Source organism: Acinetobacter sp. ANC 4173, assembly GCF_004331255.1.
Lineage (GTDB): Bacteria > Pseudomonadota > Gammaproteobacteria > Pseudomonadales > Moraxellaceae > Acinetobacter.
Window position 1 is genome coordinate 1 of record NZ_SJOF01000015.1, and the last position, 57,671, is coordinate 57,671.

47 protein-coding genes and 3 pseudogenes are annotated in these 57,671 nt (G+C 38.7%); 19 read left to right on the top strand and 31 right to left on the bottom strand.

Going from position 1 to position 57,671, the window contains the following annotated elements; translation table 11 throughout:
• Positions 1 to 87: 87 nt before the first annotated feature.
• Positions 88 to 510 (top strand): annotated as a pseudogene (locus E0H94_RS15190) (IS5 family transposase); the annotation flags it as partial.
• 171 nt (positions 511 to 681) lie between these two features.
• The gene (locus tag E0H94_RS15195) at positions 682 to 930 is read left to right on the top strand and encodes a hypothetical protein (protein WP_264757562.1); all 249 of its coding nucleotides are present in this window, start codon (positions 682 to 684) and stop codon (positions 928 to 930) included.
• Between the two features lie 164 nt (positions 931 to 1,094).
• Here the strand turns inward: E0H94_RS15195 and E0H94_RS15200 are convergent, their stop codons facing one another.
• Together E0H94_RS15200 and E0H94_RS15205 are read right to left on the bottom strand one after the other, a co-directional pair.
• Positions 1,095 to 2,279, bottom strand: a complete 1,185-nt coding sequence (locus E0H94_RS15200; protein WP_131327273.1) for a maltoporin — start codon at positions 2,277 to 2,279, stop codon at positions 1,095 to 1,097.
• Positions 2,280 to 2,523: 244 nt separating this feature from the next.
• Positions 2,524 to 3,567, bottom strand: a complete 1,044-nt coding sequence (locus E0H94_RS15205; RefSeq protein WP_131327274.1) for a LacI family DNA-binding transcriptional regulator — start codon at positions 3,565 to 3,567, stop codon at positions 2,524 to 2,526.
• 343 nt (positions 3,568 to 3,910) lie between these two features.
• Here E0H94_RS15205 and E0H94_RS15210 point away from each other — a divergent pair, with 343 nt between their 5' ends.
• The 9 genes from E0H94_RS15210 (at position 3,911) to E0H94_RS15250 (ending at position 16,678) form a co-directional block, all read left to right on the top strand.
• Positions 3,911 to 5,497 carry an acyl CoA:acetate/3-ketoacid CoA transferase gene (locus E0H94_RS15210; protein ID WP_131327275.1) on the top strand — a complete coding sequence of 529 codons (1,587 nt, stop codon included), beginning with the start codon at positions 3,911 to 3,913 and terminating at the stop codon, positions 5,495 to 5,497.
• Positions 5,494 to 6,279, top strand: coding sequence for an enoyl-CoA hydratase/isomerase family protein (locus E0H94_RS15215; RefSeq protein ID WP_131327276.1), 786 nt, complete (start codon positions 5,494 to 5,496; stop codon positions 6,277 to 6,279). Before E0H94_RS15210 ends, E0H94_RS15215 begins: the two co-directional genes overlap by 4 nt.
• 1 nt (position 6,280) lies before the next feature.
• Positions 6,281 to 7,795, top strand: coding sequence for an aldehyde dehydrogenase family protein (locus E0H94_RS15220; RefSeq protein ID WP_131327277.1), 1,515 nt, complete (start codon positions 6,281 to 6,283; stop codon positions 7,793 to 7,795).
• A 52-nt stretch (positions 7,796 to 7,847) separates the two neighbouring features.
• Positions 7,848 to 8,633 carry a 3-ketoacyl-ACP reductase gene (locus tag E0H94_RS15225; RefSeq protein WP_131327278.1) on the top strand — a complete coding sequence of 262 codons (786 nt, stop codon included), beginning with the start codon at positions 7,848 to 7,850 and terminating at the stop codon, positions 8,631 to 8,633.
• 8 nt (positions 8,634 to 8,641) lie between these two features.
• The gene (locus E0H94_RS15230; protein ID WP_131327279.1) at positions 8,642 to 10,279 is read left to right on the top strand and encodes a GMC family oxidoreductase; all 1,638 of its coding nucleotides are present in this window, start codon (positions 8,642 to 8,644) and stop codon (positions 10,277 to 10,279) included.
• Positions 10,254 to 11,426 (top strand): dihydrodipicolinate synthase family protein, encoded by a 1,173-nt coding sequence (locus E0H94_RS15235; protein ID WP_131327280.1) that lies wholly within the window; start codon positions 10,254 to 10,256, stop codon positions 11,424 to 11,426. The genes E0H94_RS15230 and E0H94_RS15235 overlap by 26 nt, the downstream gene beginning before the upstream one ends.
• A 63-nt stretch (positions 11,427 to 11,489) precedes the next feature.
• Positions 11,490 to 12,728, top strand: coding sequence for a sugar MFS transporter (locus E0H94_RS15240; RefSeq protein WP_131327281.1), 1,239 nt, complete (start codon positions 11,490 to 11,492; stop codon positions 12,726 to 12,728).
• Between the two features lie 23 nt (positions 12,729 to 12,751).
• Entirely contained in the window at positions 12,752 to 15,436 is a 2,685-nt protein-coding gene (gene ppc / locus E0H94_RS15245) for a phosphoenolpyruvate carboxylase (RefSeq protein WP_131327282.1), read from the top strand.
• Between the two features lie 99 nt (positions 15,437 to 15,535).
• A complete protein-coding gene (locus E0H94_RS15250; protein WP_131327283.1) occupies positions 15,536 to 16,678 on the top strand; it encodes a glycerate kinase in 1,143 nt (380 codons plus the stop codon).
• A gap of 58 nt (positions 16,679 to 16,736) precedes the next feature.
• Here the strand turns inward: E0H94_RS15250 and E0H94_RS15255 are convergent, their stop codons facing one another.
• Complete coding sequence (locus E0H94_RS15255) at positions 16,737 to 17,609, bottom strand: AraC family transcriptional regulator (RefSeq protein WP_131327284.1); 873 nt, start codon at positions 17,607 to 17,609, stop codon at positions 16,737 to 16,739.
• 123 nt (positions 17,610 to 17,732) lie between these two features.
• Between E0H94_RS15255 and E0H94_RS15260 the strand changes: the two genes are divergently transcribed.
• From E0H94_RS15260 to E0H94_RS15275, 4 genes and pseudogenes are all read left to right on the top strand, one after another.
• Complete coding sequence (locus E0H94_RS15260) at positions 17,733 to 19,013, top strand: sugar MFS transporter (RefSeq protein ID WP_131327285.1); 1,281 nt, start codon at positions 17,733 to 17,735, stop codon at positions 19,011 to 19,013.
• 2 nt (positions 19,014 to 19,015) lie between these two features.
• Entirely contained in the window at positions 19,016 to 20,011 is a 996-nt protein-coding gene (locus E0H94_RS15265; protein WP_131327286.1) for a Gfo/Idh/MocA family protein, read from the top strand.
• A 2-nt stretch (positions 20,012 to 20,013) separates the two neighbouring features.
• The gene (locus tag E0H94_RS15270) at positions 20,014 to 21,522 is read left to right on the top strand and encodes a GMC oxidoreductase (protein ID WP_131327287.1); all 1,509 of its coding nucleotides are present in this window, start codon (positions 20,014 to 20,016) and stop codon (positions 21,520 to 21,522) included.
• A 102-nt stretch (positions 21,523 to 21,624) separates the two neighbouring features.
• Positions 21,625 to 21,723 (top strand): annotated as a pseudogene (locus E0H94_RS15275) (IS5/IS1182 family transposase); the annotation flags it as partial.
• Between the two features lie 499 nt (positions 21,724 to 22,222).
• On the opposite strand, the gene ureC reads toward E0H94_RS15275, so the two are convergent.
• The 14 genes from ureC to E0H94_RS15345 all read right to left on the bottom strand — a co-directional run bounded on the left by ureC (position 22,223) and on the right by E0H94_RS15345 (position 34,802).
• A complete protein-coding gene (ureC, locus tag E0H94_RS15280; RefSeq protein WP_131327288.1) occupies positions 22,223 to 23,923 on the bottom strand; it encodes an urease subunit alpha in 1,701 nt (566 codons plus the stop codon).
• Between the two features lie 42 nt (positions 23,924 to 23,965).
• Positions 23,966 to 24,274 carry an urease subunit beta gene (locus E0H94_RS15285; protein ID WP_131327289.1) on the bottom strand — a complete coding sequence of 103 codons (309 nt, stop codon included), beginning with the start codon at positions 24,272 to 24,274 and terminating at the stop codon, positions 23,966 to 23,968.
• A 21-nt stretch (positions 24,275 to 24,295) separates the two neighbouring features.
• Positions 24,296 to 24,598, bottom strand: a complete 303-nt coding sequence (gene ureA / locus E0H94_RS15290; RefSeq protein ID WP_131327290.1) for an urease subunit gamma — start codon at positions 24,596 to 24,598, stop codon at positions 24,296 to 24,298.
• A 98-nt stretch (positions 24,599 to 24,696) separates the two neighbouring features.
• Entirely contained in the window at positions 24,697 to 25,575 is an 879-nt protein-coding gene (locus E0H94_RS15295) for an urease accessory protein UreD (protein ID WP_131327291.1), read from the bottom strand.
• Between the two features lie 71 nt (positions 25,576 to 25,646).
• Positions 25,647 to 26,213: a HupE/UreJ family protein gene (locus tag E0H94_RS15300; RefSeq protein WP_131327292.1), complete on the bottom strand. Its 567-nt coding sequence runs from the start codon at positions 26,211 to 26,213 to the stop codon at positions 25,647 to 25,649.
• Between the two features lie 14 nt (positions 26,214 to 26,227).
• On the bottom strand, positions 26,228 to 26,842 hold the full coding sequence (ureG, locus tag E0H94_RS15305) for an urease accessory protein UreG (RefSeq protein WP_131327293.1): 615 nt from the start codon (positions 26,840 to 26,842) through the stop codon (positions 26,228 to 26,230).
• Between the two features lie 18 nt (positions 26,843 to 26,860).
• Positions 26,861 to 27,526 (bottom strand): urease accessory protein UreF, encoded by a 666-nt coding sequence (locus E0H94_RS15310; protein WP_131327294.1) that lies wholly within the window; start codon positions 27,524 to 27,526, stop codon positions 26,861 to 26,863.
• Positions 27,513 to 27,995, bottom strand: coding sequence for an urease accessory protein UreE (ureE, locus tag E0H94_RS15315; protein ID WP_131327295.1), 483 nt, complete (start codon positions 27,993 to 27,995; stop codon positions 27,513 to 27,515). The genes E0H94_RS15310 and ureE overlap by 14 nt, the downstream gene beginning before the upstream one ends.
• A gap of 584 nt (positions 27,996 to 28,579) precedes the next feature.
• On the bottom strand, positions 28,580 to 29,542 hold the full coding sequence (gene puuE, locus E0H94_RS15320) for an allantoinase PuuE (RefSeq protein ID WP_131327296.1): 963 nt from the start codon (positions 29,540 to 29,542) through the stop codon (positions 28,580 to 28,582).
• A 142-nt stretch (positions 29,543 to 29,684) separates the two neighbouring features.
• Positions 29,685 to 30,179: an ureidoglycolate lyase gene (locus E0H94_RS15325; protein WP_131327297.1), complete on the bottom strand. Its 495-nt coding sequence runs from the start codon at positions 30,177 to 30,179 to the stop codon at positions 29,685 to 29,687.
• Between the two features lie 5 nt (positions 30,180 to 30,184).
• On the bottom strand, positions 30,185 to 31,198 hold the full coding sequence (alc, locus tag E0H94_RS15330) for an allantoicase (protein ID WP_131327298.1): 1,014 nt from the start codon (positions 31,196 to 31,198) through the stop codon (positions 30,185 to 30,187).
• A gap of 168 nt (positions 31,199 to 31,366) precedes the next feature.
• A complete protein-coding gene (locus tag E0H94_RS15335) occupies positions 31,367 to 32,065 on the bottom strand; it encodes an aspartate/glutamate racemase family protein (protein WP_131327299.1) in 699 nt (232 codons plus the stop codon).
• 104 nt (positions 32,066 to 32,169) lie between these two features.
• Positions 32,170 to 33,630, bottom strand: a complete 1,461-nt coding sequence (locus E0H94_RS15340) for an NCS1 family nucleobase:cation symporter-1 (protein ID WP_131327300.1) — start codon at positions 33,628 to 33,630, stop codon at positions 32,170 to 32,172.
• Between the two features lie 83 nt (positions 33,631 to 33,713).
• Positions 33,714 to 34,802, bottom strand: a complete 1,089-nt coding sequence (locus tag E0H94_RS15345; protein ID WP_227548656.1) for a porin — start codon at positions 34,800 to 34,802, stop codon at positions 33,714 to 33,716.
• Between the two features lie 291 nt (positions 34,803 to 35,093).
• On the opposite strand from E0H94_RS15345, the gene E0H94_RS15350 reads away from it, so the two are divergent.
• A complete protein-coding gene (locus E0H94_RS15350) occupies positions 35,094 to 35,813 on the top strand; it encodes a GntR family transcriptional regulator (RefSeq protein WP_131327301.1) in 720 nt (239 codons plus the stop codon).
• A gap of 63 nt (positions 35,814 to 35,876) precedes the next feature.
• On the opposite strand, the pseudogene E0H94_RS15355 reads toward E0H94_RS15350, so the two are convergent.
• The 3 genes and pseudogenes from E0H94_RS15355 to E0H94_RS15365 all read right to left on the bottom strand — a co-directional run bounded on the left by E0H94_RS15355 (position 35,877) and on the right by E0H94_RS15365 (position 39,134).
• A pseudogene (locus E0H94_RS15355) lies at positions 35,877 to 36,787 on the bottom strand (IS5 family transposase).
• 215 nt (positions 36,788 to 37,002) lie between these two features.
• Positions 37,003 to 38,103: an ABC transporter substrate-binding protein gene (locus tag E0H94_RS15360; RefSeq protein ID WP_131327357.1), complete on the bottom strand. Its 1,101-nt coding sequence runs from the start codon at positions 38,101 to 38,103 to the stop codon at positions 37,003 to 37,005.
• Positions 38,104 to 38,180: 77 nt separating this feature from the next.
• Complete coding sequence (locus E0H94_RS15365; protein WP_131327302.1) at positions 38,181 to 39,134, bottom strand: TauD/TfdA dioxygenase family protein; 954 nt, start codon at positions 39,132 to 39,134, stop codon at positions 38,181 to 38,183.
• Between the two features lie 222 nt (positions 39,135 to 39,356).
• On the opposite strand from E0H94_RS15365, the gene E0H94_RS15370 reads away from it, so the two are divergent.
• The 3 genes from E0H94_RS15370 (at position 39,357) to E0H94_RS15380 (ending at position 44,666) form a co-directional block, all read left to right on the top strand.
• Positions 39,357 to 40,178 carry a Crp/Fnr family transcriptional regulator gene (locus E0H94_RS15370; RefSeq protein WP_131327303.1) on the top strand — a complete coding sequence of 274 codons (822 nt, stop codon included), beginning with the start codon at positions 39,357 to 39,359 and terminating at the stop codon, positions 40,176 to 40,178.
• A gap of 117 nt (positions 40,179 to 40,295) precedes the next feature.
• On the top strand, positions 40,296 to 41,960 hold the full coding sequence (locus E0H94_RS15375; RefSeq protein WP_131327304.1) for an arylsulfatase: 1,665 nt from the start codon (positions 40,296 to 40,298) through the stop codon (positions 41,958 to 41,960).
• 228 nt (positions 41,961 to 42,188) lie between these two features.
• The gene (locus tag E0H94_RS15380) at positions 42,189 to 44,666 is read left to right on the top strand and encodes a TonB-dependent receptor (RefSeq protein ID WP_131327305.1); all 2,478 of its coding nucleotides are present in this window, start codon (positions 42,189 to 42,191) and stop codon (positions 44,664 to 44,666) included.
• 82 nt (positions 44,667 to 44,748) lie between these two features.
• Here E0H94_RS15380 and mgrA read toward each other — a convergent pair whose 3' ends face one another.
• The 11 genes from mgrA to E0H94_RS15435 form a co-directional block, all read right to left on the bottom strand.
• Entirely contained in the window at positions 44,749 to 45,747 is a 999-nt protein-coding gene (mgrA, locus tag E0H94_RS15385; protein WP_131327306.1) for an L-glyceraldehyde 3-phosphate reductase, read from the bottom strand.
• An 11-nt stretch (positions 45,748 to 45,758) separates the two neighbouring features.
• Positions 45,759 to 47,120, bottom strand: coding sequence for an LLM class flavin-dependent oxidoreductase (locus E0H94_RS15390; RefSeq protein ID WP_131327307.1), 1,362 nt, complete (start codon positions 47,118 to 47,120; stop codon positions 45,759 to 45,761).
• Positions 47,121 to 47,182: 62 nt separating this feature from the next.
• Positions 47,183 to 49,378 carry a TonB-dependent receptor gene (locus E0H94_RS15395; RefSeq protein WP_131327358.1) on the bottom strand — a complete coding sequence of 732 codons (2,196 nt, stop codon included), beginning with the start codon at positions 49,376 to 49,378 and terminating at the stop codon, positions 47,183 to 47,185.
• Positions 49,379 to 49,506: 128 nt separating this feature from the next.
• The gene (locus tag E0H94_RS15400; protein WP_131327308.1) at positions 49,507 to 50,574 is read right to left on the bottom strand and encodes an ABC transporter substrate-binding protein; all 1,068 of its coding nucleotides are present in this window, start codon (positions 50,572 to 50,574) and stop codon (positions 49,507 to 49,509) included.
• 50 nt (positions 50,575 to 50,624) lie between these two features.
• Complete coding sequence (locus tag E0H94_RS15405; protein WP_131327309.1) at positions 50,625 to 51,533, bottom strand: TauD/TfdA dioxygenase family protein; 909 nt, start codon at positions 51,531 to 51,533, stop codon at positions 50,625 to 50,627.
• A gap of 119 nt (positions 51,534 to 51,652) precedes the next feature.
• Positions 51,653 to 52,450 carry a Crp/Fnr family transcriptional regulator gene (locus E0H94_RS15410; protein ID WP_131327310.1) on the bottom strand — a complete coding sequence of 266 codons (798 nt, stop codon included), beginning with the start codon at positions 52,448 to 52,450 and terminating at the stop codon, positions 51,653 to 51,655.
• 156 nt (positions 52,451 to 52,606) lie between these two features.
• Positions 52,607 to 53,014: an ExbD/TolR family protein gene (locus E0H94_RS15415; protein WP_131327311.1), complete on the bottom strand. Its 408-nt coding sequence runs from the start codon at positions 53,012 to 53,014 to the stop codon at positions 52,607 to 52,609.
• Complete coding sequence (locus E0H94_RS15420) at positions 53,014 to 53,748, bottom strand: MotA/TolQ/ExbB proton channel family protein (RefSeq protein WP_131327312.1); 735 nt, start codon at positions 53,746 to 53,748, stop codon at positions 53,014 to 53,016. The genes E0H94_RS15415 and E0H94_RS15420 overlap by 1 nt, the downstream gene beginning before the upstream one ends.
• Positions 53,749 to 53,785: 37 nt before the next feature.
• Positions 53,786 to 54,610 carry an energy transducer TonB gene (locus E0H94_RS15425; RefSeq protein WP_131327313.1) on the bottom strand — a complete coding sequence of 275 codons (825 nt, stop codon included), beginning with the start codon at positions 54,608 to 54,610 and terminating at the stop codon, positions 53,786 to 53,788.
• Between the two features lie 12 nt (positions 54,611 to 54,622).
• Positions 54,623 to 55,438 carry an ABC transporter ATP-binding protein gene (locus tag E0H94_RS15430; protein WP_131327314.1) on the bottom strand — a complete coding sequence of 272 codons (816 nt, stop codon included), beginning with the start codon at positions 55,436 to 55,438 and terminating at the stop codon, positions 54,623 to 54,625.
• A 9-nt stretch (positions 55,439 to 55,447) separates the two neighbouring features.
• Positions 55,448 to 57,073, bottom strand: a complete 1,626-nt coding sequence (locus tag E0H94_RS15435; protein WP_131327315.1) for an ABC transporter permease — start codon at positions 57,071 to 57,073, stop codon at positions 55,448 to 55,450.
• Between the last annotated feature and the right edge of the window lie 598 nt (positions 57,074 to 57,671).

Here is a 57,671-nt window from a genome sequence, read left to right on the forward strand (position 1 = left end):
CCGCCAATACTGGCGGTTTTTTCATTTCAAAAGGGCTTTGTTGCACAAACCTATCTCTAAAGGCTTATTCCACAATATAATTTTGAGATGAATAAGCCTACACCTAAAATCTACCGTACAACCAATTGGTCCACATACCACCGAGCTCTCATTAATCGTGGGAATATTGCCATTTGGTTTGATCCCAAAACACAATGGTACGCTCAACCAAAAAGCAAACATGGTCGAAATCAAACTTATTCCGATACAGCCATCCAATGTTGCTTAATGATTAAATCCATATTTCGTATTTCTCTACGCATGGTCACTGGCTTTGTACAAAGCCTGATTAAACTTTGCGGATTAGATTGGGCGGCACCAGATTACTCGACCATTTGCAGAAGACAAAAGCATATTGATATTCAAATTAACTATGAAAAGAGTTGCAATGGGCTGCATCTACTTATCGACTCCACTGGTTTGAAATTTCTAGGTGACGGTGAATGGGAACGTAAGAAACATCAACCTGAATAGCCGTACTGAATAAATTTACGGAATTAGGCCGACCTCATACCCGAGTTGTAACTTAAATTTGAATAGAATGGGCTGGATTTAATTTTTAAATCTTTATGCAACAAAGCCTGAATAAAGGCATACCTCATTGGGGGGAGTGGTATTAATCAATCTATTGCTGCAACAAAAGTGGCAGGAACTGTTGCACAAGTAGGTTTTTTAAGTGGTCAAACATCTCAATTAAATCTCATGCCTTTAATTTTCAGACAAACTAATTTAAGAGGTATAGCTGTTGCTCCTCGAAAAGCCTTTGAACGTATGAACAACTTTTTAAATGAGCATGCTATTAAACCTGAAATTAAACGTGTTTATGCTATCGAAGCATTTGAACATTTATCAAAAGGAGCATTCGGAAAAATCGTAATTAAAATTAAATAAAGATTAGGTGTTTTATCTAGCCCTAAAATTCTCAATTGAAGCTATAAATACTTTTAACGATTATTTATTTAATTTGGGAATAATAAAAAACTGGCATTCTGATAGGCTAAAAGAATGCCAGCAATAGGCATAATTTTTTTCTTATAGTTATTTCACGACACTATTTACCACCAGTTTTCTAGCTGAATCCCAAAATTAGAACCGTGGCTAACGTTCTGAAAAGCATTATCTGGCACCAGCATATCTCTTAGCTTTTGTTCTTCTGCATTCCAAAACGCATAGGTGTAATACAAGCGAAGTTCAGGGCGATCATAAAAACCTGTTCCTTTCATTGACCAAGTTGGTGCAATAGTTAACTTGGTTAGATTTCGAGTCTGATCATTAGTTTTGATTTGGTCATAACCGACTTCTGTTGAGATTTTAAAATGGTCCTGAACTACATAGGCAACACGTGAACCTACTGAAATCCAATCACGATCATCTTGATTCTTAAATTGATCCTTTTGATAAACGAATTGAGCTTGTCCGTTAATTTTTTTATTATTTGATTCCCAGTCTAGAGCTTCAATAAATCGAAATGAAGAATTATCACGGTCAAGCTCAGAATTACCTGTATAACTCAGCCCCATACCCGCACCTTCACCATATTGTACAGCAACAGTATTTTTACCATTCCACACGCCATCAGTGACATCTTGTACAGTTAATGCCCATCCCATTTTATCTGCATCAACAAGAGAAAGACCTGTATTGATGGTATTTTTAGAATCCAACTTGATTCCTTTTAATGTCACATCATGTCGGTTGATATATTTTTCCTGAAACACATTATCTTTTCTTGAAAATGAATAGCTTAGCGATAAATCTTTATCAAATTTATAATCATCAATACCAAAGCCTGTTCCACTTTCATTCCAATAGAAGAAATCTGACATGTTAATATCATTTCGATTATAGAATCGTCTTCCAGCCCAGACATTTGCTCCATTCAAATATGAGATATTTCTCCAATCGACATAGATTTGATTTAACCGAGTAAAACCACTATTGCCCTTAAATTCTAAAGATTTTCCATATTGATTATAAAATTGTAGCATTCCATTAATATTTAATTGGGATCCATCTTCAAACGTAGTTAAGGTTTGTTTAGCTCCTAATTCAACATATTGTTCACATTCGTTTCCTAAACGGTATTTTGTAGGAGCTCCACTCAACTGGAAACATTGTTGAGTATTTCCATTTTCACTAGAGCCAATTCCCGTACGAGAATAGCCATGAAACTCTAATGCCTGTGTTTGAGACATACCAAAGATACTGGTGATTCCAATCAACCATATTGATTTTTTCATTAAAAGTCCTTTTTAACAAAATTTCTATATTTCACTGCTCATTATCTACAAAATGAAGATTCCTTCATTTTCATAAAAATTGGAACGTTCCATATTTTTTGGAACGTTCCAAAATATAGATATACAAATCTATTCTGTCAATATTTATTTAGATCAGTATGAAATTTCATATTTAAAATTTTTATCTGCGATAGAAATTCATGACGCTTGAGATAAAAATTTAGCCTTATTTTTTATTAGGGCCTTATACTTTTTCTCTAATTTTTATATTACCACAAGATTTTCGTACAATTAGTTTTGGTTTTAATAGAAACTTTAAGGGAGCTGCATCGGGTTTTTTTATTCTAGCAAGTAAGAGTTCACTTGCAATTTCACCCAATTTTTCTGGCTGATAAGCTACCGTTGTTAATGGAGGTATGCAATATTCTGATTCTGAAATCCCATCTCCTCCAACTACAGCAATATCATCACCTGCTTTTAATCCTCGTTGATCTAATTCACTCAAGGCCCCTATTGCAATCAAATCATTATAACAAATCACCGCTGAAGGCTTATTTTTTAACTCTAGCAATTGAGCCATTCCTAACTTTCCACCTTCCCGACTAATAGGTGCATCAATAACCCATTGATCATTATATTCTAATCCATTTTTTTCTAGACACTCCTTAAAGCCTTCTATACGCTCCAAACTTACTGAATAGCCCATATGGCGTCCAATAAATCCAATTTCTGTATGTCCTAACCCAATGAGATGTTGTGTTAAAAGTTGGATGCCTAATCTATTATCTGCTCCAACAAAATCACAAGCCTCTCCTTCTAGAGAACGCATAACGGTTACAAAAGGCACTCCCCACTTTTTCAGCATAGATATTAATTCAGGTGAAGTATCAAAGGTCGGACAAATGATTAAACCTGCAATTTTATGTTCACGCATAGTGACTATAACCTGCTGTTGTAGAGCATGGTCTTCAGCAGTATGTGCTAGTAGAGTTGTAAAGTCAGATTCTAAAAGTTTTCTTTCTGCTCCAATTAATAATTCAACAAAGAAAGTGTTTGTTAAATCATTAACTACTACCCCAATAATATTACTTACTCCCTGACGCAGGTTAGCAGCACTACGGTTATAGATATAGCCCAATTGAGAAGCGACCTTACGCACCTTTTCAGCAGTTTCTGATTTTACAAGTTCACTGTTATTCAATACTAAAGAGACTGTGGATTTAGAAACCCCTGAAACCTTAGCAATATCCATAATAGTGGCTTTACTTTTTGGTGCCTTACTACTCAAGAGCGATACCTCATTTATATGCATCAGGGCATAAGCATACCATTTCTTTTTTACTTAATTTCCTCTTATTAAAAAAATATATTGACAGAATTGGATAGTAATTTTATATTTTTGGAACGTTCCAAATAAAATTAGAACGTTCCTATTTAAGCATAAGAAGGAACTTATGATGCTAAAGAGCAAGAAGCCTGCTTCAAGTCTAGAAGATATTACTTCCCATTATCGGATTTAAAAGTATGTGCCTTCAGGTCATTTCTTCTTATCAATAGCGCTGAATTTTATTCAAATTGAATGAACCCAGTTTGAAACGATCTACAAATTATTGTGCAAAAGTGAAAACATCATGAATAAACTCATTAGTGCAGAACAAGCTGCAAAATTAATTGCTGATGGCGACATTGTAACGGTTAGCTCATCTAGTGGATTAGCTTGTCCAGATTCTATTCTTGCTGCTATTGGTGAGCGCCATAAACAAGCTTCCCACCCAAAAGACTTGACGTTACTTCACCCTATTGCGGCTGGAGATATGTACGGAATCAAAGGGATTGAACATCTAGCTCAAGCAGGATTAATCAAAAAAGTTCTAGCAGGTTCCTTTCCTAGTGGCCCATCTTCCTTACCAATGCCTGAAATCTGGAAGATGATTGTAAACAATGAAATAGCGGCTTATAACGTTCCAAGCGGCATCATGTTTGATTTACATAAAGATGCAGCAGCAAAGCGCCCTGGTGTATTAACAAAAGTTGGACTTAATACATTTGTCGACCCTGAGTTACAAGGTTGCGCTATGAATGCGAAAGCTGTAACTCAACCAATTGTTGAGAAAGTAAATTTTGCTGGTGAGAAGTGGCTATTCTTTCCGAGAATTATCCCAACAGTAGCAATTATTAGAGCGACAACTGCTGACGAGAAAGGAAATCTTTCATTTGAACATGAAGGGGGTTTACTTGGCGCATTAGATCAAGCTCTTGCTGTACGAAATAATGGTGGAATTGTTATCGCACAAGTCAAACGTGTAGTGAGAGCTGGTTCCATTAAACCGCACCATGTTCATGTCCCGTGTAATTTAGTTGACTATATCGTCGTAGCACCAGATCAGATGCAAACGACTCAAATTACTTACGATCCAGCAATTAGTGGCGAAATTCAGCAACCAGACTCTGTATTTGAAGTTACCCCTTGGGGAGCAGAGAAAGTAATTGCCCGTAGAGCTGCGATGCAAGTAGAAAGTGGTATGGCCGTCAATTTAGGCTTCGGTATCTCAGCTAATGTCCCTCGTATTCTTTTAGAAGAAGGTTACAACGGTGAGGTTACATGGGTAATCGAACAAGGTGCTGTTGGAGGAATGCCTCTACTTGGTTTTGCATTTGGTTGTGCAGCTAATGCTGACGCAATTATGCCTGCTTCCGCTCAATTTACCTATTTCCAAGGAGGCGGTTTTAACCTCTCTCTTCTTTCATTTCTACAGATCGATCGTGAAGGAAATGTAAATGTTTCAAAACTTCCAAGTAAACCCTATTTAACAGCAGGTTGTGGTGGATTTGTCGACATTACAACACACGCTAAAAATATTGTTTTTTCAGGCTTCTTTACTGCTGGAGCAAAATTAACAGTTGGTGATGGATTATTAAAGATTAATCAAGAAGGTAAATCACTAAAACTAGTTAATAAAGTTGACCATGTAACATTTAGTGGTCGTATGGCTTTAGAAAGAGGACAAAACATTATTTATGTGACTGAACGATGTGTAATGAAACTTACTTCTGATGGCGTAATGGTTACTGAAATTGCTCCGGGAATTAATTTAGAAAAAGATATTCTTTCTCAAGCAGAATTCCAATTACTTATTTCTCCAGACTTACAAATCATGAAACCAAGTTTATTCACTGATGCAGTAATGGGGTTAGAACTTAAGGAATATGCAGTATGAGTACACCACAAGGTTTAGTAACTATTCGTTTTGAGAACTCTGTAGCTATTGTCCAATTAGATAGACCTGAGAAGTTGAATGCTCTCACTCCGGAGATGATTAATCAGCTTGAGGATATTGCCAAATCTCTTGATCAGCGTACAGATCTTAAGGCAGTCATACTCACTGCAAGTGGAGATCGTGCATTTTGTGTTGGTGCAGATATTAAAGTTTGGGCTGCACTTGAACCCATTGATATGTGGCGTAGTTGGACAAGAAATGGACATAGAGTTTTCGACTTGTGGGCTCGTTTGCGCCTGCCTGTGATCGCAGCAATTAATGGTCACGCTTTTGGTGGTGGTCTAGAACTTTTAGCAACAGCAGATATTCGCGTTACGGATCCTCATGCAACATTCGCTTTACCTGAAGCAGGTATAGCTACTTGCCCTGGCTGGTCTGGGACCCAAAGACTTGTGAATTTAATAGGTTCTACTCAAGTTAAATATTTAGCAATGACTGGCAGAAGAATTAGCGCCGAACAGGCACTAAAAGTTGGTCTAGTACAAGAAATTAGTGATATCGGTGATGTGTTATCAAGTGCTATGCGTATTGCTGAAGAAATCAGTGCCAAAGCACCTATCTCAATTCAACTTATCAAACAACTTATCGATGCTGGAGAAGGACATAATTTAGCAGCTGTTCTAGAAGGAATAGCTGGTGCCCTTGCTGCCACTACTGAAGATGCAAAAGAAGGCTTAACAAGTTTTAGTGAACGCCGCACTGCTCAATACAAAGGAAAATGAAATGAAGTTCTTAAACTTAGACAATAATGTACCTGTCATTGAAAAGCCTTATCAAGGCCAAATGTTGATTGATGGCGAATTGTGCATTTCACAAAAAGGAAAGGTTACAGAACGAAAAAGCCCTGCACATGATGTAGTTGTTGGTATTTATCCTGATGGAAGTCGTGAAGATGCTGAACGTGCTGTAAATGCTGCACGTAAAGCTTTTGATAATGGTATCTGGTCAAATTTATCAGGAAGTGAACGAGCTGATGTATTAATACGTGTTGCAGAAGGTATAGCTGATCGTGTTGAAGAGATGGCACTTATTGAGAGTTTAGAAACAGGAAAACCTTTAACTCAAGCTCGTGGTGAGGTTTCTGGCTGTGTAGATTTATGGAAATATGCAGCTGCACTTGCTCGGACTTTACACGGTGAAAGCTATAATAATTTAGGCACATCAACCCTTGGTGTCGTAATGCGGCAACCTATTGGTGTGGTAGCAATGATCACTCCATGGAATTTTCCAATTTGGATTTTAAGCCAAAAATTACCGTTTGCTTTAGCGGCTGGATGTACGACTGTTATCAAACCTAGTGAATTAACTAATGGCACCACTTTAATACTCGGGGAAATTTTACAACAAGCTGGTGTACCAAAGGGTGTTGTTAATATTGTAACTGGATTAGGTCCAGCTGTAGGTGAACCTTTAGTTACGCATCCTCATATTGATATGGTCTCTTTCACGGGTTCTACACGTGTAGGTCGTCATATTGCAGCAGAAGCTGGGCGATCATTAAAAAAAGTATCTCTTGAGCTAGGCGGGAAAAATCCACAAATTATTTTCCCAGATTGTGATTGGAAAGCCGCTGTAGATGCAGTTGTATTTGGTGTTTATTTTAATGCTGGCGAATGTTGCAATGGTGGTAGCAGAATCCTTGTTCATAAAGATATTGCAGAAAGATTTACATTAGATGTTATTGAACGCTCTAAACAAGTGCCTGTAGGAGACCCATTACATCCTGATGTGAAAGTTGGCGCTATTACTAGTGAAGCTCAACTAAAAGTGATCCAAACAGCTATAGAAAATGCGAAAGCTGATGGTGCATATATTCGTTTAGGTGGAAATCGCTTGCCAACAGAAAAAGGGATGTTTATCGAACCTACAGTAATTACCAATGTTAAGCCAAGTATGTCTGTTGCTCGTGAAGAAATTTTCGGACCAGTCTTATCTGTTTTAACGTTTGATACTTTAGAAGAAGCTATCGAAATTGCAAATGATACTAGCTACGGTCTTTCTGCTGCCGTATGGAGTAAAGATATTGATATTTGCTTACAAGCTGCTAGAGAAATTAATGCCGGTACAGTTTGGGTAAACAATTTTCTTGAAGGCTTCCCTGAACTCCCTTTCGGTGGTTTTAAAGCATCAGGTATTGGTCGCGAATTAGGTATAGCAGCAGTAGAAGATTATACAGAACAAAAAACAGTTCAATTACATATTGGTGAACGAACTAATTGGTGGTTGCCTAAAACTTAAAAACTAGGTTTATTTTAATTGAAAATTGGAACGTTCCAAAAAGGAAAGGATTATGACAAGGATTAAGGATTTTGAAGAACGACCTATTGCATTAGTCACCGGTGGTCGCAGAGGAATTGGAGCATCAATAGTTTTGCAATTAGCAAAAGAAGGCTTTGATATTGCTTTTACTTGCCGCAGTGAAGATTCAGTAGCTAAAGAATTATGCTCAATAGTAGAATCTGTTGGGTCAAGGGCTTTAGCTGTCGCTAGCGAACTCCAAGATTTAAAAGCTCAAGAAGAACTAATTAACAAAGTAATCGCTTGGGGTGGAAAAATTGATTGTCTAGTTAACAATGCAGGTATTGGCTCACCTTCTCGCGGTGATCTACTTGAAATGCAACCTGAAGCGTTTGATTTAGTTCTAGATACCAATTTAAGAGGAACTTTTTTCTTAACTCAACAAGTTGCTAAACATATGTTAGCAACTCCGTCTAGTAGTCCTCGTAGCATTATTACTATTTCAAGTGTTAGTGCTTCAATGGCTTCTACTGAACGTGGTGAATACTGTCTTTCTAAAGCTGCTTTAGCTATGGGTACAAAGCTTTTTGCTTTGCGATTAGCTGAAGCAAATATTGGCGTATTTGAAGTACGTCCTGGAATTATTCGAACAGACATGACTGCTAGTGTCGCTAGCAAATACGAAGAACGTTTTAAAAATGGGCTCGTACCCATGGCACGTTGGGGGGAAACTGAAGATATTGCAGCAGCAGTAAGCAGTTTAGCTTCTGGCAAATTGAACTTTTCTACAGGCTCTGTCATCAATATTGATGGCGGTCTCTCTATCCCTAGCTTCTGAGAAATGCCATGAAATATGATTATATTATTATTGGCGGTGGCTCAGCTGGTTGTGTATTAGCTAATCGCCTTAGTGCAGATCCTGCTATTAATGTTCTACTCCTTGAAGCTGGAGGTGATGATAAGCATCCCCTATACAGTATGCCAGCTGGTTTTGCCAAAATGACCAAAGGACGAGGTTCATGGGGTTGGGATACCGTTCCTCAAAAGCACCTCAATAATAGAGTATTACGTTTTACTCAAGCTAAAGTTATTGGTGGTGGATCATCTGTTAATGCTCAAATCTATACCCGAGGAGCTGCTGCAGATTATGATGAATGGGAAACTGAATGTGGTGCAAAAGGTTGGTCATATTCTGATGTTTTGCCTTATTTCAAACGCGCAGAGAATAATCAACGATTTGCTAACAAATATCACTCTTATGATGGCCCACTAGGTGTTTCTAATCCTATTAGTCCACTTCCAATTTGTGAAGCTTTTTTTCAAGCGGGTCAAGAATTAGGTATTCCTTTTAATCCTGACTTCAACGGTGAGAAACAAGATGGCCTTGGCTATTATCAACTTACCCAATTGCACGCTCAACGCTCTTCAACTTCAACGGCTTATCTACGTCCTGTACAGAATCGAAGCAATCTAACAGTTCTGCTAAATGCATTTACTAAACGCATTATTCTTTCAGGAAAAAAAGCGATTGGAGTTGAAGTTATCCATTCTGATCCTTCTAAGTCTGGAATTTATAATGCGGAACGTGAAATCATTTTAAGTAGTGGAGCTATCGGGTCCCCTAAACTACTTATGCAATCTGGTATTGGGCCAGCAGATCATTTACGTGATGTGGGTATTGAAGTTAAACATGATTTACCAGGTGTTGGTAGTAATCTTCAAGACCATCTAGATTTATTCGTTATCTCAGAATGTACGGGTAATCACACTTATGACCCATATTCCTCACCATTTTTAGCTGCTTGGGCTGGACTTCAATACCTCTTGCTTAAAAAGGGTCCTGTTGCATCTAGTCTTTTCGAAACGGGGGGCTTTTGGTATGCGGATGAGTCTGCACGCTCCCCAGATATCCAATTTCATCTAGGCTTAGGTTCTGGTATTGAAGCCGGGGTTGCCCAAATGAATAATCCCGGTGTAACGCTAAACTCTGCTTTATTGAGACCACGCTCACGGGGAACAGTAAGACTTGCAAATAGCAATCCTTCTAGCGCTCCACTTATTGATCCAAACTATTGGGCAGATCCTTATGACAGAGATATGTCAATCAAAGGATTACGTTTAGCTCGAGAAATTATGAATCAAACGGCTCTTAAACGTTTTGTACTAGAGGAAAAACTTCCTGGAAGTTCAAAAGTCAGTGATCAGCAATTATTTGAATACGCCTGCGCAAATGCAAAAACAGATCATCATCCAGTTGGTACTTGCCGAATTGGAAATGACAAGGATTCTGTTGTCTCAAGTGATCTAAAAGTTCATGGAATTGAAGGATTAAGAGTAGTCGATGCTTCTGTTATGCCGAGAGTACCTAGCTCGAATACTAACGCTCCTACCATCATGATTGCTGAAAAAGCAGCTGATCTCATTTTAGGAAAAACATTACCAACAATGGATAAAACACATGAAGATTCTCTTACCTTTGCATAATGGAAACCTTGAACAATACGAACTGAAATATGCAGAAGCACCTTTTGCATCACCAGTAAAAGGCTCTATGAATCGTATTGCGTATGCAGCTGCGCATGTTGTAGTTAATCCTACTCAGTCAGGAAATCCTTGGGATGAAACCATCTCAATCGATTGGGACAAAACACTTGCTTTCCGCGAATACTTATGGAGCCTAGGTTTTAAAGTGGCAGAAGCAATGGATACAGCTCAACGAGGCATGGGTTTAGGATGGAAAGAATCAGCTGAGCTTATTACCAGAAGTGCGGCCCATGCAAAGACTATTCCTGGGGCGGAGTTAAGTTGTGGTGTAGGTACAGACCAATTATTAGTGACAAAAGAAACAACGTTAAATGATGTTCTTTCTGCATATAGAGAACAATTTGAAGTCGTAAACAATGCTGGGGTAAGTGCCATTCTAATGGCTAGCCGCGCTTTATGTGCCACAGCAAAGTGCGCTGCTGACTATGAAAACGTTTATACAACTTTGCTTAATGAGGCACAAGACAAAGTTATTTTGCATTGGCTTGGTGAAGCCTTCGATCCTAATTTACATGGCTATTGGGGAAGTACCGATGTCCCTACAGCTATGGATACTGTTCTTTCTATTATTAACAAGAATGTAGATAAAGTTGATGGAATTAAGATTTCCCTTTTAGAAGCAAAATGGGAAATAGAACTTCGAAGTCGCTTACCTGAAGGGGTAAAGCTCTATACAGGTGATGATTTCAACTTTGGTGAATTAATTGCAGGTGATGGCGATCGCTTTTCGCATGCACTTCTTGGAATCTTTGACCCAATCGCTCCTGTCGCTGCCCATGCACTTGCTGCACTAGCAGACGGTGATATCCAACGATATGAAGAGATTATGCAACCTACGGTACAGCTTTCTAGAGAAATTTTTTGTGCTCCTACCCGCTACTACAAAGCTGGGGTTGTTTTCTTAGCTTGGCTAAATGGTCATCAAGACCATTTCAGCATGTTAGGAGGTATGCAATCAGCGCGGAGCTTAAATCACTACTGCGAAGTGTTCCGCCTAGCTGATCAAGCAGGAGCTCTGATTAAGCCAGATTTAGCAGTTGAAAGAATGAAACAGTTTATCGCCGTTAATGGTGGCATCACTGGTTAATATGAATATCTGAGTAGGAGTATTGACTCCTACTTTTTACTAAATAATATGATAGAGGTACACATGGACGTACATATCAATGCTGCAGTAAATTACCAAGCGAATCCTTCTAAATCCGCTACCAAAATTGCGTTTATCTTAGTTACTAGTTTGTTCTTTATGTGGGGACTCTCACACGGTTTATTGGATGTTTTAAACAAACATTTTCAAGATTCTTTACATGTTACTAAAGCTCAATCTGGTTTTGTTCAAGCTGCATATTATGGTGCATATTTTTTAGTAGCCCTCCCTATTGGTATATTCATGGAGCGCTTCGGATATAAATCCGGCATTCAAATAGGTTTAGGTTTATTTGCTTTAGGAGCATTACTTTTTATTCCAGCTACTATTGCTGGTGCTTTTAGTATGTTTCTAATCGCCCTATTTGTATTGGCATGTGGCTTAGGTTGTTTAGAAACAGCTGCTAATTTATATGCTTCTGTCCTAGGAGCCCCAGAGCATGCTGAAAGACGCTTAAATTTAGCACAATCTTTTAATGGATTAGGCGTATTTGTCGGTCCATTAATTGGAGGCGCCCTATTTTTTGCTCCCCATATTTCTTTAGGACAACTTTCTGTAGACCCTGTAATGTTTACATATGTATGTCTTGCATTTGTCGTTGTAATCATGATGATCATTTTTGCAAGAACGCCTCTTCCTGAAATACAAGTTGCTACTACACAAGATAATAAAATTAATGAAGAACGTTCAATTTGGTCCTATTCAAATTTTACTGGTGCTTTAATAGCGCAATTCTCTTGGATTGCTGCCCATGTAGGTATCTGTGCATTTTTCATTAATTTCGCAATTGACCATTGGACAGGACTTACTCCACAAAAAGCATCATTCTTATTATCTATAGGCCTAATCGTATTTATGGTAGGACGCTTTATTAGCACATTATTAATGCGTTCATTTTCTCCTCGGAAAATGCTTGTTGCTTATGCAATGATAAATGTCGTCCTATGTGGAGTCGTTGTTTCAGGTCTTTCGATAGTCTCAATTTATGCTCTTATCCTTTCCTTCTTCTTCTCATCGATTATGTATCCAACAATTTTTGCGATGGGTGTTAAGAACTTAGGATCTCATACAAAAAAAGCTGGATCACTTTTAGTAATGACCTTGGTTGGAGGAGCAATTTCTCCTTATTTCATGGGATTAATTGCTGATTTACGAAGTATTGAGCTTGCTTTCATCGTTCCTACTATTGGTTTTGCAGCCATAGGTATCTATGCATGGCTTCAAAAGAAAATTAATGGATAAAACAGTAAAATTGGAAAGTAAAAATGATTCGACAAATTGATACATCCTTACGTGAAGATGTACGTCTATTAGGGAATCTTTTAGGCGAAACCCTACAACAACATGCAGGTGCAAGTTTATTCAACTTAGTTGAACAAATTCGTGCTTTAGCTAAAGCTGCTCGTGATGGCCAAGTTGAAGCTGAAAAAGAACTCGAAAATATATTTTTGAATCTAAAAGATGAAGAAATTTTACCTTTGACTCGAGCTTTCTCATATTTTTTAAACTTTGCCAATATTGCGGAGCAATATCATGTAGTCCGAAATCGTCGTCAAAGTGAATTCAATGAAGAAGGCCCCTCTCCTAATCCACTTGTATGTTTATTTGAAAAATTTAAAAAAAATAAAATTACTTCGAAACAGTTATTTGAACAAATATGTCAGCTAAAAATTGAATTAGTTTTAACTGCTCATCCAACAGAAGTTAGCCGACGAACATTGATTCAAAAATACGACAATATCAATGAAAGCTTATCTAAGTTGGACCAGCAAAAGTTAACCCCTAATGAACGTCAATCAATACTGAATGATTTAAAGCAATTAATTTGTTCAGCTTGGGAAACTGATGAAATTCGTCAGAATCGCCCAACTCCTATAGACGAGGCCAAATGGGGCTTTACCACTATTGAACAAACTCTATGGAATGCTGTACCTAAATTTATTCGTGAGCTAGATAGTCTCGTTTATAAAAACTGTGATTCACATTTACCGTTAAATATTTCTCCTATCCGATTTGCCTCTTGGATGGGTGGAGACCGAGATGGAAATCCTAATGTTACTCACACTATCACTCAAGAAGTACTTTGGCTCTCTCGCTGGCAGGCTGCTAGCCTTTACTTAAGAGATATTGAAGACCTTCGTTGGGATCTTTCACTCCAAGTTTGCTCAAAAGAATTAAGTGATGCATTAGGTAAATATCATCCTGAACCTTACCGAGAGTATTTAAGAGATACAAGAGAGCGAATTAAAGCCACTCTTCATTGGTTAAATCAGAAATTACAGGGTATTGATAGTGATGACAGTTTAGTCATTAAAAATAAAGATGAGCTATTAAAACCTTTACTCTTATGCCATCGATCTTTAATAGCGTGCAATTTACCTGAAATAGCCAATGGCAAATTACTAGACTTTATCTACCGAATTAATTGCTTTGGTATTGAACTACTTAAATTAGATATTCGCCAAGAATCTGGTCGCCATCGCCAGGCTATCTCGGCTATTACAGAATATTTAGGTCTAGGAAATTTTGAGTCTTGGACAGAAAAAGCACGTCAGAATTTCTTAATTCAGGAATTACAAAGTAAACGCCCTTTACTGCCAAAGTATTTAAAAAATTCAGATGACAGCTTGATTGAAAATCCTGATGTTAAAGAAGTGTTTGCTACTATGCGTATGCTTTCAGATCAACCTCCTGAAAGCTTAGGTGCCTATATTATTTCAATGGCAGAATATCCAAGTGATGTTTTAGCAGTCCTTCTTTTACAAAAGGAAGCTGGAATATTAAATCCTCTTCGAGTAGTTCCTTTATTCGAAACACTCAAAGATTTAGAGGGTTCTGCAAATACAATGGATACCTTGTTCAATATGCACTGGTACAAACAGCATATTAAAGGCAAGCATGAAGTTATGATCGGATATTCAGACTCAGCAAAAGATGCTGGATTTATGTCCGCTAATTGGGCTCAATATCGCGCTCAAGAAGAGCTTACAGATATAGCAAAAGCACATAACATTCAACTCACATTATTTCATGGACGTGGCGGTTCAATTAGCCGAGGTGGAGCACCCACACAACAGGCTTTATTCTCGCAACCCCCTGGCTCAATTTCAGGTGCAATACGTGTAACTGAACAAGGCGAAATGATTCGTTTTAAATTTGGTTTAGAAGGAATAGCTCTTCAGAACCTAGAGATTTATACAGCTGCCACATTAGAAGCAACCTTATTGCCTCCCCCTGTTCCAAAACAGGAATGGCGAGACTTGATGAATCAAATGACGGATATTTCAGTAAATGTCTACCGTAAGACAGTTCGAGAAAACCCTAATTTTGTTCAATACTTGAGAACAGTCACTCCAGAGTTAGAGTTACAAATGCTTCCTTTAGGTTCACGTCCTGCTAAACGTCGCGCTGGCGGAGGGATTGAATCTTTGCGTGCTATTCCATGGGTATTTGCATGGACACAAATTCGTTTAATGTTGCCAGCTTGGCTTGGAACAGGAGCAGCAATTAATGAAATCTTAAATGAGGATAAAAAATTTATCCTCGACGATATGCTTACTCACTGGCCTTATTTTCAAACTCTTATTGATATGTTGGAAATGGTATTGTCAAAAGCGGATTGTCATATTGCCCTCTATTATGAATCTCACTTAACAGATGATGAAAACTTAAAAGAACTCGGTAATGACTTACGACTTAGACTAAAGGAAGCTACCAAAACGCTACTATTAGTTAAAGGCGAATCTAAGTTATTAAGCACAAATGATGTATTAGATCAGTCAATGCAAGTTCGTAAACCTTATTTACTACCGTTGCATTTACTACAAGCTGAATTAATGAAACGTCGTCGTCGTTATTTGATGGAAGATAACTTAGAAAACACACCAGTAGATCAAGCATTAATGGTAAGTATTGCAGGTATCGCTGCTGGTTTACGAAATACAGGTTAAGCATCTGAAAATAAGAGCTTCTCTAGGTTGGATAGGCTCTTATTTTCACGAATCGAAATAAGTTTTTTCTTAAAACAAATTTGTGGTTAAAGAATAGTTATGAAAGTTATAATTGCACCAGACTCATTTAAAGATAGCTTATCTGCACATGGAATCGCAGAAGCTATTGCTTCAGGGTGGAAAAAAGTTTTTCCAGAAGCAGAAGTTATTACATGCCCTATGGCTGATGGCGGCGAAGGCTCTATTGAAGCAGTATTGGAAGTTTGTGCAGGTGAATGGCGTGAACAAACTGTGCATGGTCCTCTTGGCGAATCTGTAGTTGCTAAATGGGGTTGGTTAGAAACTGAAAAAATTGCTCTGATTGAAATGGCCCAAGCAAGTGGTATTCAATTAGTTAAGCCCTCTCAACGCGATGCATGTATTAGCAGTACATTCGGTACTGGTGAACTTATTCTTGCTGCATTAAATGCAGGTGCTGAAGAAATTGTTTTAACAGTCGGTGGTAGTGCGACAAATGATGCAGGAACAGGACTTTTATCTGCATTAGGTGCAAAATTTTTAGATGAAGATAATAATGTTCTTCAATCGGGGGGGCTTTCTCTTCAGAATTTAACAAGAATTGATCTCACCCATTTTGATCCGCGAATTAAGCAAACCAAATTTTTACTAGCAGCAGATGTAACCAACCCTTTATGTGGTGTGAATGGCGCATCCCATATTTTTGGTCCTCAAAAAGGTGCTACCCCTGAACAAGTCCTTTTATTAGATAATGCTCTTGCACATTTTGCCGATATTTCAGCCGCTTTATTAGGTTATGACAAAAGAAATGAACCAGGAACTGGAGCATCGGGTGGATTAGGCTATGCAGCTAAAGCATTTCTGAATGCTGAATTTAGATCAGGCGTAGAAGTTATTGCAGAATTAAATCACCTTTCCGATAAAATCAACGGTGCAAATTGGGTGATTACCGGTGAAGGAAAATTTGATGGGCAAACTTTAAATGGAAAGACACCATTTGGAGTAGCTAAAATAGCTAAAAATGCAAATGTTCCAGTTATTGTAATTGCTGGTACATTAGGTGAAAACTATCAAGAATTATATAAACATGGTATTACGGCAGCATTTTCTTTAACTTCAGGTCCTATAAATTTAGAAGATGCTTGCATTAATGCAGCAAACTTAATATTTGAACGAACAATTGATATTGCCCAACTAATAAAAACAAGCTCATTTATTAAATAATATATTCCAATAGAGTTACACAAAATAGTAGTGGAGCTCTATTAAATTAAATAAAACTTCAAATAAATTGATTTTTATAAGTCAACCGATATTCCCTCGGTGACATTTTTTTTAATTCTTTAAAATGTCTATTAAATAAGGACAAAGAAGAATAACCCACTTGCTCCGCTATAATAGAAATTGCTATATCCTTTTCTAAAATAAGCTCAGATGCATGATTAATCCTTAAGCTTATAATATAATCCATAGGTGTTTTTTTTAAGATTTTCTTAAAAGATCTATGAAAAGTAGCTGGGCTGACAAAACACATCTCTGCCAATTCTTCTATAGATATTTTATTACTGTAGTTTTTATCAATAAAATCAACAATATCTATAAATTTTTTAATCTTTTTATTGCCTTCAGAAGTGATATTCAATTTGTTCACATTCGAAATACTCATTTTTTCATCTTGTGAAAGAATTAAAAGAATATTAAGTAGAATCGGAGTTCGTTCACCCCAACCAAGTGTAGGTATTTTATGAAAATTATCTTTAACTTTACTTTTAGCTTCTTCACTAAATATCACAACATTATTTGACAATTTTAGCAAATTATTCAAAGGTCGCATTTCTGGAAAAATATCGATAACTTTTTGAATCCAATCAGCACTTACCCAAACAACTAATGCAACATGAGGCTCCATATTATTAAATTTCCCTAAAGACTTCCATGTATGAGAAATATTTGGCCCAACCATTACTAAGTCATTTTCATAATAATCACTAATATCACTGCCAATATATCTTTTACCATAACTATTTAAAGTTAAGGTGAACTCAAATTCTGGATGATGATGCCATTGGAAAGGTATTTCATCTTCCATTTTTCTATTTAAAAATGACCAAGACGAATATGGTTTTACAATAATTTTCTCATATTCTGATTTCATTATTGTACTCCACAAGATATTGCAATAATAGTATCATTTATTGACAAGTTAATACCTACTTAATATCAAAAAAAAACGACATCCTTGTTGCTCTCTCTTTAACATACCACGGAAAGGTATCAAATGAGTAATTCTACAATATTAAAGAACCAAGAATATCAACAGAATGTACAGAGTAATAACTCATTGAAGATAATGGTTTTTGCTTTGTTTTTTCTATTTGGGAGCATAACAAGCTTAAATGATGTTTTGATTCCCAAACTAAAAGATATCTTCCAGCTCACATATATGGAAGCTATGTTGGTTCAGTCAGCCTTTTTCTTTGCATACTTTGTTGCTTCAATTCCCGCTAGTAGATTAATTTATCGTTTTGGGTACATTCGTTCAGCAATCATTGGTCTTGCTGTCATGGGTATTGGTTGTTTAGCCTTTATTCCTGCCACTAAGATACTTATGTTTCCAGCTTTCTTATCAGCTTTGTTTATTCTTGCTGTTGGCGTAACCGTAATCCAAGTTGTCACAAATCCTTTACTAGCTCATTTAGGTAAAGCTGAGTCTGTTTCAAGTCGACTTACTTTAGGTCATGCATTTAATTCTCTAGGTACTACCGTCGCACCATATTTCGGCGCAATCATCATTTTAGGAAGTATTGCTACAGTTGATATTACGCAACTAAATGCCGCTGAAATGAGTGCTTACTTACAGAAGGAAGCTTCTGTTATTAGTAACGCATATACAGGCATTGCAATTGTTATTGGTTTATCTTGTATTCTGCTAGCGCGTTTTAGAAATTATGGTCCGAAAAGTATTATTTCAAAGGATCATAAAGGATTAACCTCATCTCTTCGTTTACTTAAATCTCCAAGATTTGCCTTAGGTTTCATTTGTCTTTTCTTATATGTTGGTGCTGAAGTTACTATCGGTAGTCTCCTTGTTAGTTACCTATCGCAATCAGACATCATGGATATCACAGCAGAACATGCTGGAAAGTTAGTTGCTTTTTACTGGGGTGGAGCAATGATTGCTCGCTTCTTATGTTCAGCATTGATGCGTGTTATTACACCTGCAAAATTACTAGCATTATTTTCCATAGCTGTAATGTCACTTTTATTTGCTAGTAGTTCTTTAAAGGGAGATATCTCAGGTATAGCAATTTTATCTGTTGGTTTCTTCAACTCTATTATGTTCCCAACAATTTTTTCTCTTGCTTCAAAACATTTAAGTGAAAGAGCTGCGGAAGGCTCTGGCATTTTATGCTGCGGTATTGTAGGCGGTGCAATTATCCCTCCTCTAACAGGTTATGTTGCAGATATGAGTTCGCTCAGTATGAGTTTATTTGTACCAATCGCTTGTTATCTTGGCATCTTAGTATTTAGCGTATTTTGTTCTAAACAGGGAGACTAACTATGAACTGGTTGTTAGTTGGTGCTAGTAATGTAGCGCACGAATGGATTGTTTCAGCTATTAGAAATGTAGGTGATGAGGTTACTACAATAGTAAGCGGCAACCTAGAACGTGCTAAAGATTTTGCCAATCAGCATGGTATTTCTAATTTTACAACAGATTTAAAACAAGCTCTTCAAAATGAAGAAATTGATGCAGTCTATATTTCAAGTGCAAATTCATTGCACTTTGAACAGGCAATTGCGGCACTGAAAGCAAAAAAGCATGTAATGTGTGAAAAGCCAATGGCTCTTAATATTTCTGATGCAAAAGCGATGATTTCGCAGGCTGAAATTAATGGCGTAGTTTTAGGAATCAATTACCATTTAAGAAATTCTGCATTAATAAAAAAAATGCGTGAACTTATTGCAGCTGGTTCAATTGGGGACGTGTTAACCATTAGATTTTGTCATGCTGTTTCTCTACCCGAAAAATTACAGGGCTGGAGAATTAATACTCCTTCTGAAGGAGGAGTAGTCTTAGATATTACAGTTCACGATATAGATACACTTCGCTTTCTTCTTGATGATGAACCTGTTTCTGTAAATGCCATGGCTCAAACAGGTCTTATCAGTCACAATAATGTCTCTGAAACTGTTATGGGAACAATCGAATTTGCTAAAGGAACTTTAGTTAGTTTTTTTGATTCATTTACTGCAAAACATTTTCAAACCAGTATTGATGTAATCGGGACTAAAGGAACTTTGTTAGCGCAAAATACACTCACCCAACAACCAGTTGGAACACTGCAACTCAATAATATTGATGGTTCTCAATCTATTAATATTGAACATGAGAATTTATATATTACTTCATTCGAAAAGTTTAAAAATGCTGTTGAAAATCATGGTCAACCTGCTGCAACTGGTTACGATGGCTTACGCTCTTTAGAGGTTTCTTTAGCGGTACAACAAGCTATTGCCAATAAAACTAATGTCTTAACAGTTGCAGGGGAATAAAAGTGTTTTCAAATAATCAGACTGATATTCTTATCATTGGGTCTGGCATTGGTGGTTCAACCATGGCTGCCGGGCTAGCATCTAGTGGCCTTAATATTCTTATTCTTGAATGTGGTGCCCAACTACCAGATTCTTTAGCAAATGCAGATCAAGATAAGATTTTTACTGAGCAATTCTTTAAACCCCAAGAAGAGTGGTTTGATAAAGATAAAAAACCTTTTAGACCAGGTAATTATTACTATGTTGGAGGAAACTCAAAATTCTTTGGTGCAGTTCTCGCTCGATATCGAAAGGAAGACTTTCTAGAAATGGAGCATGAAGGTGGTATTTCACCTGCATGGCCTGTTACCTATGAAGAGTTTGAACCATGGTATACCAAAGCAGAAGCTCTATTCAAAGTAAGAGGTGATGCTAGATTTGACCCAACTGAACCTTATCATTCAAAACCATATCCTTATAAAGCTATTGAGGATGAAAAGGCCATTAAAGTCGTAAAAGATAAATTAATCGCTAAGGGACTTAATCCTTATCCATTACCATTAGCAGTTGATATAGAACACTGGAAAAAAACTAGAAAAGTTCCATGGGATGCACATCCTCACTTTTTCAATGGAAAAATTGATGCTGAGACTGGTCCACTTACGCAAGCAATCCAATATCGGAATGTAAGATTACAAACAAATAGCAAGGTTTTACACCTAAAAACCTCTCCTACAACCAATCGTATTGAAGAAGTCATCTACTCTCTTAATGGTGAGCTTCAGTCAATTAAACCCAAACTTGTGATTCTATCAGCTGGTGCAATACATTCTGCTGCCCTCTTACTCCGTTCAAATAACTTACAGAATTCGAATGGATTAGCTAATAGCTCAGGTATGGTTGGAAGAAACTTTATGAATCATAATTGCTCAGCAATTATTGGTTTTAATCACAAATATACAAATGATGCTATTTACTCAAAAACTTTTGGTATCAATGACTTTTATTTAAATGATGGAGCTAAAGGTTTACCTTTAGGTAATATTCAATTGCTTGGTAAAGTTTCTGGAAAAATATTAAAGGCTAATATGCCTCTAATTCCTTCTTTAGCTTTGAATTATTTCAGTAAGCATAGTATAGACTTCTACGCTATGAGTGAGGATCTTCCTTCAGCCAACAATCGTGTTTTTGTCGAGGGAGACAAGATAAATTTAGTGTGGGAAAGAAATAACTGGGAAGCACATCAAAAGTTAGTTCATAAATTCAGTAATATTCTTAAAGAATGTGGCTTTTATTTAGTTCTTAATCAACCATTTGATAAGAGAACCCCTTCACATCAATGCGGGACAATTCGAATGGGGAATAACCCTAAAGATTCTCCTCTTGATTCTTACTGCCGGTCTTATGATCACGATAATTTATATGTAGTTGATGCTAGCTTCTTTCCTAGTTCAGCCGCAGTCAATCCTGCATTGACTATTGCTGCTCAAGCCTTAAGAGTATCCAACCACATCCTAAAATCATCTCTATAAAATATCATTATTGATTGATAACTCGTACTCTAAATAAGGAGTACGAGTGGCTTCACTTATCTTTAAGATTACTTTTCTATTTCTATTAAAGTTTTTGATATTAGGCATTTTTCAAGTCAAGTAAATGAGATACATGCCCGTATAGCCGGACTGAATAAATTTATGGAATTAGGCCGACCTCATACCCGAGTTGTAACTTAAATTTGAATAGAATGGGCTGGATTTAATTTTTAAATCTTTGTGCAACAAAGCCTAATTGATTTATAATGTTTTTATTTAAAGGATATACATTTTCAAAGCTTTCTTTAATACTTAAATAATTATTACATAGACATCAGAATAACTCTATTTTCTAGACTTTTTGATTGGGCATACAGCAAAGATAAGGATCAAACAGAACCCAAATATTTCACCTATTAATCAAAGATTGGTTGTAAGAAGACCAATGTATATTGGTCGTGCTATTCAATATACAGATCAAAATTGGTCATTTGAAATAACGTTTCTAAAAGAAAAAATGTTGAGAATCGCCCTGAAAAACATGCCTGTTTGTTAAAACAAGTTTGAGCATTCTAAATACTCATTCTTAGTAAATAGAATCATTAGCCAAAAATCCATGAAGAAATTTATTCACCTTATGGATTTAAGACTTTAAATATATGAGAGATTAGTTGACTGGCTTTGTAAGCACGATAACCAATTAAAATAAGAAATAACGCTGTGCCATTGGTAATACTTCTGCTGGCTCGCAAGTCAAATGTACACCATCTGCATATACTTCATAGATTTCCGGATCAACTTCCATCACAGGCGCATAGGTATTGAGTTTCATATCTGCTTTTGAAATATTTCGGGTGTTTTGACATGCTGAAATGATTTTCTTCAACCCTAATTTTTCAGCTACACCGTTATGAATTGCCGCCTGAGACAAGAAGGTAATACAGGTGTTATGCACACCACGCGCATTTGCCCCAAACATTGGACGATAATGCACAGGCTGAGGCGTTGGAATTGAGGCATTAATATCGCCCATTGGTGCAGCGGCAATCATACCGCCTTTAATAATCATTGCAGGTTTCACCCCAAAAAATGCAGGTTTCCACAACACCAAATCCGCCAGTTTACCTACTTCAACCGAACCCACCTCATGGCTCAAACCATGGGTAATCGCAGGGTTAATGGTATATTTAGCAATATAGCGTTTGACCCGATGGTTATCGCTATATGGCGTATCGCCTTCTAAAGGTCCACGTTGCACTTTCATTTTGTGGGCCGTTTGCCACGTCCGAATAATCACCTCACCCACACGTCCCATGGCCTGTGAATCGGATGACATCATGGAAATTGCCCCCAAATCCTGCAAAATATCCTCGGCAGCAATGGTTTCACGGCGAATCCGACTTTCAGCAAATGCTACATCTTCGGAAATTGCTGGGTCTAAATGGTGACAGACCATCAACATATCCAAATGCTCATCAATGGTATTGATGGTATATGGACGGGTCGGATTGGTTGAGGATGGCAAAACATTGGCTTGACCAATGGCTTTTAAAATATCAGGGGCATGTCCACCACCCGCACCTTCAGTATGATAGGTATGAATGGTGCGCTGTTTAAATGCCGCGAGTGTTTCTTCTAAAAAGCCACTCTCGTTTAAAGTATCGGTATGAATTGCCACTTGCACATCATATTCATCCGCGACAGTCAAGCAATTATCAATCGCTGCAGGTGTTGAACCCCAGTCTTCATGCAACTTTAAACCGACGACACCTGCTTCAATCTGCTCGCGAATCGGGTCAGGCAAACTCAAATTTCCTTTGCCTAACAAGCCTATATTCATGGGCATATCATCAATCGCTTGCAGCATGGTCGCAATATGCCAGGGTCCCGGTGTCACGGTGGTGGCCGATGTACCAGCCGCGGGCCCAGTTCCCCCACCAATCATGGTGGTTGTACCCGACATCAGTGCAGTTTCAACTTGTTGTGGACAAATCCAGTGAATGTGCGTATCGATTCCTCCTGCTGTGAGAATCTGTCCTTCACCCGCGATAACTTCGGTGGCTGCGCCTAAAGGAATGGTAATATCCGGCTGTATATCAGGATTTCCCGCCTTTCCGATTTTCCAAATACGGCCATTTTTCAGACCAACATCGGCTTTGACAATGCCCCACCAATCCACAATCAAGGCATTGGTAATGACAGTATCTGCGACATCCTCCGCCAATAATTGGGATTGCCCCATTCCATCTCGAATAACTTTCCCACCACCAAATTTAACTTCTTCACCATAAGTGGTCAGGTCTTGTTCGATTTCTATAAATAATTCAGTATCCGCCAAGCGAACCCGATCACCAACCGTGGGGCCAAACATTTCCGCATATGCGCGTCGTGACATTTTCATTTTGGATTACTCTAAATTCTTGAAAGATTTTTCTATCTCTACCTAGTCCAGTTTTCCCATCACTCGACCCGAAAAACCGTAAACTTCCCGCTTCCCCGCCAAAGCCACCAACTCCACATCTCGGCTTTGCCCCGGTTCAAAACGCACTGCGGTACCAGCCGCAATATTAAGGCGATAGCCCTTGGTCTGTTCACGTTCAAATAGCAATGCATCATTGGCTTCATAAAAATGGAAGTGCGAACCAATTTGAATCGGGCGATCTCCTGCATTGGCCACAGTAATTTTGAGAGTTTCGCGTCCAACATTTAAATCAATATCACGATCTGGCGTGATCACTTCACCTGGAATCATCGTCGTTCCTTACTTTTGTCATTACATGATAGGTTGATGAACAGTGACCAGTTTTGAACCATCTGGGAAGGTGGCTTCAACTTGGACTTCCTCAATCATTTCTGCAATACCATCCATTACATCGTTACGACTTAACAGAGTCGTCCCATAATGCATTAATTCACTTACACTCATACCGTCACGTGCACCTTCAAGCAAAGCCGCAGAGATATACGCAATCGCTTCGGGATAGTTCAATTTCAAACCACGGGCTTTACGACGCTCGGCAAGTAAACCCGCGGTAAAAATTAAAAGTTTGTCTTTCTCTGTTGGATTTAATTCCATATCTTTTGCCTTTCTTTGATATAGATGCCGCCCTTATGACTAGCACATCACCTGAATTACCTAAATGCTATTTTTATACCGTATTTTGCTGAATCACTCTAAGTTCTCCAAATACGAGGGAACTCTTCATCCAGATTGAACCAGTATCGCCTCAATTTTGCCCTAATCGCTGCAAAAGCATCATGACATTGCCGAACATCATTTCCCAAGAAGCGTGCACAAATCACATCATCCAACACAGTTAATGTGACCGGCACATCCATACGCATCATCAGCTCCCGGATTAGATCCAAGTGCTGCTCCAGATAAACACTGGCATGATATTGAGTAGGAGGAACTGCCCAGAAACTCCCCATGACAGATTGCCCATTCATGCCTAAACACGAGTTTAGCCAACGATCATTGCCCTTAAAACTCAAAGTATCTGCCACCAACAAGCTCTTATTACGGAACAATTTAAATTGGTTAATATAGGCACCTTGGCTAAATTTTTCTGCCCGCGCTTGTCGACCAATGACCAACATGTCCCAGCCAATAAAACTCGCCGCTTGATCCAAATGTATGATGGTTTCAGAATGCGCATTTGCTCCATCAAACAACATTGTTTCTTGCGGTAACCATTCAAAAATAGCATTACCATTCAAACTAATATTGATATGTTGATAAGCCTTTTTACCATTGGTTTTGTACCATTTCCCAGCACCTGGCGTGGTCACTAAAGCATGTGCCTGCTCATCGACAGACAAGTCAAAAGTTAAATGATCACCACCGGCAATTCCTGCAGGTGGATGCACGATGATCGCATGGCACACACCAGTTTTTTCTGGCCACAACATTTTTTGCACCCGCACAGGACCATAATGTTTGCGATGATGTAACACCGTACATTCAGGCTCTTTTTGCGCCTGAAAGCTGAGTTCTAACTTAGCAAACCATAATTGTGCATCAAGCGTCCGACTGAGCATTAAATCTTGCATTATTCCTCTTGTGCGACAAATACTAAATTTTGAGTTTTACTGTGTCAGCATTTAAAACGACATAAAAATCATTAAGCCAAGCCAATCAATGCAACTAATGCAGCGATGCCACCAATAATTTTCTTACCATTGGGTACGTATTTTTGCACCAAAGCGCCAAGTGCTAATCCAACTGCATAAATACACGACATTGCAACGACCATACCTAAAACCAGACCCATCACATGTCCAGATTGACTTAGTTCTATACCGTGTGCCATGCCATGGAAACTTGCGATAATAATGGTGGCTAATACAAATAAGCGACTGGCTTTGGTCCAAAGTGCGATAGCTAAAATTGACAACGAGAAAACAATGCCGTATTCCGCAATACTTGAGGAAAAAATGTTGAGTTGACCCAATGCAAAACCACTCACCATGGCAATCATCAAACCTACTAATCCAGCAAGTTTCCAACGTGTTGTCGCTGACCAAAGCAATACACCAAAAGCAATTGCCATCATTAAATGATCAAGGCCAGTAAAAGGATGAATAAAACCCGTCATAAAACTGTTCTGATGCTCATGGCCCGGATGTGCCATTGCCCACATAGGAAAAGCCGTAACCAAAGTAGCAAAAGTTCTTTTTAAATAAGTCATTACGTTTCCCCGAATCAGTTTTTAAATAGGCCTTGTTTTTCAATAAAAGAAATAATCAGTTCCACACCATCTTTGGTTTTCATATTGGTAAACAAGAATGGCTTTTCACCACGCATACGTTTGGCGTCTTGATCCATTACACTTAAATTTGCGCCCACCATTGGTGCCAAATCTGTTTTATTAATAATTAACAGATCCGATTTGGTAATCCCTGGACCACCTTTACGAGGAATCTTCTCACCGCCTGCTACATCAATGACATACAGGGTCAAATCGGAAAGCTCTGGGCTAAAAGTTGCGGCTAAATTGTCACCGCCACTTTCAATAATAATCAGTTCAAGCCCATCAAATTTTTCACATAAATCATCAATCGCTGCGAGGTTAATTGAAGCATCTTCGCGAATTGCAGTATGTGGGCAACCACCTGTTTCCACACCAACAATACGTTCTGGTGACATGGCTTCGTTACGGGTTAAAAAATTCGAATCTTCTTTGGTATAAATATCATTGGTCACCACTGCCATATTATATTTTTCACGTAAAGCCTGACATAAGTTCAAAGTCAATGCTGTTTTACCCGAACCCACTGGTCCACCAATTCCTACTCGTAACGGGCTACGTTGTGACATGATTTTTTCCTCTAACAATTATGATCTGAATAGTCTTGAATATTGAGTTTCGTGATGCATACTCAGCATGGCATATTGAGGCAAAGCACTACTAATCTCAGTATCTTTGAGCTTTAGTACACGGTTGATTGCTTCTGGGATCAAGCCATGTAAATGCCATAAAATACGCTGCCCACTCATCTGTCCCAGTGGAACTGTTTTTACTGCTGCCAAAACCTGATTCTCTAAAACAGTAAAAGTGTAGGCTGCGAGTACATCTGCTTCTTTTAAGCCCAAACTTCCACATAAATGCCCATATACAGGCAGAAAACCGAGATGTTTTTTGACTGTCACGGGTAGTTCTAAAACATCACGAATCCAAGCATTTAATGAAAATGCCAATTGTTTCGATTCTGCTAATAGTTCTTTACTCTCGCGACTGGCACGATAAAAGTTTGCCCAGTAATCAAACTGCTCAGCAGCATTAGTGAATTGCATTAATCGTTTCAGTACAGGCAATTCAAAACGTACCAAAAGCATTTCGAGTACTTCCTCGAAATAGACAATGCTGGACGCTTCATCATGAATAAATCCGCGATCAATTGCACTTTCTACACCTTGAGAATAACAATACGCCCCTATGGGTAAGGCTGTAGATGACAGCGTTAATAGGCTTAATAGTTGTGCAGGGTTATTGATGGACATGGTGTAAGCTCTTAATCGGGCTTAAACGATGGTCATGCTGGTGTTGTGCATACGCACCACTTTCAGGCTCAAAAGTATGTTCAACTAATGTGACTTCTAGTCCCAAACCGACAACCATTTCTGCCAACACATGATCTGGTTCAAAATACAATGCTGTTGGCGTCAACATGAGTGGTACATGACGATTGCCCAGATGATATGCAGCTTTTAGCAAATCGAACTCATGTTGCGCTGAAACTTTCATCAGTTTTTCAGCTTTTGCTTCAATCTTTAAAATATTACCGTTCTCAGTTGCAATATATGATCCACTACGCAAAATACCTGTACGAGGTAAATCTGCACCAATATCAACCCCGTTTTTTAAATTTGCACGAAAACGGCTCTTTTGACGTGTATCAAAATTCAGCTCAATGATGTCAAAGCTACAATCTTTTGTAACTGCTTCTAATCGTTGAGTATAAATTTCCATTTTCTCCACCCTCAATTTAGCCTTATGTTATTTTTGAGCCAAAATGATTCAAAAATTGATTCCTGTATGCAAAATCGCACCACAATATACATATAAGCAATTTTTGAACCAACTTTTAATTCCTAATATAAATCAAAATTTTTCAGGGTGAAATTAAACCCTAATCATTTGATTTAAAATAAAAAATAAACCTTTGAGTTGCATTGTTAAAGTATCTTTTGACACTAGTACCATTATCTAGTTTCATTTTTCACTCAATTGCATGGTCTACCATCACTCACCTAGACAAATATAGTCCACCTGATTTGCCTCTACAGCAAAAAGAATATTCGTAAAGCAATATCTTTTATTGATATCGAGAGCATAATCATCAGCATCCTATGCTTGATCTCAATGAAAAGACGCCATTCCCGATCCATCTAAAAATTTCCACTTCATTTCCTAGAAACTTTGCATAGATAGCATTTGGGATGTTATTGCAAAGGCTAATTATTTCTAAACGTAGAATTAAAATCGAGGAAACTTTCAGAATCATGGTTTATAAAAAAGAAACTTTTATTCTAAATTAAACTCTAATCGAACTCTTATGGCGCATGGTGCTGATACCAGTGCTCAGCAATATCACCACGTCGGCAAATCCAGACTTTATCGTGAGATTGAATATAATCTAAAAATTTTTGCAATGCTTTAAAGCGTCCAGGTCGTCCTAAAATTCGACAATGCATGCCTATCGATAACATTTTCGGAGATGTTTCTCCTTCTGCATATAGCACATCAAAGGCATCCTTTAAATATTGGTAAAATTGCTCTCCACTGTTAAATCCCCCGGGTGAGCTGAACTTCATATCATTGCTTTCTAAGGTATAAGGAATAATTAAGTGTGGACGACTGTTGCCTGTAGCATTCGTCAGTGAACTCCAAAATGGCAAGTCGTCACCATAATTATCACTATCATATTTAATTTGTGGAAATTCGGCTAATAACTGACGGGTATTAGGACTATCCCGACCTGTATACCAACCAATAGGTGCTTGCCCAAATAAAGCTTCCAACACACTAATGGCTTGATCCATATATTGGCGTTCTAGCTCAATTGGCATGTCTTGATAATGAATCCAACGCTGACCGTGTGAAACCACATCATAATTCGCTTCTTTGATGGCTTGTACAATATAGGGATTGCGAATTAAAGCCATGCCCACACCAAAAATCGTCATGGGTAAATTACGCTTTTTGAACTCCTGATGAATACGCCAGAATCCTGCACGTGACCCATATTCATACATGGAATCCATCGACATATGTTTGTCTGGAAAACTTGCAGACCCAATGATTTCCGATAAGAACTGCTCAGAACCAGCATCACCATGTTCTATATGGTTTTCACCACCTTCTTCATAATTCAGTACAAACTGAACTGCAATACGAGCTCCATTTGGCCATTCTACTTTAGGTGGTTCACCATGATAGCCAGTCAAATCTCGTGAATACGGTGCATTCTGAATGTGGTCGATAAGTTCTTGACCACGTAAATAATCTTGTGTCACTTTTATTTCCTAGGAAGATAGATAAAATGCTATTTCTATCGCTAAAGACTACGTTTTTATATCCTGCAATTTGGTTGTATTGCAGGATTTTTATACAGTAAATCCAATACTCTAAGCATCAGAACTAAGGTTTAAATCTTAATTATTCTGACCCTACACAAAGCATGTTTTCGAATTGATATACATCACAGTTCTGGCTTACCCCTATACGATCTACGACGATGAATTCACTAGGTGCTTCTAGGGTAATAAGCGGGTGATGCCAAGTTCCTGCATGATAATTAACGCCTTGATTACCATCAGTAATAAAAGCTTTAATTTTATTCAGATCAGGCATGTCTTTATCTAAACTTTCCGCGACAACAATCACAAACTTCTGCCCATGCATGGCTACAAATGCTTGCGAGCCGAGCGGATGTCTTTCAAGCATCGAAATCTCGATAGGAAACTGACTTGCCTTGATATTCTTGAAAATACTCATGCCGACTTTTGCATCTGATTGTATTTCTGCCAAGTCATGATAGCGTTCTGTATATTGTTCATTAATATAAAAAAAATCATTCCCCTTCGTCATGAGCACATCGCCAAAGAGTTTGAAATTTTCAGCAGTTAATGGCTGTATTTGAATTTTATTCATGTCATTTACACTGTAGTCGTGACTTTACCCCATAAACGAATACGACTAATGCCACCATCTGGGATCATGTTGATTCGAATATGTGAGATTTTCTCATGTGCTAAAACTTGATCAATGTAGCTATGTACGTGATCCATTTGCATGTCTTGGGCTTCGAGTAAAAATGGCCAAAACATACTTTGCGGTATCAATTGAGGGTCGGTCGCGTCTTTCACATATACAGCTTGGATAGAAACTTGTGCAGGAAAGTTCCCTTTAAAGTGTGCCGTATCGATTTCAATTTTTTGAATGTTACCAGTTTGACCTAATGCCAATACACACCAATCGAAACCGGGTTCACGGCGGCGCTTAGTTTCCCAGCCATCCCCCATGTTTACGCCTCTCCCTGGGTTAATCAGATTACGTGGATGTCCAAAATGTGCATCACTATAAGCAATTACACGCCCACCATTTTCTAGTGCGAGTAAATCCAACGTTTGTCCACTATCTTTGATTTGAATTTGTACTTCTCCATAAATTCGTAAACGGGCTATACCCCCATCAGGAAAGATATTCAAACGAATATGGGTAAACACCTGTTCTGATTCAATATTAAAAATGTGATGCTGACTGGAACCCAGAATACTATTAGGTAAAAGGTTTTGCCATTCGACCTGCTCAAGGTCATCACTAAGGGCGTAGCATGCTTCAAGTGCAGCTGATGCAGGATAATTGCCTGTAAAGAATGTGGTATCAATATCTAAACCGCGAATTTTTCCGGCTACTCCCAGTTTAACAATACACCAATCATACCCAGCATGGCGTTTACGGCGTGTCTCCCATCCGTCCATCCATTTACCATGATCATCAAACTTATCTTCTACAAAAACTGGTGCATTTGCATTTAACATCCGTTTTGCTTCTGCAAAAAAATCATCAGAGCAATCTATAACTTTTGCTCCTATTCTTTCATCAGCTAGATTTGTATACTTCTGTAAATATGGAGGGATTTCAAAAATTGGTGCATGTAAAGTTGCCATATGTTTTCCAAACTAAAAATGATATCTATAAAATATATTGAGTATCAAAATTACAATTCGCTCTTTGGGTGAAGCGGAATGTCATTTAATAACGTGAATATGCTTGATAATTAAACCCATGTAATACATATACATTTACTGTCTTTAAATTCTAAAAATGGTTAAGCCTTACTTTTGAGTTGGATAGTCATAATCCCCCCATTTGCTCGTACGAAGTCCTAAACCATGAAGTGCTTCTATTAATTTAACCGCAGCTGTAACCCCATCAATCACTGGAATTTTTAGCTCTTGGGAGATTCGTTCAACATGTTTGGACATTCCACCACAACCTAAAACAATGGCACCAATTCCATCATTTTGTTTCGCGAACAAGCACATCTGAAGTAACTTTTCATAGGTTTCTGTTTCATTCGTTTCAAGATCAAGTACCGGTAAATCGATACAGTGGATTTTTTCACATTTATGTGTATATCCATATTGGTGTAAAAGATGTTCAGCAATGATTTTGGTACGTTTAAGCGTCGTTACAATAGAGAACTTTGTTGCAATTAAAGTTGCCATGTGGAAAGCAGCTTCTGCTATGCCAATGACTGGAGCATCCGTTAACTCTCTAGCGGCATCTAAACCAGGGTCTCCAAAACATGCAATGATATGACCATCGACTTGTTGAGCCTGCCCTTGTTTAATCAAATCTAATAAATGAAAGGATGCAATCGCTTCATCATAGTGTCCTTCTATTGACGCAACACCTTGAGTTGGAGAAACCGCGATAATTTCTGTCAATTTAGCGGCAACGTTTCTTGCACTTTCCGCAATAGATTGTGTCATTTCCAGACTAGTATTTGGATTAATGACTTGAATACGCATAATTAACCTTTGATATTTCATAATTCAATTGAGAAATCTATCAAGCGAATAGATTCGTTTTAACAGTTAACCCCGCTAATGACTTAACGGGGTTAAATTGAGTCTTAATTTATTGATTTAGAGTATTTGACGGGTATTCTCATACTAATCACACTATAAGTGAGTAGCCCTAAGAACATTCCAATAAACCAACTAAAATTTGCAAGTACATGCCATTGCGGAAGTAACACACATAGAATTGGAATAATTGCTGATGGAATCAAGGCATAAATTGCGTTGTAGTTATATCCATTTTTATACCAATAGTTGCCTTTGCTATCTAATGTATAAAGATCATCTACGACAATATTTTGCTTCTTAACAAAGTAGTAATCCGCAATCAAAATACCAAATAACGGACCAATAAAAGCACCTAAGATATCAATCGTATAGTGGATAACTTCAGGATTATTAAATAGGTTCCAAGGTGTGATGAAAATAGAGCCGACTGCTGCAATCATCCCACCCATACGCCAGCTGATTTTACTTGGAGAGACATTTGAAAAATCAAATGCTGGAGAGACAAAGTTCGCGACAATGTTAATTCCAACCGTAGCAATCATGAGCGTTAAGCTACCTAGGATCACCACAAAGTTATTATCCAATTTACCGACCATCTCAACTGGATCAGTAATTAATTTGCCATAAATAGGTAAAGTCGCGGCAATACAAACAACAGTTAATAATGAGAAACCAAGGAAGTTAACTGGTAGACCTAGAAAATTTCCGAACTTGACGGCTTCAAATGATTTGCCATAACGAGAAAAGTCACCAAAATTTAATACTGGTCCAGAAAAGTAAGAAACAACAATTGCGATAGCACCAATCATTACTGGTAACACATCTAAACCTTCGTACTTCACACCACCCAGATTAAGATCAATATTCTCCCATCCCGCTTCATATACCAACCATGCTGCCATCGCGAACATGACCACATAAACAGCCGGTCCAGCCCAATCAATAAATTTACGAATACTGTTCATACCCGACCAGAACACGACTGCTTGCAACACCCAAAGCAGCATAAAACCAATCCAGCCTAAATATGAAAGTCCTAAGAAACCATACTGCTTCACATCAGCATATATCGCCATTTCAGGAAAGAATTTAAGGATAACCAGAATAAATGCACTAGATGCTAAATAGGTTTGAATCCCATACCAAGCAACTGCAATAAGTCCTCGAATAACAGCGGGGATGTTTGCCCCCAAAACACCAAAAGTTGCACGACAGATAACAGGAAATGGAGTACTGGTCTTTTGACTTGGTTTGGCAATCAAATTGGCAAAGAACTGTACAATGACAATACCAATTAATAAGGAGACTAGAACTTGCCAACTATTTAAACCTAATGCGAACAAACTACCAGCTGTTACATACCCACCAACACTGTGTACATCAGACATCCAAAAGGCAAAAATATTATATGAGCCCCAAGTCTGAGTTTTAAGTGGTGCTAAATCCTGATTGGTTAAAGCGGGGTCATAACCTGGCTTAATCAATGCTTCTGAGTTGTTATCCATTGTGATCTCTCACTCTAAATTCATTAAATTCGTGTTACGAGCTTCGCTGGATATGCTCTAAGCTCGTCGTCTTTGTTTTGTGTCTAGAATGTCAGTCTCATGCCCAAAGCCAATGAAAGTTGATCCTGATCTGCATAACCACCACCTGGGAGTGTTGAATCAGTGTTTACTAAACTTTCACTTGAGCCATCATCATTTTTCAGATAAGCAAGGTTTGCGACTAAGCTAAGAGGTTTACGTAGTTGATAAATTGCCAGCGCTCTATAGACCATCGCATCATGTTCAAATGTTGTATTTTTCTTATAGATCACATCGCCTGATACGGTGAGTTTCGGGGTAAAGTTGTAATCAACCCCAACTTCAGAAGCCCAAGCCTTTTGTTCAGCTGAGTTGCTTGCAATCGCTGCGTATTGACCCGCTCCTGTAATATCTGCGTATGCAAATCCTAAACGGGTTGTAAGTTGGTCAAATGTATACTTTGAAGCTAAGGTGGTTAATCTATAATGATTGTCTGTATCATGTGCTTCATGATCTTCATAGGCTGCGCCTAACATTAATTTTGCTGTTGTATATTTCGCTGCACCAGAGAAAATCTGCCCGTGCGTATTTTTCGTAGAGTCATCATCTGTGGCATATAAAGCACCAAACTGCCAACCATTCAGTTCAGGCGAAGAATACTTAAAAGTATTACTGTAAATTTCACTTACAGCATCAAACTCAGACAGTTTAAAGATGGCACCTGAGTTATAACCGCCTTTAAATACACTACCCACAAACCAATCATCGTTAAACGTCCATTGTTTTCCGACACTTAATGAACCATATGGTGTTTTGAGACCCGCATATGCATTTCGATCAAAAAGCTCACCGTCTTTGTTTTGTTCACCTTTTGAAGGTTTAAAACCAGACTGCAAATTAAAGAAGGCTTGATAATCCTCATCAATTTTATAGTTTCCACTAAAACCAATGTTAGAGACACCCAGAATACTATCCACTGCTTCAGTCTTGGTTTTGGTTCCACCCTTCACGTTTGTAACTGTTGCAATACCAGTATCAATCAAACCGCTAATTTTTACATTGACACTATCTGTGTTGAATTCTACCCCTGCATGACAAATACCTGTACAAGAGGCCATCATTCCAAACAAGATTCTTTTCTTAACTCGCAGCATAAGTCGTTCCCAAAAAATGACTCACAAAGTTCAGCCAAATTGTTAATAATATAATTCAATATTGTGCACAATCAATGTAAAGCAAATTTTGAGCCAACAAGATCACTCATTTGAAAATCTTCATTTTTATCAACATGATTTTTAATTAAATATCTAATATTTATATTTTTTATTTTCTTTGCATTGTGTACATTCATTGCTAAAATCGTTTAGAGCTTATAATTAGCTCTTCATGTTCAATCTAACATTTGCACTGTTTTGTAACTTTAATGCGCTAAGGAGATCCTAAAAATGTCATTGCATTCAGATGAAAACAAAAAACTACTGAATAACAAAGACATAGATATGCACATTTATAATGCCATTTTAGATGCAATTTTAAATCGTCAATTAAAACCTGGTACTCGTTTGGTTGAAGCACCCTTATGTAAAGCATTTGGAGTTACTCGTGGCGTGATCCGACGGATTTTCGTAAAACTCGCTCACGATAAAATTATTGAAATACAGCCAAATCGTGGTGCTATTGTTGCTGAACATGATCTAGAAGACACTAAAGCAGTGTTTGAAGCACGTAGCATGCTGGAATTGGGAACTGTAAGAAAACTCGCGAAACGTGCCCAAAATGTGAATTTACAAAGTGTAAGAGAATTAGTAAAGGCAGAAGAAAATGCTCTCTCTGATGGAAACTGGAAAGAGTGGGTAAAACTTTCAGGAGACTTTCATTTAAAGCTTTGTGAAATTAATAATAATCCGTTGGTTACGAACTACCTTCAAACATTAATTGCCAGAACATCATTATTAATCCGCATGTATGAATCCCCAACCCATAACAGTTGCTCTATTGATGAGCATACGGCTATTCTTAATGCAATTGAACAAGGTAATGAACAACTTGCAACTTCACTTATGGAAGAGCATCTAGAAGATTATGCAAACATTTTTTTAAAGGAGCAGCCTACTTCCAATTCAATTAATTTACTTGAAATCTTTAACAATAAGAAAATCAGTTAATGTAAATATGGAGTGAATAGGGCTTTGTTGCACAAAGATTAGTTTACCTTAAGCGACTCAGGTTTAAGTGACAACTTGAGTATGATATCGACCTAATTCCGTAAATTTATTGAGTACTGCTACACGGGCATGAATCTCATTCAATTGGCTTTGAAAGTTCTTGGCACTGAGTTTATTTCCCAATAATTTGATGCAATGCATCTTGGTTTCTACCAAGCTTCGCCTAAGATACCCAGACCACTTTTTCCAAATTGTTCTTCCTAAGTATTTGACCGTTTTTAACAAGTCATTTCTTGCTAAAGAACTTAGTTTTTTGTCTTTCCAGTGCTTAGCATTTTTCTTGGAGGAATCATTGCATATGCCTGTCGATCTGAAATGACTTTTCTGCAGTATTTGGTGTCATAAGCCCCATCTGTATACGGTGAATCAACTCGTTCATCTTCAGAGATTTTTTTATTACATGACCAAGCACCTTAGAATCGCTCACATTATTGCTAGTCAGTTGAACCGCTCGTATTTTTAGGTTCTCTGCATCTATACCAATATATAATTTACGCAATTGGCGACGATATTCAGGCTGATGCTTCTTACGTTTCCATTCACCTTCACCCAGGAATTTTAAACCCGTGGAGTCGACGAGTAGATGTAATCCATGACGACTTTTCTGATAGCAAATCGCAATATCAATATACTTTTGTCTGCGACAGAGGGTCGAATAATCTGGTGCTGTCCAATTCAAGCCACAGAGTTTAATGAGGCTTTGAACAAAGCCTGTAACCATATGCAAAGAGGGTCGAAATAGAGATTTCATCATGAGGCAGCACTGAATTGCTGCATTGGAGTAGGTTTGATTTCATCCTTGTTTGCCTTGTGGTTGGGCATACCATTGAGTATTTAGATCAAACCAAATCTAGAGACTTTCTCATAAGAAGCCAGTTGATTGTACGGTAGATTGTAGGTGTCGGTTTATTTATTTGAGAATTATATTGCTGAATATGCCTTTAGAGATAGATTTGTATAACAAAGCATCATTAAATTATATTGAACAATATGGTAGGTAAGCCACCAGATTTTTATAGAGATTAGTATTCTGTATTCAGAACAATCAGAAATCCAGACGATATAGCAAAACACTCATGAAAAAGACCTTAATTAAGGTCTTTTCAAAACCAATCAATTTAATATTTTTCTATTTTGAAGAGTTCCAATAATTGACGTAATTCAACTGTTGAATCCCTCGCTCGACAAACTCAGCATTTTGCCATTGTTTTACATCAATATTGCGTTTTATCAGCTTAGCCTTTAATGCAGTTTGTACACCTTGTTGTAGATGCCCTAGATAATATTCATCTAAAAGTGGTGAAAAAACTGTTTTTAAGGCTTTGTCTTGTAGACTCAACGCATAGAGTTCTTTAGGTAATCCTGCATTTTTAGTGACGAGTTGAATGGCATTATCCCGATTTTCAGGCTGTGAAACCCAATATGCTGATTGTAAAACCGTATTGACCAATGTTTGGACGAGTTCAGGATGTTGTTTAATAAACTCACTACGACCCACCAGACCTGACTGGATTGTTCCAGCTCCATCCTGCCGCTGTCCAGTACTCAACGGAACCTCTACGATTTTCTGCTGTTTTAGCGCCAGAATTGACATCAAACCCCAGCTTGCATCAATTTGCTTAGCTGCAAGTGCGGCATTGGCCGCGGCAGGATCCAAATTAATAATGCGGAAATCTTTTTCAGTAAAGCCATGTCGTTCAATATACTGATTAAACGATAATTGCATAGCAGTCCCCTGAAAAATCGCAATTCGTTTGCCTCTTAATTGCTCTAGGCTGCTATATCCTCTATTTGGTAAAACACCCAAATAGGCGTCTAGATGTCGTCCAGTTGCCACCAGTAAAGTGGTATCGATTTGATTCGATTTACCAATAATGGCCGCTAAATCACCTAAAAAAGCAAAATCTAATTGCTTATTGGCTAAAGCCTCATTAATTACAGGCCCTGCGCCTTTAAAAAATCGCCATTCAATCTTAATGTTTTTCTTTGCAAATTCTGTTTCAAGCAACTGATTTAAGTAAATATAATCGACTAATGGTGTGCCGCTGCTGTGCCGTTCACTACTGGTTAAATCAGGTACTGCAATTCTAATTTTTACAATGTTTTCATTCTGATTTGTTGTTTTTGACGGTGCTGATGAAGATGGTTTGAAAATAAACAGTAGTAAAGCGACAAAAATAAATGCAGGAATAACCCAGATAAATCGATTACGTTTTGATAGTGTGGCCATATAGTTTTTCTCAACAACATGCAGAACGTCACTGTCGTTAACCACCACAGTGACGTTCTGCATGTTTAAAATGGTATTTAGTTGGCATTTAAAACAGCCTGAAGCTTGGCTTTTTCGAGTTGTTCTGCTGATAAGTCTTTGGGCAATGTGGTTTTACCCTTTAAGCCATGTACACCAGTCGTTACTTCACCTGCAAGTGTAATTCGGCGTACAACACGATGTTGATCGCCATAATCGTTAACCGCATAATGCTGGGTAGAACGATTATCCCAAATTACGACATCCCCTTCCTTCCATTGCCAGCGCACGGTATTTTCTGGTCGTGTTACTTTTTCTTGTAAAATATTAAACAAAAGCTGTGAATCACTTTGACTGAATCCCACAAGTCGTTTGAAAAAATGCCCCAGTAATAGACTTTTCTTGCCAGTTTCTGGATGTACTACGACTACTGGATGCTCTGTCTCGTACTTGGTAGATACAAAAATTTTCTTCAGTCTTTCTAGTTGTTCCGGCTCGACATTTTGTTTTGCTCCACCATAATCATATTCATTAGAGTGTACAGCCACCAACTGCTCAGCAAATTGCTGTAAAAGCTCAGGAAGATCTTCATAGGCAGTTTCGGTATTTGCCCAAGTTGTATCACCACCTGTTTCAGGGATAATTAAACCTCTTAAAATACTGATTTTAGGATAGGCATCGACAAAAGTAACATCAGTATGCCAAGAATTGGCTCGCGCACCCTTTTGTGAGTCAAGTTCAAAAATAAACTCTGTACTATCCACCGCTGGTACTGTTGGGTGTTTAACAGGCGAACCAAATAATTCTGCAAATTTCTCCTGTTCGGTGTCCCCCAAATGTTGCTGGCCACGAAAGAATAGTACTTTGTGCTCTAGTAGCGCATCGTGTATCAACTGAACTGTGGATGAATCAAGCTCCGAACTTAAATGAATACCTGAGATTTCGGCTCCAATTCGACCAGTTAATTTTTTAACCTGTAGTTGTTGTGCTGGTTTCTGGATAAATGTGGTCATGTTAATTTCCTGTCATAAATATATGACTGAATTTTTATCAGAAACGGCGGCATATTCTGTTATTTCAAAGACAATCCATCACGTAAAAAATTATTTTGATATTTAAATAATTAATAACACGTACATATGAAAATTAAATATGAAATTATATTTTTTTGAAATTTGAATAAATTTTAACTCTGATAAGCTGTTTAAAATCTTAGTTTATATCTCTGATTTATCATGAAAGCATCATCAATTATCGAATTCAGGAATCCTATCTCAAAATATCAGAATGATTCTGACGGCGGACAATCTTCGGATCATCAGATTATAACGAATGAATTTATTCACAAAAGTATTCGTATTTTAGAAAATTATCAGGTTATTCAATCTTTATCTAATGCAGATAAATCTACGCTTATTCAGCATTTAAAAATAAGAAAGTACTATCATAATCAAACCATATACAATCAAAATGACCCGTGTACTGATATCAATATTTTGCTTGAAGGTGCGCTTAAACTTGGCTGGAGCACATCTCAAGGCAAATATCACACCGATATTTTTGTGCCCTCAGGTACATTGATCAATATTGTTCCGATTGTAACGGGTCAACCCTTACTTCACGATCATATTGCACAAGGTAGAACTGTAATTGCCAACCTTCCTGGGCAATTGTTTATGGATGTCATCAGAAATAATGCAGATGCTTTGTTTATGGTGTTGAAATTAATCTGTGTAAGAACACAGCTAAATCGTGAACAAAATTTCATTTATTCAACTGAAACATTGCAAACGCGTCTTGCTAAAAAACTAGTTTTTTTAGTGGATTATCATTCCTATCAGGACAAAGATAAAATTTTACTGAATCTCAAATTGAGTCAGGAAAATCTGGCAGAACTTTTGCAGACGTCAAGACAAAGTATTAATAAAGAACTAGCAGCTCTTTCAAACCAACACATCATTGAGGTCAAATATAATCAGATCTTTATTCTGGACTTTGAAAAGCTAAGCGATATTGCCCAGACTCATCAGTTCCACAGTACCACCAAGTTCCTTTGATATATCTGCTTTTGTCATAATGATATGATTTTAAGATGAAATAACTGTCGGAATAAAAACAGAATAAAAATTTGTCATATTTACACTAAGCATTTTAGTCGCTTTGTTGGATAAAACATGACAGATGTAAATATTAAAGACCAACCTAATATTTTATTGATTGTGGCAGATGATTTGGGATTTTCAGATTTAGGTGCTTTTGGAGGAGAAATCCATACCCCTCATTTAAATCAGTTGGCATTAAACGGCTTAAGACTTACTAATTTTCATACAGCATCAACCTGCTCCCCCACTCGTGCGATGTTACTTTCAGGTACTGACCATCATTTAGCTGGTTTAGGAACCATGGCAGAGGCCCTTACCCCAGAGCTCGAAGGTAAAGAAGGCTATGAAGGTGTATTAAATAACAAAGTTGCCGCATTACCAGAGTTATTAAAAGATGCGGGTTACTACACCATTATGTCTGGGAAATGGCATTTGGGACTAAAACCAGAATATTTTCCAATTAAAAAAGGGTTTGAACGTTCTTTTGCATTATTACCTGGTGCAGCCAATCATTATCTATTTGAAGCGGATATTCCAGAAGACCAAATTCCACGCTTACTTAAGTCAACAAAAGGGCTCTATGCAGAAGATGATGAGTTTTCGGAAGAACTACCCCAAGGGTTTTATTCATCAGATTATTTTACCACTCGCTTTCTAGACTTTTTAGAAGATGATGATACACGTCAGGGACGTCCTTTTTTTGCATACTTACCTTTCTCTGCACCGCACTGGCCGCTTCAGGCACCGCAGGAAGATATCGATCGATATAAAGGACGTTATGCGGATGGACCTGTTAAATTACGTGAACAGCGCCTTGAAAAACTCAAGCAACTTCAATTGGTAGATGCGGAAACAACAATTCACCCTGTCCTCGCTAGAACCCCATTCTGGGAAAATCTGACTCAAGAGCAACGTGACAAGTCTTCAAGAATTATGGAAGTGTATGCGGCCATGGTAGATCGTATGGATCAAAACGTTGGACGTGTAGTGGAATACCTCAAAGATCGAGGGGAATTGGACAATACCATTGTTATTTTTTTATCAGACAATGGTGCAGAAGGTGCTCAACTTGAAGCTCTGCCCGTCTTTGGCGGCCAACTTAATGAAATTATCGAGCAATATTACGACAACAGTATTGATAATATTGGGCGAGCAAATTCATATGTTTGGTACGGAGAACATTGGGCACAAGCAGCCACAGCGCCTGCTCGCTTATATAAAGCCCATACTAGCGAAGGTGGAATTAGAACCGTTTCGTTCATTCACTACGCAGGATTTAAACGCCAAAATCAGATCAGTCACGAGTTTCTGACGGTCATGGATTTACTACCAACCCTATTAGATTATTTAAATATTCAGCACCCCGGTCAGGTGTATAAAGGTCGTCAATTGGTCCCACTCCGTGGCCGTTCTATCTTACCTTATTTACAAGTACAACAAGACCATATTCACAGTGAAGATCATGTCACAGGTTGGGAGTTATTTGGTCAAAAGGCTCTGCGCAAAGGAGAATGGAAAGCGCTCTTCATACCTGCGCCAAATGGTCCAAATCGCTGGCAGTTATATAACCTAAAAAAAGACAAAGGCGAAACTCAGGATTTGGCAAAACAATATCCAGAAAAGCTTGATGAATTACTTAAAGAATGGGCCAATTATGTCAAAGAAAATGGTGTGATTGAAAATGTGCAACAACGAAGATTATTACAAAATGATCAGCTAGAACCATTTGAAGCATAAAAATAACGAAGAGATTAGTATTTACTGATTGAACTAAGCCAGCACCTCATGCTGGCTTTTAAATTTGCTATATCAACAATATTTTAAAAGGCATATGTTTTAAAAATTACTATTAAATATAAAGATAAGATCATCAAAATATAAACTTAAGTTTGTACTGATAATGACAGTGTTCAATTACATAAAAATTAAAATCATCACAAAGAAAGCACAAAATGGAGTCCATTAATGTCAATTCAAAAGCACACCTTTCATTTCAAGAGAAAAAGATTCGTTTTAAATAAAATCACGCAAAGTCTGTTTATTTCAGTTAGAGGGTGTGCAGGATACTCATCTATTGTCTATGCCGAAGACAATTCCACTACTTCAGATACAGCGGTAACGGAAGCCAGTACATCAAATTCACAGTCAAACAGTAAAGCAGATGATGTCATTCAGCTTGCAGATGTCATTGTGACGACACGAAGACGTGAAGAAAAAGCGCAAAATGTTCCAACACCCATTAGTATTTTAAGTGCCAAAACACTGGAGACACAGAAACTCAGTAAACTTGAAGACCTGCAACAAGCGCTACCCAGCCTTAATGTTGCTTTTTTGAACCCTCGCCAATCGAGTGTAGCCGTTCGGGGTTTGGGTAATAACCCAGCCAGTGATGGTTTGGAAGCCAGTGTCGGGGTCTATCTGGACAATGTTTACTTAGGTCGTCCCGGCATGGCTGTATTTGATTTATTAGATATTGCTCAACTCGAATTATTACGTGGGCCACAAGGAACATTATTTGGTAAAAATACCACGGCGGGCTTATTAAACATTAGCTCAAAACAGCCTACCTTCGACCCGGACCATTCTGCTGAAATTTCTTTTGGTTCACGCAATTATTTGCAGGCTAAAGGAACGTTTTCAGATGCTCTATCCGAAAATGTAGCAGGTCGACTTTCATTTTATAAAACCACTCAGGATGGTTTTATTCATAACACCTATAATGGTAAAGATTATAACAATACAGATCGCGAAGGTGTGCGCGGTCAAATTCTCTGGAAGCCGCAAGAGAATTTTAATTTACGTCTAATTGCAGATTACAACAAACAAGATGATGATCAAGGCGCGATGGTCGTGTACTACGCTGGGCCAACGTTCAACAGTACCGTATATGGAAATAACTACAATCGTTACTTAGAAAATGCCACACAGTCAGGTGCCAAAAATCTTTATACCAACTGGAAAGACAAACAGATTCATTCAGATGCCCCACAGCACATGTCTGTTGAGCAAGGTGGTGGATCGGCAGAAGCCAATTGGTCGCTAGATAGCGGTAAAAAAATTACGTCGATCAGTGCATACCGCTTTTGGAACTTTACCCCAACCAACAGTGATTTTATTAGCTCAAATGCCTTGATTAATGGTGGTGTTTCGGTTCGAGATGAACAGTATTCTCAAGAGCTACGGCTAACATCGGCTGGGAATCAGAAAATAGATTGGGTGACGGGCTTATATTACTTTCAGCAAAATTTAGACAATACGACTTTCTCTTTATATGGCGATAAGGCGGACGCATTTTATCTTTACAACGTGCCGAGCGTAAGAACCTTAATTGCAAATGGTCAATCAAATATTTTGAATAATCGAGATTCGTATTCATATGGGACAACTGAGACAAAAAGCTCAGCATTATTTGGTCAAAGTACATGGCATGCGACACCGAAGCTAGACATCACCACAGGTGCACGGGTCACCTATGAAGATAAATCTGCCAGTATCTACAGAACCGACCCTATTGGCGGAACCCCAGTTTCGGGTTTAAGTGTGGCAGAACGTAATTTACTAAATGCACAGCTTGGCGCATATGACTCGGGTGAATTGAAGCAACACGGTTTAAGTTACTCTGGCTTACTTACTGGTAGTTATCGTTTGAATCCAAGCACACTGGCTTATGCAACTTATTCGCACGGCGAGAAATCAGGAGGCTTCAACCTGAGCATTGGTTCTGCACCAGCAGCGGGTGCTAACTCGTTAAAGGTTGATCCTGAAAAAGCCGATAACTATGAAATTGGATTAAAACAGAATTTTCTCAACAATACCTTACAGCTCAATAGCAATATATTCTGGATTGATGTTTCTGACTATCAAACCACAAGCTATGAACAAGTCGGTAACTCTGTCGTGAGTGTATTGGCAAATGCGGGTAAAGTACGCAGCCGAGGGATTGAACTCGATGCAACCTATCAACCTATTCGTCGCCTTACGCTCAATTTTAATGGTTCTCTTAACGATACCACCTATACAGAATATAAAAACGCTCCTGCTCCATCCAATATCAGCATTCCAACAGGTGTGAATACACAAGATCTGTCTGAAGAACGTGTATATGGTGTACCCAAGTGGATTGCAAATTTCAATTTCCGTTATGACTTAGCTGAGCATAATAATTGGCAACCCTATGTTTCAGGAAGTTATGCTTGGCGAGATTGGTCATATGGCTCTTTAGATAATAACCCGTACAGTGTCATCAAAGCCTATGGATTAACGAATGCGAGTCTGGGTGCACGACATCGTATTGGTGAAAATGAACTAGATGTTGCGCTATGGGTAAAAAACCTGACCAATGAAACCTATGTGACCAATACATGGAATTCTTCTAATGGTATTGTTCTCGCTAGTTTAGGTCAGCCTCGTACCATCGGTGCAACCGTGAAACTTAGCTTTTAATAATAGAATGCTCAAACATTCATATCTATGTTGTCTTGCAGCACTGGCTCGTTAAAGGCCATGCTGCAAATTTTGTATAGACTTATGGCGTATTTAGAATAGCGTCAATCTGAGTCAACTCATCTGCACTAAACGTCGTATTTTGCAACGCTTTTAAGTTTTCGATGATCTGTTCTGGTCGGCTAGCACCAATGATTGTCGAGGTAATCCGTTCATCACGTAAAACCCACGACAATGAAAATTGAGCCAATGTTTGGTCCCGACGCTTTGCTATTTCATTTAACTGCTGTATTTGCTGTAGCTTCAATGCAACGAGATGCTCAGATTGTAGATAGCGGCTACCGCGTCCGATACGTGAATCTTCAGGTACCCCATTCAGATATCGTCCAGCCAATAGCCCCTGAGCCAGTGGTGAGAACGTAATTACACCGAAACCCTCTTGTTTAGCTGTCTCTGTAAGACCCTGCTCAATCTGACGTTCAAAAAAATTGTAAATTGGTTGATGCAAAGTCAGAGGAACGTGATAGGTCTGAAGCAATTCTATCAACTGTAAAGTTAATTCTGGCGTATATCCAGAAGAAATCCCCACATAGAGTGCTTTACCTTGCTGCACAATATCGGCAAGTGTCTTAGCTGTTTCTTCAAGCGGTGTTTCTGGGTCATAACGATGTGAATAAAAAATATCGACATAATCAAGACCCAGTCGCTGTAAGCTTTGATCAAGACTGGCCATCAGGTATTTTCGGCTGCTCCCACCTTGTCCATAAGGTCCAGGCCACATGTCCCAGCCCGCCTTTGTCGAAATAATAAGTTCATCTCGATATGGCTTGAAGTCAGTTTTTAAAAAGTGCCCAATATTCTTCTCTGCACTTCCATAGGGTGTTCCATAATTATTGGCCAGATCGAAATGATTAATTCCATGATCAAACGCCGTGTAAAGTACCGATTTTTGTTGCTGAATCGGAGTGTCATCTCCAAAGTTATGCCAGCAACCGAGTGACAATGGTGGTAATACCAAACCACTATTTTTAATTTTTCGATATTGAAGTGATTGATATCGTTCTGAATTTGCGAGATACATACTTTGTCCTTTTAATCGGCAGCAGCCAAGAGGCCGAGGTTTTGTCTTAATGTTTGACCTTCGTATTCTTTGCGGAATAAATTGCGCTGTTGGAGGATGGGAATAACCAGATCGACAAAGTCTCGAATTCCATTTGATATTACGGCCGGCATAATGTTAAATCCATCTGCTGCACCACTAACGAACCACTCTTCAAGCTGATCGGCGATATATTCTGGCGTTCCAACCAAACAAAAATGTCCACGTCCCGATGCAATACGTTGATAGAGCTGTTTAATGGTTAGGCCCTGCTCTTGCCCGAGTGCCTGAATTAATTGCTGGCGACTTTGCTGCCCCGTTTGGGTTTCAGATAAATCTAAGGAAGCTAAAGGCTGATTCACATCAACACCGCTTAAGTCAAAATTACCCAACATTCTTCCTAAAAGCCCAAGGCCAATGTCATCATCAACGAGCTCATCTAAAAGCTGTTGCTGTTTCTTAGCCTCTTCATTCGTATGGGCAACAAGCACATATACACCCGGCATTACCACTAACTCATGTTCTTGGCGGTCGTAGTCTTCAAGACGTTGCTTTACATCGCTATAAAATTGCTGTGCAGCGGCTAAGTTGGATTGGGCCGTAAAAATGACATCTGCCGTACGAGCTGCCAGATTTTTACCTCGTTCTGAACTGCCTGCCTGAACCACCACAGGGTGAGACTGTGGGCTTGGGCTAATATTGAGTGGACCTTTTACCTGAAAAATATCACCGCAATGATTAAGCGTGTGTACCTTATCTGGATTAAAGAAAATACCTTTGGCTTTATCGTGAATAGCTGCATCTTCATCCCAACTGTGCCAAAGTCCTTTCACCACATCGTAAAATTCTTCAGCACGTGCATAGCGGTCTTGATGTTTAACATGTTCCTTTGTACTGAAATTTTTCGCTTCAAGCGCAAAATCGGTAGTGACGAGGTTCCAACCTGCACGCCCCGCAGAAATCTGGTCTAAAGAGGCAAACTTTCTTGCGAGATGATATGGCTCATTGTAGGTGGTCGTGGCCGTTCCAATGAGTCCGATATGACGGGTTTGCGTCGCGATTGCCGTAAGTAATGTGAGGGGTTCAATCTCATTACCACGAATTTTGCCTGATGTGGCCGTTGATGGATCGACAGCCAAACTATCGGCAAAAAAAATGGCATCAAATTTCCCTTCTTCAGCTATTTTTGCTGCACTTAAGTAGCGCTCATAGGGACTTAGGTTTAATTGACTCGCTGGATGTCTCCAACTGGCCAAATGATGGCCATAACCGTCTAAAAATAAATTAAGGTGAAGCTTTCTTGTAGACGAATGTTGAACCTGAGACGACTTTACAGGTTTTAAAGGATTACTCATTTTAATCAGTCCAATGGATTGATGTACACCTCGAAAAAAACGAGGCGTACTAGTCATAGTTTTTAGAAATTTTTACGGAATGAAATGCCCAAATAGCGTTCATCATCTCTAGGGACTTGACGAGTAATACGGCTACCATTTGTGCTCAGTAAGGTCGCATATGATTTATCTGTTATATTTCGTACATTCAATGCCAATCGCCAGTCAGAAGCAGTATCAGCTAAAGCAATGCTCGCGTTCAAAAGCCCATATGCACCCTGAATGGTGTTTTGGTTTTGATCGAGGCTGAACTGTACTTTGCTCTGCCATGCATATTGAGTTGAAAGTTCAATTTGCTTGTTATTTGCCAGAGTAAAATAGCGATCGAGCTGGGTATTAAATTTCCAATCTGGAGAAAATGGCAACGGTTTACCATTTACATTCGGGCATGAAGTATCGGTAGCTGGACATTTGAAGTCATCAATGCGTGCATGTGTATAGGCACCTGAAAAGTTTAGTCCCCAATTAGGATTAATCTTATATACCGAATCAATTTCAGCACCATAGGTAGAGACACTTCCTGCATTAACCAAGCGGGTTATCGGGAAACCATTTGGGTCGAGGGTTCTAAAATTTGCCTGATAGTTATCATAATCAGTATTAAATAACGCCACATTGACACGCAGGCGATTATTCAACCATTGAGATTTGAGTCCAAGTTCGTAGGAGTTAGCCGTTTCTGGATCAATGACAGGTGTATCATTTTGCTGCATATTAAAATAAACGTTATATGCAGGACCTTTATAACCTCGCGAATAGGTAAAATAGCCCAATATATTCGGTGTAAAGTCATATTGAGGTCCAATGCGGCCTGAAACTCCAGTTTCACTGGTTGATCCTTCACTGCTAAATGAAGAACGAATAGCATTTCGGACACCTACACTGCTTGGAACAGTTGAAACTCGGCTGTGATCATAAGACAACTCATCTCGAGTAACACGTAAACCCGCAATCCATCTCAAGCGATTTGTGAAATGAAAGGTACCTTCGCCAAATGCAGCATAGTTAGTGCTGTCTGTGTTGTAGATTGCCTTACCAAAATCTACGACATAGGCATTAGTGGCATTGTTATACCAAGTTGATTCACGTTGATAAGTCTCATCGTTTTTGTTTTTTGAAAAATATAGACCCGCGACATAATCAATAAAACCATGATCGAGTGGTTTAATTCTAATTTCTTGAGAAAATTGCTTACTGTTAACATGACCTAAATCGGCAATTCCGGCAAAATTTGGTGTCGGAGCAGCAAGCTGATCACTGTCACCAATCTGTGTATTTTTCCATTGGCGAAAGGCCGTAATGGATGATAATTGATGATTGGTTAATGTCCAGTCTGCGGTGAGTGCTACACCCTGATTGGTATCATCAGTCGAGGCTTGGGTATTTTCAACCGTACTTCGATTGGTTGGAGATGCCACAACAGGCGATAATGCTGCTGCATAGTTGGCATCGGTATTTTTAACCACAATACCTGTCGGGGCACTCCCTTTTTTATGCAGATAATCGGCAGTAAAGCCCAACACTAAACTATCGGTAGGCGTATATTCAAATTTGGTTCTAAACCCATAGTTTTTATAGCCATTAACGTCTTGATTGGTTGTAAGGTTGTCTACATTGCCATCAAAATTACCTAATAGCGCCGAGACATTGGCAGTTAATTTTTCAGGAATTAATGTACCAGATGCTCCTAGTTTAATTCGTTGTTCACTATCACTAGTGGCATAGGCATCAATATAACCAGAGGTTTCACTGGTCGGATTTTTGGTCACAATATTGACTACACCTGCCGATGCATTTTTACCAAAAAGCGTTCCTTGGGGACCACGAAGCACTTCAATCCGATCAACATCCAACAAGTCAAGTGTTGCTTGCCCTGGTCGGCTGTAAACAACGCCATCTATCACCGTTGAGACTGAAGGTTCAACACCCGGTGAAGTAGTAACGGTTCCAATACCGCGAACAAACAAGGAAGTATCCTTATTAGAAGCTCCAGCCCGAAAGTTAACACTCGGTACTTGTGTGACCAATGTTTCAAGTGAGTTTCGTTGTTGCTTATCGAGTTCTTTTCCACTAATGACTGAAACGGCAACAGGTACTTTTTGAAGTGATTCTTCACGGCGTGTTGCTGTTACAACAACGGTCTCTAACTGCGCCACATCCTCTGAAGAACGTGCGGTGTTTGAGACTGTTTCTGCATGAGCTTGTCCCCAAACTGACAAGATACTCAGCGAAAGTAGACTTAAATTTAAAATTTTTTGTTTGGTTACTGACGTGAATGGATCACGCGTTACACTTTTCGAATATAACGACATTATTTACCCCATAATTAAGTTTTAAAAGACGGTGCTTATTTCACTGATTTCAAATATTCGTACTGTTGAGTTGGCTTCCAGTAGGTCTTTAAATTTGATTGTTCAAGTGCTTGATTTACAAATGACGGATTAACCCAGCTTTTGACGTCAATATTTTTGCGTATCAACCCTTGTTGCGTAGCCAAAGTGATTTTTTGCTGCAATTGTTGGGTGTAATAGCCATCAAATAACGGTGAATATAAAAATTTCAGATTTACACCATTGAGTTCCTGCGCATATACAGAGGCTGGATAGCCTGATTGGGTAAAAAAGAGTGCGACTTGAGGTACTCGATTTTGCTCATTTGAGAGCCAATTCAGACCTTTTATAACCTGAGTCACAACCTGTTGTGTTTCATTTGGATGTTGTCGAATAAAAGATTGACGACCTAAAAACACGCCTTGAGTAGATCCTGCACCCTTTAATTGACGACTACTTACAGGCAAATTAACGATGTGTTTGTCACGCAATGAAAAAAATCGAGAAGGTCCCCATGACGCATCAATTTTTTTTGCGGCCAAAGCGGCATTAACGGCGTTAAAGTCTAAATTGACCACTCGAACATCACTGAGCTTTAACCCTTGGCTGTTCAATGCACTCACAAATGACAACTCATCTGCCGTACCACGTAATAAGCCAACACGTTTTCCTTTTAATTCAGCAAAATTTTTGATCGAAAGATCGGATCTCACTGCCAGATAATTGGTGATGCCGCGCGCCGTTGGAACAAGTAATTGAGTATCTAATCCATTGGCTTTACCAATGATCGGAGGTAAATCCCCTAAAAATGCGAAATCCAGTTGATTGTTGGCCAATGCTTCGTTAATGGCTGGCCCAGCACCTTTAAAAAAGTACCATTGCACTTTGACATTCTGTTTTGCGAGTTCCTGCTCAAGCCATTTTTTGTTGTAAAGTACATCAACAACTCCTCCACCCGCATGTTTCTGACCGGCAGTCAAATCGGGAGAACCAATTCGGATTGTTTTAAGGCTTTCAGCATAACTGGCATGTCCATAAGCCAATAAGCTCAGCAAGATCAATTTTTTAAAAATTGATGGTTTCATGATCTTTTCCACATTTTTATTGATAAATCAGCGCTGTATTATTTAGACGCTTATAAAGTAGATGGCTTAATTTGCTTACTCGCTTTACCATCGATATCAACAGGCACATCACCTGCTAACGTAACGCGTCGCATAACACGCAAAGCTTTGCCATAATCATTGACAGCTAAATGCTGCGTGGCACGGTTGTCCCAAATGGCGACATCTCCGTTTTTCCACGTCCAGCGAATCGTGTTTTCAGGCTTGGTTATACGATCTTGAAAAATTTCAAACAGCTTGTTGGACTCTTTAGCAGTCAGACCCACAAATCGTTTAAAAAATTGGCCTAAAATTAAAGTCCTCTTCCCAGTTTCAGGATGCACTCTGACCAATGGGTGTTCCGCTTCGTAGACAGTTGAAGCAAAGATTTTTTGATGGCGTTTTACAACGTCCTCACTTGCTGAAGGACGAAAACCACCATAATCAAAATCATTGGTATGAATTGCACGGAGCTGATTGGCAAGAAGTTTTAGCGGCTCTGGTAATTCATCGTAGGCTGCTTCCGTGTTTGCCCATGTGGTATCACCCCCTCGATTGGGTGTAGTTACCGCTCTTAAAATGCTGATTTTTGGATAATTTGAAACAAAGGTGACATCGGTATGCCAAACGTCAGCGCGACCATCATGACGGGAATCAAGTTCAAATATATAAGTCGAACCCTCTGCCACTGGAACAGTAGGATGAGAAATAGGTTGCCCAAGCAATTCTGCAAACTTTTCCTGCCCGTGATCAGTTAAATGTTCCTGATTACGGAAAAAAATAACTTTATGTTCAAGCAATGATAGTCTGATTTGATTCAAGACCTCAGCATTAAGGTTTGAAGATAATTCAATACCATTAATTTGTGCACCGATACGACCTGCTAAAGGAATCACATCGATTAACTCACTCACTGGTTTTTTTATTAATAAATCTGCCATATCATCGTTCTCATCATTGATGGTATGAGTTTAGAAATTACCCCTTTAAAATTCTGCAACAAAAATTACATAGCATTTCTGCATTTATGAAAAATTATTCATAATTCGTCATAATCTCTTTAGCGCAGTAAGGCTTTTAATTTGTCGATGTCTTTGACGGAGATATGATTGTATTTTGTTTCAATAATGCCTTCTTCAACAAACCACTGAATTTCCTTTCTGATACTTTGTCTCGATATTTTTAAAAGTTCTGCCAAATTTTCTTGTGAGAGTTTTAATAAAACTTCGATGCCTTTTTGAGTTTGGGTAGAAAAAAATTCGATTAAATAGATGAGCTGTCGCGCAATTTGTACTTTTAAAGGTTGTGTAGATGTATGATAGATATCATTGTCTAAAAGACGTGTTCTCTGGCATACCAATTTTAAGACCTGATACAACATGCGTGAATTGTGCTGTATGATGTGCTTAAAGATATGTTCAGGAATGGTTGCTATCACAGTTGCTTCGTGTGCAACATATTCATGCTCTAAGGCAGATTCAGAAATAAGATAGACTATATTTAATAGTGCACCTGTAGGAATAAAACGATGAATAAGATATTTTCCATCGTATGAATTCCAACCTAACTTGAGTACACCACTTAAAATAATGATCAGTTCACCACAGTTTTGATGTCTCGAATATAGCACTTGTCCTTGATAAAGATGCTTTATCTTAATTTCATTGAATAACTTCTGCTTTTCTTCAAGCGAACATGCGTCCATAAATTCACATTCTGACAGCATTTGTTCAGCCAGTTTTTTATATTCAAAGGTAATGTTGAAATCTTGATAACGATTGATATGAGTTTGATCTAATAAATCTAAAAAATGATCATAGTTATCTCTTCTTTTGTCGTTATAAACAAGTGTTGTCATTCGTCATCTCACCATCAAATTGAAGCTCTAAAATAGACCATACAACCTAATCGTGAAATTCAAGTTTAATATAAATTTAGATTAAACAATTATATAAAAATCAAGATCTCAAATTTGGATCTTGATTTTCTTTCTTGCTATTTCTTTTAATCAAACTTAAGACTTAGGCGATGTAATGACTGATAGTTTATCAACACCTACCCGTTCTATGCTGGCCAGTAACTTGGCAACTGTACCATAAGGAACTGTCTCATCTGCATTCAGATTCAGTGCCAGTTTAGGATTAGCCGCCTTACGCGTTTGGATTGCTTGTTCAAAGTGTTCAAGCGTGACTTTGTCTTTGTCCAGATAAATTTCCCCTTTTGGCTTAACACTAATGACCACTGCTTTGGTTTGATCTGTCACCTGCGTCGGTGCAGCTTTGGGTAAGTTTACCTTAACAGTATTGGTCAGTAAGGGCGCCGTGACGATAAACACAATCAACAGAACCAACATCACGTCCACTAGAGGGGTAATGTTGATCTCGCTGACCACATCATCTTGCTCCGATGTTGAAATTGCCATTATGCATATACCTTTTCTTTATTGTGGGTATGGCTTAACTCGCTGGCTGGAGTGATCGTACTTGTTGTTTTTACCTTAATCGTCTTAAGCTGGAAACCTGATTTCTGGTTTAGGCTGACAAAATCGGTCGCAAAGTCATCTAGTTCTGCACCGATAGCTTTTACTTTACGCACAAAATAGTTATATGCCAGTACCGCTGGAACAGCCACTGCAATCCCGATGCCTGTTGCAACTAGCGCTTCACCAATTGGCCCTGCGACTACATCCATACTGGCATTACCCGAATGTGCAATTGCCTGTAAAGCATGGATAATCCCAAAGACTGTACCAAATAAGCCAATGAAAGGTGCATTATTACCAATCGATGCAAGTAAGGCAGAACCATTTTCTAGCTGGCGACGTTCTGACAAAATTTGTTTGCGTAAATGGCGCTCGAGTAAATCTTGACGGCTCCAGCTATGTTGTAAATCTTGATGAGTCTCATCGTCTGCATCGGCAAGTGTTTTAAAACCCGTGTGTGCAATACGTGCCACAGGCCCTTGTCCTGTTTCCGATTTCTGAATGGCATCTTGCAGATTTTTGGCACTCCAGAATTCTTCGGCAAAGGCTTTGCTTTGGCGGTTGGCTTTTTGGGTTTGAACCAGTTTAATGACAATCAAACCCCACGTCACAATTGAAAAAGTAACCAATAACCAGATAGTCCCATCGTGGATCAGAGAGTTTATATCACTCATGTTAAAATTCCTTATAGATCAATATTAAGTTAAAAAATTATTTCGGGAGTTGATAGTGAATAGGAACATCGACCCAACCTTCGACTGGTGTTTTTCCTTTTAAGGCGGGTGAGAATTTCCATTGTTTTACAGTTCTCACCGCTGCACTATCGAGTATTTTTTTGCCACTGCTCTGTTTGACTGTCACACTGTCAGGACTGCCATTTGGCAGAACTTTCACCCTCAAGATGACTGATCCTTCCCAACCCCGGTCGAGAGCCTGTTCAGGATATTCAGGCGCAGGATTACTCAAATAACCTGCATAGCCTTTTGCTTCAGTAACAGGCAAGTTGTCGTCAGAGGTTTTTGCTGGTGCGTCAGTGGGTTTTGCAACTGATTGCTGAACAGGAGCCGCCACCACGTTCTTACTTAAGGGTTCCGCTACAGGTCGTGGTTGCTCTATTGCCTTATGCTGTTCAACGTGTTTCTGTACCGGTTTAGTTGGCTCTACCTGCTTTTGTACAGGCTGAGGCATCTGGCTAACAGGTGGTATCTTTGGCTTTTGCACCACTGGAGGGATTTTAGGTTCAATCACCTTGGGTGGTTCAGGTGGTTTGACAATTTCTATCACCACAGGGTCAGGTGTTTTGACGTCAAGCTGAGGCGTAGGAAGTTGTTTAGCGATATACCAGATTCCCAAATGTGCCGCAGCAACGGCGACAATCGCGATTGCCAAAGCATTCTTTTTTGGCTCAACAGGATCATTTCCAACCTCTACGTTATGGCTAAAAGGATCATTAACCGTCGTTGTATGGGGGACTTGATTGGATAATTGCCCGAATAAAAATGCTTTTCTAATCGAGCCTTGACTAAATTCACTCATCAATAACTCCAATTAACCAATTTTGTCTTCGGTCAAAATCCGAAAAATCTGTTCTTTTAATTGATGCAATTCAAAACTTGAACGATTTCGAGGACGCGGCAAGTTAATGGGAATAATCTGTTCAACACGACCGGGTTTGGGTTTTAAAATCACTACACGATCTGCCAGAGTAACGGCCTCTTCCACATCATGCGTAATAAAAACAGTGGTCATTTTTTGTTGGGATTGAATGCGTAGCAATTCGTTTTGCATTTGATGCCGTGTTAATGCGTCCAGTGCACCAAACGGTTCGTCCAACAGGAAAATACGAGGTTGCACAACAAGACTACGTGCAATGGCTACACGTTGAGACATCCCCCCAGATAGTTGATGTGGATACGCCTTTTCAAAGCCATTTAAACCAATCAACTCAATTGTTTTCTGGACCAGAATATCTTTATCACGCGCATTTAACGTCTCATTTAATAAACCCAGCTCAATGTTTTGCTCAACGGTCAGCCAAGGGAATAGGCGATGTTCTTGAAAAACTACCGCTCGATCGCCGCCAATCCCGCTTACATCCGCACCATCAATTAAAATCCGACCATCAAAATCTTGGTCTAGTCCTGCCAAAAGACGTAAGAGCGTAGATTTACCGCAGCCACTGCTACCTACAATCGCAATAAACTCCCCTTCTTTAATTTCTAGATTAAAGTCGTGAATAACCTTGACAGGTTGTTGATTGACGACAAAAGACTTATGGACATGGTGAAATGCCACACGTGTTTGAGCATTAGATTGAAAAGATTGGTGATGTTTTTCAGTATTTGTATTAAGGGTAATTGTCATGGTCTGACCTCAATTTTTTCGCCAAGATGTTGCGTAGTTTTCAGTTATTTTGCCCAGCCATGCCAGAATCGCGCCCAAACCAGCGACCAAAACGGTTGCTGCTATCACACGGTCCATTTCAAAGTTTTGCTGTGCTGCCATCATGTAGCTACCTATGCCAATTCCAGAGCCCATCAGGTATTCAGCTCCAAAAGATGCCATCCACGAATAGAGCAATGCCAATCGAAACCCAGCAAACATTGAAGGTGCAATGCTAGGTAAATTCAAAAGCGTTAAGCGCTGAAGCAATGTCATTCTTAAGGTGCTCGATACTTCAACAAGCTGCATTGGAATGCTCGACATTCCTTTCCATGTCGCAATAAACATCGGAAAAAATGTCGCTATTGAAATGAAAACAATTTTTGATAAATCTTCGAGCCCAAACCAAGCTGTCAGTAGCGGAATCCAAGCAAAAATAGCGATTAAACGTAATGTATTGAGTGTAGGTGCCAACAGATTTTCAATAGGCTTAAATAGCCCCACTACAATTCCCACTGAAGCCCCAATTAGCCCGCCAATAAGCAAACCCAAAATTGCACGATAAAGGCTGTAATACATGGCAGTGGTGAGTGAAAAATCTTGAATGCCTGACCACAGCGCCTCTAATACTTTCCACGGCGCGGGCAAAATTTGACTCGACATCACACCAAACCAACTGCTCATTGCCCAAAGCACCATTAGACTCAAAGGTAAAACCCATGACTTGAAAACATCGGTTCTGCTTTTTTTGTGAAAAGCATGAGCACTTAAAGCAGCATGGGGCCAGAACACCAACTTACGTTCAATTTGATGCAGGATAAAATCGAAAATAATTCCTACAGATGCGATCACAAAAATCGTGACAAAGACAATATCGAGCTGAAATAGCTGACGACCTGTCACCATCAAATATCCAATGCCTTCCGATGAAGCCAACAACTCAACAGCAATTAAGCTCGTCCAGCCTGCTGCAACAGCCAGTCTTAAACCCGTAAAGAAATATGGAAGTGTCGCTGGCAGGACAAGTTTTGTGAGCAAGGTTAGACGATTAAACTGTAAAATTGCTGCCATTTCTTTGAGTTTGGGTTGAATATCACGTACCCCTGCCTGAGTATGTAAGGCAATCGGCACCATCGTGGCCTTAAAAATTATGAAAATTTTTAAACTATTTTCGATGCCGAGCCAGATCATGAGCAGAGGTAACCAAGCCAATGTTGGGATAATCACCAACGCATAAAACGTTGCAGATAAGTATTGTTCTGCAATGCGGCTATAGCCCAGTAAAACACCTAAAAATACGCCGCCTAACACACCTGACAACAGGCCAAAACCAAAACGCTCAAGACTGATCGCAAGCTGTGACCATAGATCTTGAGATGCGATTTCAACGAAAGAATTCCACGTGTCTTTTGGGGTGGGTAAAATTTGAGCAGGCATCCATTGTTCGTTTGACGCGATCCACCACAGTAAGAATAAACAAAGAGGTACAATCCAATAGATCGCAAGCGAGTTAAAATACCCAACAGAAATGAACCATTGTTTCTTGGTATTCTTCCAGACAATGCTAGATGAATTTTTTTGCGAAATTATTTCTTTCATATCTCGATACATATCCATACATTCTGCTGTTATAGATCTCTCAGAATGTTTAACTAACCGTATACCTGATGATCATCTATCCGCGTCATTCAGATCTAATGTGAGACGTGTTGTGATCATCTTTGGTGTTATGCTCTGGATGAGTGTAAAGAGAGATGTTTTGTTTAACTGTCTACACAGGTACAAAGATCAGAAAATATTTATATTTATAAATAAGAGATAAAGATAAGAATCTACTTATATAGTTTGTTTCGATTAATTAAACCTTGACTGTACTAGAGCAACTAGTTGTACTTTAAATATTAGGTGCAGGCTTATTCATCAACACCATCGACTAAATGTAACTTAAGATAATGTTGATTCTATCTGGCAAGAAATTATAACTTTATGGAAAGTTAGAACAGCAGAACAAAATGAAATCATTCGAACAGATATTAAGCTTTCTCAAAATTCAACAGCATATGTATGATTGGAAGTACATTATCGACAATAAAAAAAGCCCGACATCCTGTCGGGCTTTTTCGTATTGGGTGTTTAGGTATAACTCCTGTCGTACCTCACGTCCTGGTGTCGCACTTATCATTATTGTTTTATGTGTTGGAACATCCTGTTCTCT

Coding starts and splice junctions, on each gene's coding strand:
- E0H94_RS15230 (WP_131327279.1), top strand. CDS start 8,642: ATGAAATATGATTATATTATTATTGGCGGTGGCTCAGCTGGTTGTGTA.
- E0H94_RS15405 (WP_131327309.1), bottom strand. CDS start 51,533: ATGGCAGATTTATTAATAAAAAAACCAGTGAGTGAGTTAATCGATGTG.
- E0H94_RS15360 (WP_131327357.1), bottom strand. CDS start 38,103: ATGGCCACACTATCAAAACGTAATCGATTTATCTGGGTTATTCCTGCA.
- E0H94_RS15300 (WP_131327292.1), bottom strand. CDS start 26,213: ATGACTTATTTAAAAAGAACTTTTGCTACTTTGGTTACGGCTTTTCCT.
- E0H94_RS15215 (WP_131327276.1), top strand. CDS start 5,494: ATGAGTACACCACAAGGTTTAGTAACTATTCGTTTTGAGAACTCTGTA.
- E0H94_RS15335 (WP_131327299.1), bottom strand. CDS start 32,065: ATGCGTATTCAAGTCATTAATCCAAATACTAGTCTGGAAATGACACAA.
- E0H94_RS15255 (WP_131327284.1), bottom strand. CDS start 17,609: ATGAAATCAGAATATGAGAAAATTATTGTAAAACCATATTCGTCTTGG.
- E0H94_RS15390 (WP_131327307.1), bottom strand. CDS start 47,120: ATGAGTAATCCTTTAAAACCTGTAAAGTCGTCTCAGGTTCAACATTCG.
- E0H94_RS15240 (WP_131327281.1), top strand. CDS start 11,490: ATGGACGTACATATCAATGCTGCAGTAAATTACCAAGCGAATCCTTCT.
- E0H94_RS15325 (WP_131327297.1), bottom strand. CDS start 30,179: ATGAATAAAATTCAAATACAGCCATTAACTGCTGAAAATTTCAAACTC.
- mgrA (WP_131327306.1), bottom strand. CDS start 45,747: ATGTATCTCGCAAATTCAGAACGATATCAATCACTTCAATATCGAAAA.
- E0H94_RS15310 (WP_131327294.1), bottom strand. CDS start 27,526: ATGTCCATCAATAACCCTGCACAACTATTAAGCCTATTAACGCTGTCA.
- E0H94_RS15365 (WP_131327302.1), bottom strand. CDS start 39,134: ATGACCACATTTATCCAGAAACCAGCACAACAACTACAGGTTAAAAAA.
- E0H94_RS15370 (WP_131327303.1), top strand. CDS start 39,357: ATGAAAGCATCATCAATTATCGAATTCAGGAATCCTATCTCAAAATAT.
- E0H94_RS15260 (WP_131327285.1), top strand. CDS start 17,733: ATGAGTAATTCTACAATATTAAAGAACCAAGAATATCAACAGAATGTA.
- E0H94_RS15400 (WP_131327308.1), bottom strand. CDS start 50,574: ATGAAACCATCAATTTTTAAAAAATTGATCTTGCTGAGCTTATTGGCT.
- E0H94_RS15375 (WP_131327304.1), top strand. CDS start 40,296: ATGACAGATGTAAATATTAAAGACCAACCTAATATTTTATTGATTGTG.
- ureE (WP_131327295.1), bottom strand. CDS start 27,995: ATGGAAATTTATACTCAACGATTAGAAGCAGTTACAAAAGATTGTAGC.
- E0H94_RS15285 (WP_131327289.1), bottom strand. CDS start 24,274: ATGATTCCAGGTGAAGTGATCACGCCAGATCGTGATATTGATTTAAAT.
- E0H94_RS15210 (WP_131327275.1), top strand. CDS start 3,911: ATGAATAAACTCATTAGTGCAGAACAAGCTGCAAAATTAATTGCTGAT.
- E0H94_RS15295 (WP_131327291.1), bottom strand. CDS start 25,575: ATGCAAGATTTAATGCTCAGTCGGACGCTTGATGCACAATTATGGTTT.
- E0H94_RS15345 (WP_227548656.1), bottom strand. CDS start 34,802: ATGCTGCGAGTTAAGAAAAGAATCTTGTTTGGAATGATGGCCTCTTGT.
- alc (WP_131327298.1), bottom strand. CDS start 31,198: ATGGCAACTTTACATGCACCAATTTTTGAAATCCCTCCATATTTACAG.
- E0H94_RS15380 (WP_131327305.1), top strand. CDS start 42,189: ATGTCAATTCAAAAGCACACCTTTCATTTCAAGAGAAAAAGATTCGTT.
- E0H94_RS15225 (WP_131327278.1), top strand. CDS start 7,848: ATGACAAGGATTAAGGATTTTGAAGAACGACCTATTGCATTAGTCACC.
- E0H94_RS15350 (WP_131327301.1), top strand. CDS start 35,094: ATGTCATTGCATTCAGATGAAAACAAAAAACTACTGAATAACAAAGAC.
- E0H94_RS15220 (WP_131327277.1), top strand. CDS start 6,281: ATGAAGTTCTTAAACTTAGACAATAATGTACCTGTCATTGAAAAGCCT.
- E0H94_RS15265 (WP_131327286.1), top strand. CDS start 19,016: ATGAACTGGTTGTTAGTTGGTGCTAGTAATGTAGCGCACGAATGGATT.
- E0H94_RS15430 (WP_131327314.1), bottom strand. CDS start 55,438: ATGACAATTACCCTTAATACAAATACTGAAAAACATCACCAATCTTTT.
- ureA (WP_131327290.1), bottom strand. CDS start 24,598: ATGGAATTAAATCCAACAGAGAAAGACAAACTTTTAATTTTTACCGCG.
- ppc (WP_131327282.1), top strand. CDS start 12,752: ATGATTCGACAAATTGATACATCCTTACGTGAAGATGTACGTCTATTA.
- ureG (WP_131327293.1), bottom strand. CDS start 26,842: ATGTCACAACGTAGCCCGTTACGAGTAGGAATTGGTGGACCAGTGGGT.
- E0H94_RS15250 (WP_131327283.1), top strand. CDS start 15,536: ATGAAAGTTATAATTGCACCAGACTCATTTAAAGATAGCTTATCTGCA.
- E0H94_RS15200 (WP_131327273.1), bottom strand. CDS start 2,279: ATGAAAAAATCAATATGGTTGATTGGAATCACCAGTATCTTTGGTATG.
- E0H94_RS15235 (WP_131327280.1), top strand. CDS start 10,254: ATGAAGATTCTCTTACCTTTGCATAATGGAAACCTTGAACAATACGAA.
- E0H94_RS15410 (WP_131327310.1), bottom strand. CDS start 52,450: ATGACAACACTTGTTTATAACGACAAAAGAAGAGATAACTATGATCAT.
- E0H94_RS15425 (WP_131327313.1), bottom strand. CDS start 54,610: ATGAGTGAATTTAGTCAAGGCTCGATTAGAAAAGCATTTTTATTCGGG.
- E0H94_RS15420 (WP_131327312.1), bottom strand. CDS start 53,748: ATGAGTGATATAAACTCTCTGATCCACGATGGGACTATCTGGTTATTG.
- E0H94_RS15340 (WP_131327300.1), bottom strand. CDS start 33,630: ATGGATAACAACTCAGAAGCATTGATTAAGCCAGGTTATGACCCCGCT.
- E0H94_RS15435 (WP_131327315.1), bottom strand. CDS start 57,073: ATGGATATGTATCGAGATATGAAAGAAATAATTTCGCAAAAAAATTCA.
- ureC (WP_131327288.1), bottom strand. CDS start 23,923: ATGAAAATGTCACGACGCGCATATGCGGAAATGTTTGGCCCCACGGTT.
- E0H94_RS15415 (WP_131327311.1), bottom strand. CDS start 53,014: ATGGCAATTTCAACATCGGAGCAAGATGATGTGGTCAGCGAGATCAAC.